Origin of the sequence: Bacillus suaedaesalsae (assembly GCF_016890225.1) — a bacterium.
Taxonomy (GTDB): domain Bacteria; phylum Bacillota; class Bacilli; order Bacillales; family SA4; genus Bacillus_BS; species Bacillus_BS suaedaesalsae.
On sequence record NZ_JAFELM010000029.1, the window covers coordinates 1 to 41,180 of the forward strand.

The following is a 41,180-nucleotide window of genomic DNA, read 5'->3' on the forward strand; positions in this document are numbered from 1 at the left end:
GCCCCCGCAACCAAATGGTCCCGTGGTGTAGCGGTTAACATGCCTGCCTGTCACGCAGGAGATCGCGGGTTCGATTCCCGTCGGGACCGCCATTATATTTTTATAAGACTTAGGTACAGCATAAAATAGATTGCCTAAAACCGAAGTATGGCTCGGTAGCTCAGTCGGTAGAGCAAAGGACTGAAAATCCTTGTGTCGGCGGTTCGATTCCGTCCCGAGCCACCATTTTTTTGTTTAAAATGCCGGCTTAGCTCAGTTGGTAGAGCACGGACGAATATGCTCCGAAGCATGGACATCAGCGTAACAATCGAAACACATCTTGAATAAACTTCCTGAGATTGGGACGACAGTTTTAAACAAAATAGAATTAGTATTATTTACTCTATACGCCGGCTTAGCTCAGTTGGTAGAGCAACTGACTTGTAATCAGTAGGTCGAGGGTTCAAATCCTTTAGCCGGCACCAGCACTTTTTTCGTAAGAAGAGTTATGTATTATATAATGGAGGGGTAGCGAAGTGGCTAAACGCGGCGGACTGTAAATCCGCTCCCTCAGGGTTCGGCGGTTCGAATCCGTCCCCCTCCACCATTTTTAATTCTACAATGGCGGTCGTGGCGAAGTGGTTAACGCATCGGATTGTGGTTCCGACATTCGAGGGTTCGATTCCCTTCGGTCGCCCCATATATATTCTACGATTTATATCATTCATTATTGGGCTATAGCCAAGCGGTAAGGCATCGCACTTTGACTGCGACATGCGTTGGTTCAAATCCAGCTAGCCCAGCCATTTATGCGGGTGTAGTTTAGTGGTAAAACCTCAGCCTTCCAAGCTGATGTTGTGAGTTCGATTCTCATCACCCGCTCCATTATTTCTTTCAAACTTTCATAAAGGGCCTATAGCTCAGTTGGTTAGAGCGCACGCCTGATAAGCGTGAGGTCGATGGTTCGAGTCCATTTAGGCCCACCATTTGCATATTAATCTATTATTCCACCATAGCAAAGCGGTAGAGCACGATCGAATAAGCATCATCGAATATGCTACAGCGTACCGATTGAATTGCTTCTTGAAATCACTATTTGAGATCGGGACGTTCGTTTCTGCAAATGCTAGATGCGTAGTAGAATCTTATATTATTCCACCATAGCTCAGCGGTAGAGCATTCGGCTGTTAACCGAAGGGTCGTAGGTTCGAATCCTACTGGTGGAGCCATTATGGAGAAGTACTCAAGTGGCTGAAGAGGCGCCCCTGCTAAGGGTGTAGGTCGGGTAACCGGCGCGAGGGTTCAAATCCCTCCTTCTCCGCCAGCGAATCCTTATATGGCCCATTGGTCAAGCGGTTAAGACACCGCCCTTTCACGGCGGTAACACGGGTTCGAATCCCGTATGGGTCATCCACCTAAACATTGCACTTTGTGCAGTGTTTTTTTTTATTTCAGATCAATGGAGTGGAATCCTTCCATATATTTTGACTATTCATTTTGCCCTTAAGCTTCTCCATTTGGGTTGGCATATTAATAAATAGCTCCTAATCCCCTACAATCATTACACCTTCCATATAATCATTTGTCTTCCTTAACTAGTAGTTACTAGTGTTCCTATAGCTTCATATTGTTCCTAGATTCGCTTTTATCCTAATCCCTCATATTCTTAGATTTAACACCGTATTCTTACCCAATTCATCACTCTTCAACATAATCTATCTTCTTTCTCCCTTATTCGTTTTTCATTTTAATTGACTTGAAAATCCTGTCATACGAAACTCTGTTCTACCTATTGATTTTTGAAAGGATTTTAAAGGAACACCTTGAATACTACTTTCATGAACAATTGATTCCTTTCTATCATATCCTTAAGCTTTTGGCTACGGTGGTGGCTAAAAAGCTTATTTCTTTTCTCATTAAAACGTTTCCAATCCGGACGATGTTACCGGTGACATTTAGTCGTCACAGTAGCGCTCTTTTGAATCTTAATATTTCGTCTATTTCCTTTCAGTCATGTAAGTATTTTTTCAAGCATATCTAATATAATTACTCAATTTAATGGTGTATTGTTATCAAATTTTATTCTGTCTACATTCTAGTTGAATCAACGGATAGCTTTGAAGGGAGCGTAATGGTTAATGTTTAGAAGAAACTGTGTTGCGATGTTACTTGCAGGGGGGAAGGGGAGTCGTTTACACTCTCTCACGAAGAATTTAGCGAAACCTGCAGTTCCATTTGGAGGAAAGTATCGAATTATTGATTTTTCATTAAGTAACTGTACGAATTCTGGAATTGATACTGTTGGTGTATTAACACAATACCAACCACTTGTTTTAAATTCTTATATTGGAATTGGAAGTACATGGGATCTTGATCGAAAAAATGGAGGAGTCACGGTCTTACCTCCTTACGTTGAATCTAATGATATGAAGTGGTATACAGGAACTGCAAGCGCGATCTATCAAAATATGAACTACATTGAACAATATAATCCGGAATATGTGCTAATCCTTTCAGGTGATCACATTTATAAGATGGATTATGCAAAGATGTTATCGTATCACGTCGAAATGAAATCAGATGTGACGATATCCGTCATTGAAGTTCCATGGGAAGAAGCTAGTCGCTTCGGAATTATGAATACAAATACTGATTTAGAAGTGATTGATTTTGACGAAAAACCTGAGAACCCCAAAAATAATCTTGCTTCAATGGGTATCTATATATTCTCTTATTCCGTATTAAAGAAGTATTTAGAAATGGATAATATGAATCCAGAATCAAGCCATGATTTTGGGAAAGATGTTATTCCAATGTTATTAAAGGAAAAGAAACGTTTAATGGCATATCCGTATTCAGGATATTGGAAAGATGTTGGAACGATAAATAGTTTGTGGGAAGCAAATATGGACTTACTAGAAGATAATCCTGCGTTTAATTTGTACGATCATTCGTGGAGAATTTATTCCGTCAATCCCAATCATCCACCACAATATATCTCAAAAGAGGCATCTGTGACACGTTCATTAATCAATGAGGGTTGTGTTATTCATGGGGAAGTTGAACATTCTGTTTTATTTCAGGGAGTACAAGTCGGTAAAGGTGCCAAGATTAAGGACTCGGTTATTATGCCAGATGCCATCATTGGGGAAGATGTTGTCATTGAAAAGGCAATTGTACCAACAGGAATGAAAATAGAGAATGGAACAGTCATTCAATCTGAACAAGATTCAGATGAAGTGCTGCTTGTAACGGAAGATAGAATTGTAACAAGATTAATAAACTAGAGAGAAAAAGTAGGGGGAAAATTATGAATGATACAATGCTGGGGCTTATTGATGCTTCTACAATTAATGAGTCGCTAACACCATTAACAGTAAAACGTTCATTATCGGCTATTCCTTTTGGGGGAAGATACCGCCTTATTGATTTTGTTTTGTCTAATATGGTGAACTCTGGTATTAAGAGTGTAGCTATTTTTCCGAAAAAGCAATATCGTTCCTTGATGGACCATTTAGGATCTGGGAAGCAATGGGATTTGAACCGTAAGCGTGATGGGTTATTTTTCTTTCCACCTTTAGATCACGAGAAAGTGGAAGGAGATGAGTTTGGCTCGTTCTCTCAAATGGAAGCAAACTTGGATTATTTTCATAGAAGCTCACAGGAATATGTGGTCATTGCAAATTGCCAGGTTGTCGCTAACATTGATTTTCGAGATGTACTAGAACACCATAAAGAATCTGGTGCCCACATCACGTGTGTGAGAAAAAATGGTCGATCATTAAATATGTATATACTTAAAAAGGAATTCCTGATGGAGCTCTTCAGTAAGCACAAAGAATCCGGGTTTACGTATTTCTCTGATGTGCTCATGGACCGAGGGTTAATGTACCAAATTAATGGGTATGAGTATGATGGATATGTAGCATTTATTGATTCAATAGAGTCATATTATTTTCATAGTCTGGAGCTACTGAATCATGAGGTGTGGAAGAAATTATTTCTAAAAGATAAGCCGATTTATACAAAGGTAAAAGATGAACCACCTACTCGATATATGGAAGGCTCTCTTGTGAAAAATTCAATCATTGCCAATGGTTGTATGATTGAAGGACATGTGGAAAATAGCATTTTGTTCCGTGGAGTGAAGGTAGGCAAAGGAACTATAATCAAAAATAGTATTGTCATGCAAAAAACTCAAATTGAAGATGGTTGTGAATTAGAATATGTCATTTTAGACAAAGACGTAAAAATTCAATCTAGTGTTCTATTAAAGGGAACGGAGGATTCTCCATTAGTATTTGAAAAAGGTACGGTGCAAGGAGCGTTGATTAATACGTGAATGTGTTGTTTGCTGTATCCGAATGTGTACCATTTGTTAAAACAGGAGGGCTTGCGGACGTGGCAGGCTCGCTGCCAAAGGAACTTAAAAAGCTAGGCTCCAATCTGGCTGTTATTATGCCTAAATATGGGAGTATTTCAAGCGTTTATAAAGATCGTATGCAGGGAATAGGTACCTATACGGTTTCAGTTGGATGGCGGGAGCAATATGTTGGACTTGAGTATGTTGTGGAAGACGGGATCACGTATTACTTTATTGATAACGAGTATTACTTTAACCGTGATCAATTGTACGGCTATTACGATGATGGAGAAAGATTTTCATATTTTTGTAAAGCGGTACTTGAAGTACTACCTATGTTAGATGTTAAGACTGATATCATTCATTGTCATGATTGGCATACAGGGATGATTCCGTTTTTATTAAAGGAGCAATACCAAAAAAGTGATTCTTATTATCACGAAATGAAATCAGTATTTACGATTCATAATCTGAAATTTCAAGGTCTGTTTCCCCGTGAAATCTTGGGTGACTTATTAAATCTTGATGATTCATATTTCACAATGGATAAGGTAGAGTTTTATGGAGCCGTCAGCTTTATGAAATCTGGCATCGTTTCGGCAGATTATATTACAACAGTTAGCCCAACGTATTGTGAAGAAATTCAAACGCCGTATTTTGGAGAACAACTTGATGGGTTGCTTTTCGCGCATCGAGAAAAGTTGATTGGAATTGTAAATGGAATTGACGATTCCTTTTATAACCCAGAAGTGGATTCGTTTATACCTTTTCCTTATTGCCCTGAAAGACTTGAGCAAAAACTTCTAAATAAAATAGAGCTTCAACTCTTTTTTCAATTAGAAGAAAAGCATGATAGACCGATTATCACGATGATCAGTCGTTTAACGGAACAAAAGGGATTAGATCTTGTTCAACATGTTTTTCATGAATTAATGAATGAAGACATACAAATTATCGTAATAGGTACTGGCGAGGATAGATTTGAACAGTTTTTCCAGGACATGAATAATCTTTACCCAAATAAGGTTAGAGCCTATGTCGGGTTTAATGAGGAGTTAGCCCATCTTGCTTATGCTGGATCCGATTTATTTTTAATGCCATCGAAATTTGAACCATGTGGATTAGGTCAATTAATTGCGATGAGATACGGCACGATTCCGATTGTTCGTGAAACAGGTGGATTAAATGATACGGTTCATTCTTTTGATGAATTAGATGGCACTGGAACTGGTTTTACATTTACGCATTATAACGCTCATGACATGCTATATACAATTAAACGTGCGCTTTCTTTTTATAAGGAACAGGAGATTTGGCCATATATTGTTCAAAATGCCATGAATAAGGATCATAGCTGGGAGCAATCAGCGTTTATATACAATCAATTATATTCCAAATTAAGCACACCTGTTAGGAGTGAAAGGAATGTTCTCAAGCAAGGAACAGTTCAAACGTAGATACTTACAGCGGCTTGAAATGATGTATGGTAAACGATTTGAAGATACAACTGTCATGGAACAATACCATGCCTTAGGACAATTAGTTCGAGAAGCGATTAGTTCAAGATGGATCGAGACGAATGAAGCGTACCGTACTACGAAACAAAAACAAGTGTATTACTTATCAATTGAGTTCTTACTTGGCAGATTGTTAGGAAATAACTTAGTGAATTTAGGTGTATATGGTTTATGTGAGGAAGCACTTGGGGAACTGGGCATTAATCTATCGGAAGTTGAGCAATGTGAAATCGATGCAGGACTCGGAAACGGTGGTCTAGGAAGACTAGCTGCCTGCTTTTTAGATTCACTCGCTTCTTTAGATCTTCCAGGTCATGGCTGTGGCATTCGTTATAAACATGGCTTATTTGATCAAAAAATTGTGAATGGCTATCAAGTGGAATTACCAGAACAATGGCTAAGACACGGGAATGTTTGGGAAGTAAAAAGAGCAGATAAGGCAGTGCAAGTCAGATTTTGGGGTGAGGTCGAAACGTATTATGTGAAAGGAAGACTATCATTTAAGCATGTGAATGCCGAGACAATTTTAGCTGTGCCATATGATATGCCCGTAATTGGCTATGAAACAAATACAGTGAATACGTTGAGGCTTTGGAATGCTGAACCTGCCCCGTTTCCAACAAATCGAGATGCACTGACGTATAAGAGAGAAACTGAAGCAGTTTCTGAATTTTTATATCCTGACGATACAAATGATGAAGGAAAAATACTGCGATTAAAGCAGCAATATTTTCTCGTAGCTTCAAGCTTGCATAGTATAATTCGTTCATATAAGAAACATCATGAAGATATTCAGCATTTACATGAATATGTTGCCATCCATATTAATGATACACATCCAGTGTTAGCCATACCTGAACTGATGAGGATCTTATTGGACGAAGAAAATCTATCGTGGGATGAAGCATGGAGTGTAACGACAAAGACGATTTCTTATACAAATCATACAACACTATCAGAAGCGCTTGAAAAGTGGCCAGAGCACATTTTTAAGCCACTATTACCGCGAATCTATATGATTGTGAAGGAAGTGAATGAACGGTTCTGTCGTGAGCTGTGGGAGCTATATCCGGGAGAGTGGGATCGAATTGAACGAATGGCCATTGTATCTCACGGATTAATCCGAATGGCACACTTAGCTATTGTAGGTTCACACTCGATTAATGGAGTCGCAAAGATTCATTCTGACATCTTAAAAATGAGAGAAATGAAGGACTTTTATGATGTTTATCCTACTCGTTTTAATAATAAAACGAATGGAATTACACATAGAAGATGGCTATTAAAAGCAAATCCAGAGCTTTCAACGTTAATTAGTGAAAGTATAGGAACAGACTGGATTAGATCACCAATGGAGCTAAGGATGCTTGAAGCCTATGCTGATGATTCAAGTTTTCACCATTCATTCCAAGCGGTGAAGAAAAAGAGAAAAGAAATTCTTGCCCATCGTATTAAACAGCAAACTGGTATTGTAGTCGACCTGGATTCCATTTTCGATGTTCAAGTGAAACGACTGCATGCATACAAAAGACAGCTGTTAAATGTATTTCATATTATGTATTTATATAATCGTTTAAAAGAAGATTCGGACTTTGAAATGGTTCCACGGACGTTTATTTTTGGGGCGAAGGCATCACCTGGATATCATTATGCTAAGAAGATTATTAAGCTCATCAATTCTGTAGCCGATAAAGTGAATTCTGATCCGAGAGTTGCTCCATACATGAAAGTAGTTTTTTTAGAAAATTACCGTGTATCGCTTGCCGAAGAAATTATTCCAGCCACCGATCTTAGTGAGCAAATCTCAACAGCAAGTAAAGAAGCATCAGGTACCGGGAATATGAAATTTATGATGAATGGTGCATTAACGATTGGTACGTTAGATGGAGCCAATATTGAAATACGAGAAGCAGTAGGAGAAGACAATATTATCACATTCGGGTTAACAGCAGAGCAAGTTCTCCATTATTACCAAAAAGGCGGATATACTTCCTTAGATTATTATCATCATCATAAGTCTATCCAGACGGTTGTGGAACAGCTAGTGAATGGGTTCTTTCCAAATGTGGGGTCAGAGTTTGAAATGATTTATGATTCGTTACTTGAACAAAATGATGAGTTCTTTGTCTTAAAAGACTTATCTTCTTATTCTCTCGCGCAGCAGGAAGTAGAGCGGGTATACAGAGATCAAAGAAGCTGGTATCAGAAGAGTATTATAAATATCGCGAAATCAGGTTACTTCTCGAGTGACAGGACAATTAAACAATATTCGGATGAAATTTGGGGCTTGTCAATTCGTTGACGACATTTTCTATCTATGATATAGTGAAATTACTATCCGAGTAAGTTATATACAAAGTAAGAATGTCATGCCTTCATGCAATATGTTTGGTGAGTTTTTACTTTCAAACATCTGTGCGTGAAGGTTTTTTACATACATATGAGGCTTTCTCGGCAAGTGAATTTTTAGGTGCAAACGTACCAGCTTTAGGAGGCAAAACAATGCAAAACGGTAAAGTAAAATGGTTCAACAGTGAAAAAGGTTTCGGATTCATCGAAGTTGATGGTGGAGAGGACGTATTCGTACATTTCTCAGCTATCCAAGGAGACGGATTCAAGTCTTTAGAAGAAGGTCAAGAAGTTAGCTTCGAAATCGTAGAAGGTAACCGCGGACCACAAGCTGCAAACGTAACTAAGCTATAATTAGCATATAAAGCAGTCCTTAATAGGACTGCTTTTTTCTATGTTATCTATAGTTGTCTTTTCCTTCTTCTGTGTACGGTTCTTTCTCACCAGGAGGAAGATCTCCGAAAATTGTCATCGTACCCTCTTCATCAAGAATATCTTCATATTGCCTGTGTTGGTGCGTCGGATATACGGTAATATTCTTACCTTCAATATCAGTACCAACAAAGTTTTCGTAATCCTCTACATAGCCTACCTTATCATCTGATTCAATGTAGGCGTCATTATAGTGCTCTACTTCCATGTCAATATCTGACGGTGTCTCAGACGTACCATAGCTTGCAACATCTTGCCACGCATCTTCAGCATCATATGCTGTACCTTCTGATTCATCAAACTCGAATCGTCCGAAAGCGGGTTTTAGCACGGTTTCTTCAACAGGTCGTTCATGCGACACTAAATGATCGGGTGAGTGCTCTTTGCAATATAGCGTTGTTGGAAGTGCTTCTAATCTTTCAAGTGGAATTTCCACGCCACATTCTTTACATGTACCGTACGTACCATCTTCAATTGCTTGCAAAGCTTCTTCAATATCTTTATATTCTTTTTCTGTATGCTCGTTTAGTGCGATGTCTTTTTCACGTTCATAAAGCTCTGTTGCGTCGTCACCAGGATGGTTATCATAACTAGATAATTCCCCTGTTGCTTCATGAAATGCACCAAGCTCTAAATCATAATGGCCAACCTTTTCAAAGCGGTCATTGATTGCTTTTTGATCCTTAATTAACTGATTACGAAACTTTTCTAACTGGAGAGCAGACAGCATAACGTTCCCCTCCTTTTTCCTTTAGTAAAATTGGATTTCTATCTTAGTATGTACTATAGATACATAAACATATGTAGAAATATGAGTTGTTTATAAATAGAAAAAACAGCCTACAACTGTAGACTGTCTAGATAAAATAAGAAAGTAATATACCAATTGCTAATAAGAACCCAAAAATGGTATTAGTTTGTGCCGTTGCTTTCATAGCTGGCATCATTGTAATCGGAATTGTTTTTCCGATAAAGCCTTTTGTTGCTTGAATTGGTTTAGGAATACTTAAGAAAACTAATAAAGTCCAAGGAGAAATCAGGCCAGATAAGATTAAGGCGATAATCCATATATAGGATACGGCAAACATAGTAGCTAATACGATAATAGCATTTTTTCTTCCAACTAAAATTGCTAATGTTTTTCTACCGTTTTCTTTATCTCCGTCTAAGTCACGAATGTTATTAGCAAGAAGAATTGCTCCAACTAATATGCCTATTGGCATCGATACTAACACACTTTCTCCTGTAACTGTGCCTGTTTGAATAAAGAAGGCGATTAAGATAATGAGAATCCCCATAAATAACCCTGCAACAATTTCTCCAAACGGAGTATAGGCAATTGGATATGGGCCACCTGTATAAAAATAAGCAGCTGCCATACTAATAATCCCAACCAGGGCAAGCCACCAACTTGACTCCATACAAATGTAAACTCCAAGTAATGTTGCAATTCCAAACAGGACAAAAGCTAATGCAATAACTGTTTTTGGCTTAACACCATCCCGAACAATGGCACCACCAATACCTACAGAACCTTCGTGATCTAATCCGCGTTTGAAATCGTAATATTCATTAATCATATTTGTTGCAATTTGTATAATTAAGCTTGCGAGCAACATCATAATAAATAATGGAATGTCTAATTTTGTGTACGGTAACGAAAGTGCAGTTCCAATTAATACAGGAACAAAAGCTGCAGTTAATGTATGTGGTCTCGTTAACGTCCACCATACGCGCCAATTGTGTCTTGTAGGTGAAGAACTAGTTTTCGCATTTAATTGCGGTTGCATGATCGCATTCACCTCTTTTTGTTAGTTATAACACAAGTTAGTATAGGAGAAGTAAGAAGGAGTGTCAACGATTTAATAAAGGAATAACCTACACAGTTTTACAGAATATGAAAGGTTTTCCTTTCGCGTTTGGTATAAAAACTATACAATATATAATGAATAATCTTGATTTCAATATATTTGACAGTGAAAACTTACAAGGTGTATTTTTATATAGTTAAAGGTTTATTAATTAGATGCATTTCTGCACTATTTAGATTATAGATGAACTAAGTTGTGATAGAGGTTTTTAGGGGGATTTGTTATGGCAACCATTCAGAAACGTTCAATTTATGACAACATTGTGGATGGAATTAATCGAGCAAAGGAAAAGGCTACGCCAATTCTAGTTAGCTTAACCACAGAAATTACAGACATAGATCCCCTATTATTTTATATGGCAGGAAAAGAACTGTTCACGGGTGAGGGTGTGTATTGGAAAGAACCAGTGAATGGGGAGACGATCGTTGGTCTTGGCGTATTACAAACAATTCAATCTAATAAGAACTCTAACAAGAGATTTCAGGATATAAAAGAGCAGTGGAATTGTTTCTTAGAAAACATGATTCATACGAATATAACGGAAAGTAAGCATGCTCGTGGGCCAATATTATTTGGTGGATTTTCGTTTGATCCGACAAAAGCTAAAACCGAGTTGTGGAGCGATTTTCCCTCCGCACAGTTTTATCTATCAAAATATACGTTAAATCAAATAGATAATCAGTTGTTTTTAACTTCTAATCGACTTGTAAAACCATTAGATCATGTTGAAACTGTGATAAACGAAATGGAATGTGATGAAAAGCAATTATACGTTGCACTTAAGAAAATGAAAAGGAATTCAATTCATGATCCTTCTTACAAAGAACGTGAAATTGATGTAGAAAATTGGTTGAACTCTGTAGAAACAGTTGTAACCCATATTAATGAAGGGAAGTTAGAAAAGGCTGTACTAGCCAGAGAACTTAAGCTTGAGGCAGACGAACCATTTTCTATTCAGGCAATTTTACAGAATTTAGTGATGAAGCAGCCAACGAGCTATATATTTGCTATAGATAGCGGCGTTTCTACTTTTATCGGGGCAACACCAGAGAGGCTTATAAAAAAAGACAATCAACAGCTACTATCTACGTGTTTAGCGGGTTCGATTAAGAGAGGGTCTACAATAGAAGAGGACTTGCAATTAGCTAACGAGTTATTAGAAGATCCAAAAAACTTAGCAGAGCATCAATTTGTTGTCGATATGATTACGAAAGAGTTAAAGAGTGTGTGTCGTGCAATTTCTAAGCCAGACAACCCTACAATTTTTAAGGCGAGAGATATTCAACATTTATATACTCCAATTGTTGGTGAAGTAAAAGATCACGTTCATTTATTTGAAATTGTGGAACGATTACATCCAACACCAGCACTAGGAGGTTTTCCACAGGATAAAGCGTTAGAAGAGATACGAACTTATGAGCAATTAGATCGTGGTTGGTATGCGGGTCCTATAGGGTGGATGGATGGTGATGGAAATGGTGAATTTGCGGTTGCCATTCGTTCGGCATTGTTCAAACAGCACGAAGCATCATTATTTGCTGGTTGTGGAATTGTTGCAAAGTCTGAAGCTAGTAAAGAATATGAAGAAACCATGATTAAGTTTAAGCCAATGCTTAATGCTATTGGAGGCAAATTAAATGGACGGTAATTATGCATTAACGGAATATTTAGGAGCTTTTATAGATGAGATGGTAGCATCAGGAGTGAAACATGCTGTCATCAGTCCAGGGTCAAGGTCAACACCTTTGGCCCTTTTAATGGCGGAACATCCAACATTAAAAACATGGATTAACATTGATGAGCGCTCAGCAGGTTTTTTTGCGCTTGGTATTGCAAAGTCAACCCAATCTCCTGTTGCCTTATTATGTACTTCAGGAACAGCAGCTGCTAATTACTTTCCAGCAATCGTAGAGGCGACCTATTCAAGAGTTCCACTGATTGTTCTAACAGCAGACCGACCTCATGAGTTACGAGAAGTTGGGGCACCACAAGCTATTAATCAAATTGATATGTATGGAAGCTACAGCAAATGGTTTGTAGAAATGGCAATACCAGAGAACACTCCTGCTCTCTTGAACTACGCGAAAACGGTTGCGGCACGTGCTGTGGCAACGTCCGATTCTGCTCCAGCTGGAGTTGTGCACTTGAATTTCCCATTACGAGAACCACTTGTTCCGAATTTTAACCATGTAACTTGGAGTAAAGGCGATTCAGTAAAAAAAGTGATCACGAATAAAGAAGAGAAAATATCTGCATCTGTTATTGAGCTTCTTCAAGAAGTAAACCAATACGAAAAGGGAATCATCGTCTGTGGTCCTCAGGATCAGGAAGGATTTCCAAAAGCGGTTACTGAGTTAGCGGAGGTGTTAGGATATCCAATACTTGCTGATCCACTGTCACAGCTTAGAAGCGGGAAACATGCAAAAGAAAATGTAGTTGAGTGTTATGACGCAATTTTGAAATGCTCAGCAGCATTTGAAGCATTAAAGCCTGATGTCGTGATTCGCCTTGGGGCGATGCCAGTATCAAAAGTTCTCACTCAGCTCATTTCAGCTTCAGAAGCTCGGTATCATCTTGTTGTAGATGAGAATTTAGGATTTAGAGACCCGACGCTGAAGGCTACACATTTTTTACATTATGATGAAGTTGTTTTTTGTAAGGAAGCTGCTACTCATGTAATAGCGAAGCGTAAAGCAAAACAGTATTTACAACAATGGATAAAAGCAAATGAAATTGCTAGACCTATTTTACAATCTCACGTTTCTGATTTTCATTTTGAAGGCGATGTAGTAAGACGATTAACTTCTACAATGAAGCCTCATATGTGTTTATTTATCGGCAACAGTATGCCGATTCGAGATGTAGATTCTTTCTATTTTTTAGATGAAAAAAATATTCGAATCCTCGCCAATCGTGGAGCAAATGGGATTGACGGAATTATCTCAACAGCACTTGGAGCAAGTATTGAAGGAAAGAGGCTTGTGCTACTTGTTGGAGATATTACGTTTTATCATGATTTAAATGGCCTTCTCGCCAGTAAGTTACATAACCTACCTATAACGATTGTTGTTGTGAACAATAACGGCGGGGGAATTTTCTCATTTCTGCCTCAAGCAAAGGAAGAAAAGCACTTTGAACTATTATTCGGGACACCGATGGATCTTGATTTTGAAAAGGTCGTGAATATGTATGGGGGTCGTTTCAAAAGAGTTCAATCTTGGTCTGAATATGAGGACCAATTGTTAGAAAGCTATGAAGCAAACCAATTAACAGTTATTGAAGTTCCAACAGCTAGCAGGGATGAAAATGTGAAATTACATAGAAATCTTTGGAATGAAGTGACAAAAGAGCTTCAAAATTTGTTTTAAGGATTAGAGATGACTATGAAGAAGCAAATAAATGGTGTGACGTATTCATTTAAGATGGACGGTACTGGACCTGCTGCATTGTTACTTCACGGATTCACAGGTTGTAAGGAAAATTGGAACAACCTCCAAACATTGTTATCAGCACAGTATCAAGTAATAACAGTTGATTTAATCGGGCATGGTAAAACAGACTCTCCGAAAGATATAGAAAGATATAAGATAGAGTCTGTGTGCGAAGACTTAAAGAGCTTACTTGTAGAGCTAAATCTTAAGAAAGTACATATTCTCGGGTATTCAATGGGAGGCAGAGTCGCACTTGCTTTTGCATGTATATATCCAGAGTTTGTGCAATCATTAACTCTCGAAAGTAGTTCACCAGGAATACAGAATGAAGAGGATAAGAAAAATCGCGTTTCAGCAGATGAAAAATTAGCTACCAAAATAGAAGAAGAGGGTGTCGAAGCCTTCATCGACTTTTGGGAAGGCATTCCACTTTTTGAAACGCAAAGAAAATTATCTTTAAAAAAGCAGCTGTCCATCCGTTCTCGGCGTTTGCAAAATAATCCGATAGGACTGGCAAACAGTTTACGAGGTATGGGTACTGGAAAGCAGCCTTCATACTGGGATGAACTTTCGAGTATAAATGTCCCCATATTATTACTTTGTGGTGAGTTGGACGAAAAGTTTTGTTTCATTGCAGAAAACATGAACAAAAAGCTACAAAATGCTACAATAAATAAGGTAATGGCGGTTGGACATGCAATTCATGTGGAACAACCGCGAATTTTTGGTAAAATAGTGTTGGAGCATATCCAACAAAATACATAAGGAGGTAGAACAATGACAGTTGAATGGGTTGCTGAAAGAAAATATGAAGATATCCTATATGAAACATACAAAGGTATTGCAAAGATTACCATTAACCGTCCTGAAGTAAGAAATGCTTTCCGTCCTAAAACAGTGATGGAGTTAATTGATGCGTTTGCTTATGCAAGAGATGATTCTAATGTTGGTGTAATCGTATTAGCGGGTGCTGGAGATGAGGCATTTTGCTCAGGTGGAGACCAAAAGGTACGAGGACATGGCGGTTATGTTGGAGAAGACGAAATTCCACGTTTAAATGTTCTAGATTTACAACGATTAATGCGTGTTATTCCAAAGCCGGTTATTGCGATGGTCTCAGGCTATGCAATTGGTGGAGGGCACGTATTACATGTCGTATGTGACTTAACGATTGCAGCAGACAATGCTATTTTTGGACAAACTGGACCTAAGGTTGGAAGCTTTGATGCTGGATACGGTTCAGGATACTTAGCTCGTATTATCGGTCATAAGAAGGCTAGAGAAATTTGGTTCTTATGTCGTCAATATAATGCACAAGAAGCATTAGATATGGGCTTAGTTAACACGGTTGTTCCACTTGATCAATTAGAAGCGGAAACAATCAAATGGTGTGAAGAGATGCTAGAAAAGAGCCCAACAGCTCTTCGCTTTATTAAAGCAGCAATGAATGCTGACACAGACGGCTTAGCTGGACTTCAACAATTTGCTGGTGATGCTACACTTCTTTACTACACTACAGAAGAAGCTAAAGAAGGTCGCGATGCATTCAAAGAGAAACGTCAACCTGACTTCGGCCAATTCCCACGTTTCCCTTGATCAACAGGACAAGCTAAAAGCTTGATGGACTTTCCATCAAGCTTTTTTTTATAGTACACTGGAAATATCAACAAATTAGTCTGTTTTCGCATAGATTGTTGTTCAAGGGCACCTATTACTGTTAAGATGGCCGGAGTTAGCAACAATGTTACGGAAAGAGACAAGATAATGAGGGATCACAATGAGTATTCAACAAACACCCAATTGGCTCATGCAACGAGCGTATTTGACGCCAGATCGAGTTGCATTACAAAAGGATAATCAACAACTAACATTTCAGCAATTACACGAAAATGTGTCAATCATCACGAAAAAACTTCATTGTTTAGGAATTAAAAAAGATGCAAGAGTTGCAATATTAGCTCCGAATAGCATTCAAATGGTGGAGCTTTTACACGCTTGTAAGTATATAGGTGTGATAACCGTATTACTAAATACTAGATTAACGACCCATGAGCTTGTTTGGCAGATTGAGGATGCTGATGTAGAAGCTGTTTTTGCTGACGGCAATTATTTTGATCTGTTAGGAGATTCATCTGCTAACGTCATTCCCCTCGAAGTGTTAAATGAAACACAACCGAAGGAAGATGGGCTGTGTATTCAAACTGAATTTGAATTAGGAAAACCTGATACCATTATGTACACATCTGGTACAACAGGTTCGCCAAAGGGAGTCATTCATACATATGGTAATCATTATTATAGTGCGGTTGGTTCTGCCTTAAATCTTGGATTACATCATCACGATGTTTGGTTAGCGTGTGTCCCTTTCTTTCATGTTAGTGGTTTGTCCATTTTAATGAAGAGTGTGATTTACGGAATGAAGGTAATTATACACGAAGGATTTGATCCAAAAGTAATCAATCATTCCATTCAAACAGAGAACGTAACCATGATTTCGTTAGTAAGTACAATGCTTCAACAAGTGTTAACTGACTTAAAAGAGTCAAATCAGACATATCCTGAAGCATTGCGTTGTGTGTTACTAGGAGGGGGACCTGCACCAAAGTCGCTTTTAGAACGAAGTAAAGAGCTAGGTATTCCTGTTTATCAAACGTACGGTATGACAGAGACGGCTTCACAAATTGTGACGTTATCACCTGAATACAGCTTAACCAAACTCGGTTCTGCGGGTAAGCCGTTATTTCATTCTCAAGTGAAAATCATGAACGAAGGAAAGATGCAGGAGTCTCTTCAACCGGGAGAGATCGTCGTAAAAGGACCTACTGTCACATCAGGGTATTATAAAAGAGAAGAAGCAACACTTGCTTCTATTCAAGATGGTTGGCTTTCAACAGGTGACATAGGCTATTTGGATGAGGATGGATTTTTGTTCGTCTTAGACAGAAGAAAAGATCTTATTATCTCTGGCGGAGAAAATATTTATCCTGCCGAAATCGAAAGTGTATTATTATCACATCTCTCTATCCAAGAAGCAGGAGTGATTGGTAAAGATGATGATAGATGGGGACAAGTCCCTGTGGCATTTGTTGTGGCAACGGGCATAACCGAGAGTGAAGTGAAGAAGTACTGCTTAGAACGATTAGCCAAATATAAAGTACCAGCAGAAGTTCGTTTCGTGACAGAGCTTCCGAGAAATGCAACGAATAAACTACAAAGACATAAGCTTCAAGAATATTTAAGGTGATGATAATGAATATAAAAAGTGTAACCATTTATCATATTGAGCTTAATCTTATCTCTCCGTTTGCTGCCAGTTATGGAGAAATGTCGACCCGGGAAGCACTTATCCTAGAAGTCATGGATGAAAGTGGCCAATCTGGCTTTGGAGAATGTGTGGCGTTTTCTTTGCCCTGGTATACAGAGGAAACTGTTAAAACAGCTTATCATATGTTGGAGGATTTCCTTATACCACTATTAAATAAAAAGACTTACTCTCATCCAGCTGAATTTGTTGCTGAAATGAAAATGTTCAAACGAAATAATATGGCAAAAGCATCACTTGAAGCAGCACTTTGGGATTTATATGGAAAGCAACAGGGAAAATCATTGTCAGAGCTTTGGGGTGGTACGAGGAAGGAAATTGAAGCGGGAGTTGTCGTGGGCTTAGGGACAATTGAAGAGATGACTAGCAACATTGAACAACATCTTGAAGAAGGCTATAAACGCTTCAAAGTAAAGATTAAACCAGGTTCAGACTTTGTTTTACTCAAACAGCTTAGAGAGAAGTTTCCCTCTTTACCTCTAATGGCTGATGCGAATTCTGCCTATACCTTGAAAGATATAGAGATGTTAAAAGCATTGGATGAGTTTAATTTGATGATGATTGAACAACCACTAGCCTCTGATGATTTGATTGATCATGCCGAGCTTCAAAGACAGATGACAACGCCGATATGTCTAGATGAAAGCATTATTTCAAGTGAGGATGCAAGAAAAGCTATTCAGTTAGGTAGTACGAAAGTGATTAATATTAAAATGGGACGTGTCGGTGGAGCGCTTGAAGCCATCAACATTCACGATATATGTAAGATAGCAGATGTACCCGTATGGTGTGGGGGAATGCTTGAAACAGGGATTTCACGAGCTCATAATATCGCATTAGCAAGTCTTCCACAATTTATCATTCCAGGGGATATTTCATCCTCATCTCGCTATTGGAAAAAAGATATTATACAACCAGAAGTAAAGGTCATCAATGGAAAGATAAAAGTACCTACCACACCAGGACTCGGTATCGAGGTTGATCAGGAACAATTACAACACTACTCGATCACTAAAAAAGCATACCAAATCACAACGTGATCGGTATGCTTTATCTTTATGTAATGCCTACGCTGAATACAGGTCATTTAACTTAATTAAATTTTCTTTATGTCTAGACAACCCACTACATATATTATTTGGGTTAAAGGCAACTGCCGAATCGTCTGTGAATACAATTTTAACGTTGCTAATATTGAATTGAAAAATAAACTGAGGTTATGCACAAGACCCATAACAATCACACACGAAAATGAAGAATTCCTTTTCACTTGTTATTTCGATGGAATATCTACCGTCCTTTATACAAAAGGTAGTGTCAGAGATGCCATAGCTGGAACTAAGTTTGAAGGTATAATCGTTGATGAAAGTACTCCTATAGTTTGGGAAGAACACAATTATTCCTATCTTAATTTATTGAAAGAAAAACGCTTTTCTATCCTATAATGTATTTCTGTTCATTACGTGATTTCTGATATGGCTACTTGTCATCTAATGACAGGCTGGGTTCAGATCATACTAATAGGGAAATCAGGAAAGGAACGTCACTCTTGAGCTAGAACTGAGTAAATTTCCTGAAAATAATGTTACTTTTCGATGCAAAATCGTATATAATTACATTTGGTATTATTTGTAATTTCTTGAGAGCAACACTAAAATTTATGCTTTGATATTAAAGGGAGGGTGAGTTGTGGGCGAGAGTTTTCTAAATGAAATACACTATATTAGAATTCCAGTTAACAACCTTGAACAATCTATAACATGGTATACAGAAGTTTTACAATTTAAACTTCGTTTTAACCAAAAGGATTTGGCTGTATTAGCACTTAAATCAGGACCTCTTTATGTATTAGTTAAGGCAGATCATGATTCAAGAGGACATTTTACAGTTAATGGGCTTCCTGAATTTTCAGTTGCCTTTACCACATCAAGAATTAGAGAATTCCACACATATTTAACCACAAAAAATGTTTCCTTAGAACCTATCCAAGAGGACCAAGGTCATAACTTTTTTTATTTTTTTGATCCAAGTGGAAATAAACTCCAAGTACACAATTAAAAGGATAGATGAGCACAGGTAGTCTTTCCTGTTCATCTATCCTTTTCTTTTACATATTAAATTTAATGGTATTTAATTATTTTCTAGGCTTAATAAGGACTGAAATATAGGTCGTACACTATTAAATACTTTTTTCTTCGTTGTTTTGTGAAGAAGAAGCATCCTCAGCTGCGGCCACTTCATTGTTCATAGAATTGGCTGGGTTCTCAGCAGGAACAACCACCTTTTCCTCACGTATGATCGTATGTGTATTCCCTCTGTTTACAGCGTCTGTAAGTAATTTAGTCACATCCAAGCCTGTCATTTCTTTTAGAGGCTCTTGTATTTGAGCCATTGTCTGTGTAATGGACTTTCCGAAAGAGCTTACTCCATTTCCATCACCAGTATCAATAATCTTAACAGATTCGATATTAGAAAGAGGGGCAGCAATTTCTCTTGCGTATAGAGGTAACATTTCAATAAGTTTTTCAATAATGATTACTTCACCATGTTCAGCAATTGCTTGAGCTAGTAATCGCTTTGCTTCAGCTTCAGCTTTACCTTTTCGCTCAATAACTTCAGCCTCAACTAAACCTTCTTTACGCTTAATTTCAGCCTTTGTATCTCCATCTATTTTAGCCTTATTCGCTTCAGCTTCTGCATTCTTAATTGTCTCGTAATAATCAGCATCAGCTCTTGCTTTTCTTACCTTTGCTTCTTCTTCTTCAAGCTTAACTTGTCGTTCACGCTCTAAATGTTTAATACGTAATTCTTCCTCTTTACGTTGAGCTTCTAATTTGAGTGTTTCTTCTTGTACTTTTTTATCTAGGATGGTTTTTTCTAATGCATAAGCCTGTTCCGATTTTGCTCTAGCTCTTTCTGTTTCTTCCTTATTTGCTGCTTCTTTAAGGTCTACTTCTTTTCTAGTTTCAGATATTTCAATTTGACGTTGATATTCCTGTTCTTTCGCTTCTTTATCAGACTCAGCACGCTTAATTCTTGTAATTTTATCTGATTCCGCCTCAGCAGTTTCGGCTAATTGACGTACATGTGCAATACGAGGACGGCCTAGATTCTCTAAATAGCCATTCGTTTCGTCTGCATCAAGTAAGTCAGTGAGTCCTAACGAAGTAATTTTGAATCCCATTTCATCAAGTTGTTTTTGAGCTATTTTCTGAACATCTGCATTAAATTTTTCTCGGTCTTCATTAATCTCCTCTACTGTTAACTTGGACAAGATTGCTCGAAGATTTGCATTTAAAACTTCCGAAATTTCACTTTCAATTTCATTTTGCTTCTTTCCTAAAAATTGCTCTGCATAGATTGCAATTCCTTTTAACGTATCAGCTACTTTTACCATCGCAACTGCATCAGCAACGATCGGAACCCCTCCAGATGTGTAAACACGAGGTGTAGTTAATTTTAATTGAAAGGAGGTCAAATCAACAGGGGTGTGAGTTTGATGCATGCGTAATAAATGGCCTCCACCTCTAATTATCTTCATTGAACGTCCTTCTTCATCTGTAAAGATATTTGTTTCCTTATCAGGATTTCCTAACTTTGGACCAGCAATAATTAGTGCTTGGTTTGATTTAGCGGTCTTATATCGGAGCTTCATGTAAAACCACCAAAAAATCCCTCCAATTGCAGCTAACACTAACACTGGTATTAGAAACATAACAAATTTCAACAACTCCATTATCATTCTCCTTTCAAGAAACTAAATTTAAAATGGTCATAGCACATGGAATAATTATTGCATATTAAGGAAGATTTGGATATTACTAGGTAAATATTTTGTTTGTTTGTGAGAGAAGAAGTCTTCTCTTGAATCTGTCTATAACGTTAAGATACGATTCCTATTCATGAGACTACTATCTACTGCCCACTTAACTTTCTAGTGCTTAGCTACTACAACAACTATTACGATACAGTCTCAATAAAAGTTTCAAATTTATTAAGTATATTTGTATGTGGTATGAGAAGTAGATGGATCAAATTCATGTTACGAAAGAGTTTAAACCATTGCCATTCCCCAAAAAAAAGAGGGAAAGGCTTATTTAACTTCCCTTAAGCCTTTCCCCTCGATGATATCCTGGACACCTTCTTCACAAACTCCATATGACCGCCATGAACAAGTTTCACACACCGTTTGAATGTCAGTTGGGACGACTGATCTTCGAATGTGTGACTCTATTTCTTCCCATTTAATAACTTGTCCAATTTCAAGTCCTATTCTCTGTAAAATAACCGCATCTCGCTCATAGATGTTTTCATCCAGGCAGTGATATTCCCCAGAGTTTGGGTATTTTTCACATAATTGGTCTGGCCCTTTTACAAGTTGGACTTTAATTTGGGGGTTTTCTCTCAGCTTCTGATGAATACGAGTCATATTTTCCACGTATTCCTCGGAATACCCCATTCCTCGATAGCCTAAAAGGCAAAAGAGATGATGTCCTCGAAGTTTATACATGATAGCCCTCCATTCAATTTCGTTTCAATGTAAACTAAATCTAATTTGTAGTTAACAATACACATATAAATTTTATCACATCCTTGATAAAAACTAGAATAGTAGAAGATGAACTTGGAATTATAATTTAGAGTTCAGCCATTTTTTCTATATTTACAGATTTATTCATTGACAAATATTAGTTAGGACTATAAATTTTGTATTAAGGAAACTTTTTGTTATTAGCGCATAAGTTAGTCGTATAGGAAAGTGTATTTTTTTAGTTTAAAAGTTGCACTAGGTAAAAACTTGTTTCCTAGGACAAAAGAGGAGGTAAAAGAGATGAAATTGTTTATTAGCTTATTTATCATGTTTGGATTATTTATTACAGGGTGTTCAACGCCTACTGACACAAAGGAAAAAAAGGATGTTATTACGGTTACTACTACAACAGGACAAATTAAAGATGCGGTAGTGAACGTTGGAGGCGAGCATGTTGAAGTTGAATCACTAATGGGACCAGGTGTGGATCCTCATCTTTACCAAGCATCTCAAGGAGATATTCGAAAGCTAACGGAAGCTGAGATTATTTTCTACAATGGACTTCATTTAGAAGGAAAAATGGGAGAAATCTTTGAAAAAATGTCTAAAAATAAGCCAACTGTTCCAATAGGTGAAAGAATTCCTGAAGATAAATTGATTAAGGTTGATTCAACGTATTCCGATCCACATATATGGTTTAATATTGATCATTGGATAGTAGTCGTGGTAGGGATCGAGGAAGAGTTATCAAAGCTATCACCAGAACATGAACAGCAATTTAAACAAAATGCTGAAAAGTATATCGCTGAATTAAAGGAATTAAAGAAATATGCAACCAATCAAATGAACTCCATTCCAAAGGAACAAAGAATTTTAGTCACAGCACATGATGCATTTGCTTATTTCGGAAATGCATACTCAATGGAAGTAAGAGGGCTTCAAGGCCTTAGTACAGATTCTGAATATGGATTAAAAGATGTACAGGATTTAGTTGATCTTCTTGTAGATAGACAAATCAAAGCAGTGTTTATTGAAACTAGTATTTCGGAACGTTCTATCCAAGCAATTGTAGAGGGAGCCATGAAGAAGGGGCATACAGTCAAGATTGGTGGAGAATTATTCAGTGATGCAATGGGCGATAACGGAACAGAAGAAGGTACGTATATCGGGATGTATAAACATAACGTTGATACAATTGTTCAAGCTTTAAAATAGGAGGAAAAGAATGGAACCAATAAAGGTTGAAAATGTAACAGTCGCTTATAGAAAAAAACCAGTGTTACAGGATATTAGCTTTACTGTTCCGGAAGGAAAGTTGATAGGAATTATTGGTCCCAACGGAGCGGGAAAATCAACATTGATTAAGGCTATGTTAGGGTTAATTCCGAAAGCATCTGGAACGGTATCTATTTATGATAAACCATATACGAAACAACGAAAGCTAGTCGGTTATGTACCTCAAAGAGGATCAGTAGATTGGGATTTTCCTACAAACTCTTTAGATGTTGTGTTAATGGGGAGATATGGTCACATTGGATGGTTCAAAAGACCAGGTAAAAAGGACATCGAGTATGCGTTAGAATGTCTAGATAAAGTCGGGATGAAGGAATTTGCTAACCGGCAAATTAGTCAGTTGTCGGGTGGACAACAGCAGCGAGTGTTTTTAGCTCGGGCTCTTGCACAAGATGCAACAGTATATTTAATGGATGAACCGTTTGTAGGGGTAGATGCAGCTACAGAAAAGGCAATCATTTCACTGTTAAATGAACTAAAAGCACAAGGGAAAACAGTGTTAGTTGTTCACCACGATTTGCAAACGGTAAAAGAATATTTTGACTGGGTACTGCTTTTAAATCTACGTAAGATTGCGATAGGTCCTACAGAAGAAGTATTCACAGTCGATCATTTGCAAAAGACGTACGGTGGTAGACTTGCATTTTTAGATCAAACGAAATTATAGAAAGGAGGGAGTGGAATATGTTAGATACGTTAATTTCTTTACTACAAGATTCAAACACACAATGGGTACTCCTCGGCACAATGTTACTAGGATTGGCAAGTGGTGTATTAGGTAGTTTTGCATTATTGAAGAAACAAAGTTTAATAGGTGATGCGATGGCACATGCAGCTCTTCCAGGTATTTGTTTGGCATTTCTTATTACAGGAGAAAAATCAATACTGGCCTTTATGATAGGTGCTGTTGTGTTAGGCTATCTTGCTAGTTTTTTGATTACGAGCATTACGAAGCATTCTAGAATAAAAGAAGATACAGCAATTGGACTTGTGTTGTCTGTCTTTTTTGGAATCGGTATTGTCCTGTTAACATACATTGCGGGTTTAAATAATGGAAATCAAACAGGATTGGATGATTTCATATTTGGGCAGGCTGCTTCATTAATTGGAACAGATGTTACGATGATGATGATCATATCGGGAGTACTACTTGTTACGACATTTCTATTATTTAAAGAGTTAAAGCTTATAACGTTTGATGCACAATTTGCTCAAGGAATTGGTTTGCCTGTCAGTCTACTAAATGGACTATTAATGCTATTAATTGTTAGTGCAGTCGTTATTGGTTTACAAGCAGTAGGGGTTGTGTTGATGTCTGCGATGCTCATTACTCCAGCAATTAGCGCTAGATACTGGACTGATCGTCTAGACTTCATGGTCATCATTTCTGGTAGCATTGGAGCAATATCTGGAATGGTAGGAACTTTATTAAGTACAGTTGCAAATGGAATGCCAACCGGACCACTTATAATCGTGGCTGCGACTTTTATTTTTCTAGTTTCTTTAGTCTTTTCACCGAAACGAGGTTTAGTGACAAAAGCAATGCGTTATTATAAACTTCGGAAAATAACCGAGAGACAACAAGTACTACAAGAGATATACCAGAAAATTGAGGGGATCGACCATGATAGCATGGTTCAGCTATCAACAATTGGTGGCAAGGGTAGGGCAATAAATGCACTAATCAAACAAGGTTTGCTTCAAAATGTAGGAGATGACTCTATTAAACTTACAAGTAAAGGACTTCATGCAGCTTATGAAATTGTATTGAATAATCGATTGATGGAAGTTTATTTGATGAATGAAATGAGATTTGCACACCTGCAAATTCCAGAAGACCGAACTTTATCATTCCTGGATATTCCTAAAAGAGAACAGAGTGAGCTATTAAACTTACTCTACAGCTATGGTAGAAGTCCCAAACTAGTGCCAGTTCAAAACGGGTACCACAATGGAGGCGTAACTCATGAGTTATGATGTTTGGATTATCATTACAGGTGCTCTCGTCGGAATTTCTTGTGGAATGGTTGGGTGCTTTTTAATACTAAGAAAAATGGCAATGCTTGCAGATGCTATAAGCCACACCGTTTTACTTGGAATCGTGGGTGCTTTTCTTGTAAGTCATTCGTTATCAGGAGTATCCATGCTAGTAGGAGCGTTAATTGTTGGCTTATTAACGGCTTATTTTGTACAACTGTTAGATCAAAGTGGTGTTCAAACAGATGCAGCAATAGGGATTGTTTTTACTTCACTATTTGCATTAGGCGTCATTCTTATTTCACTTTTCGCTGATCAGGTTCATATTGATGTAGATCATGCGTTAATGGGGGAAATTGCGTTTGTTCCTTGGGATACGATTATGTTGTTCGGGTTCATGATACCAAAAGCAGTTCTTTTATTAAGTGTTGTGTTCATTTTGAATCTGTTCTTAATACTGTTGTTTTATAAAGAACTTAAACTATGTTCATTTGATGCACAAATGGCGTTAGCTTTAGGTATTCCAGTAATGGTCATACACTATTTATTAATGGGAATGGTCTCCTTATCAACTGTTGCGTCCTTCGATGCAGTAGGAGCCATTTTAGTTGTAGCCATGCTCATTGCTCCAGGTGCGACAGCGTATCTCTTAACCGATAAATTAAATCGAATGCTCATCATCAGCGGAGGAGTTGGGTTAATGTCAGCAATTGGCGGTTATTATATTGCTTATCTACTAAACGTTTCGATAGCAGGCTCAATGGCGATGACAGCAGGTATTTTATTTACAGTAACATTCATTTTTTCACCAACACATGGAATAGTGGCAAAATATCTCAATCAACACAAATTGAAAAATCATCTCGAAGGATAAAATCTTATTGGTTTTATCCTCTTTTTTACATTTATGTAACAGTTATTACACGGCTTTTTATAAAGTTTTCAGAAGCTTGATTTATATAAGCAAGTGTAGGCTTTATTTCAACCAAACAAATGACTTAGATATATAAGCCCAGATGTAAAAAATGCAACGTTATTCAGCACAACATTGCTTTTAAAACGGCTATATAACCGTTGTCTCTTCCCTCTCTTTTTCCAAAAGTCATCGAGATGTAAAAGAGCTGTAACCTTGAAAATCTCCACTTTTAGTAAAATATTCATAGAGGAAAAAGGGGGGTTTTTATGGAAAATTCAATCTTAAATTATGAAGACCTAATGGATATGTTAGATGACCTACTGCGAGAGCCAAAGCCATTTTGGGAAAGCTTTTATGAAGATAGGACGAAGGACATTCCGTTTTTTCAAGTAAAGGGTCCTGATGAAAATTTAGTAGACTATTTTGAAAGAGAACTCGAACCAAGAAAAGTTTTAGACTTAGGGTGTGGACCAGGAAGAAATGCCATTTATATGGCTAAAAAAGGCTGTATAGTAGATGCAATAGACATCTCTGAAAAAGCAATTGAGTGGGCAAACGAACGAGCTATTGAAGAGGGCGTAAATATCAACTTATTTTGTAATTCCTTATTTGATTTTGAATTCGAAGAACATTCCTACGACTTTATTTATGATTCTGGTTTATTTCATCACCTAGCACCTCATCGTCGTTTAACGTACATTGAAATAATAAAGAAATTATTGAAGGTTAATGGTAAATACGGACTTGTTTGTTTCAATACAGATGGAGCAGTAGATACACCTGATTGGAACGTATATAAGGAGCGTAGTTTAAAAGGTGGAATCGGTTATACAGAGAAGCGGTTAAAGGAGGTTTTTGAAGAAGATTTTAACATTATTGAATTTAGAAAAATGAAAGATATCGCACAACCATCTGATCGATTTGGATATGGATTTTTGTGGATAGCATTAATGGAAAGGCTCTGTTAAAGTACAATTTAGATTTTTAAAATTTTGTTGATTGCAGTGGAAGGCGGCGACTCCTGCGGGATATCCGGCGTGTCCAGGTGAGACCCCACAGGAGCGAATCAACAATCAAGTTTAACAGAGCCAATGAAAAATGGAATTTGATCAGTTTTATCTTGCATACTTAGTGGATCCAACAGGTCTTGGATTTGGCCTGATTGAAAACAAATAATTCCCATCACTTTGGGTATAATACGCGTAAAAAGATTTAAGGATGATGGGAATGAAATATTGTGCAATTTTACTTTCAATCATGGGTATGCTGTCCTCTAGTATCATTGTACATGCTGAATCAGAAGATACGCCGGAGCCTTTTGAAGTCATATACCCAGAAATAGGCTATACAACCATTGATGAGGCTGTCAGTGAATTTGAAAAGTACTTTAAGGAAGATGTCCAATTACCAACACGAATTCCACCGATTCCTTTTACTCATGCGTTTGGTAGATATTCAAACCTGAAGGATGGGATGAATGTATCGTTAGAGGTTAAGTACATACATGATATGAAGCCGGAAAACCACTTTAAGATTGACGTTCGATCAATTAAAAACAAAATACAGTTTCGAGATACACTTATTTTGAATACATACGTACTTAGAAATGGAAATAAAGCTGAATATATTTCGCATACACATTTTAATTTGCTCGTATTTGAACAGAATAATTGGCAATATATCTTGAGTGTAGATAAACGAATAGCAGAAGAAATAAATGGAGATGTATTAACATCTATCGCAAATTCAATTGGTGTATTAGCGGAAAATAAAAAAATTCATTAATTTAGGACTCCTTTTTTGAAGGGTCCTTTTTTTATTTAAATGTCCATCAATTCTAGAATTTTATGAATCTATGAAAATTTTACTATTTTCTACAAATTATTTAAGGTATTATTAATAATGGATTTATGAAAGCCTTTACATTTTTAAGGGGGAAAGAACTATGACACATGTTCGTACACTGAATTTAAAAGATTATACTTATGGCAACAGCAATGAGCGTAAAATATTTGCAGAAGAATTCGTTGCTGGCTTAAAAGAAACAGGATTTATTATTTTAGAAGGACACGGTGTTGATCCAAATCTGATTGAAAGAAATTATGAGATTTGGCAAAAATTCTTTGCTTTAGATACTGAAACAAAGAAGAAATATGAAAGTGTTCTTGGGGGAGCACGTGGGTACACAGGCTTTGGTAAAGAGCATGCTAAAAACCGTACTGTTGGTGATTTGAAAGAATTCTTCCATGTTGGACAAGAGCTACCAGTTGGACACCCACTTTCAGGTGAATACCCTGAAAATTTATGGCCGGAAGAAGTAGAAGATATGCGTAAGCTTGCATTAAACTTCTATCGCGGACTTGAGCGTGTAGCAAATAACATGCTTGAAGCACTTGCTCTCGAGATGGATTTACGTTTGAATTTCTTCTCAGACATGATTAAAGACGGAAACAGCATTTTACGTGCTATTCATTATCCTGCTTTAGATGATTCAATGGACCCTAATGCTATTCGTGCAGGTGAGCATGAAGACATCAACTTAATTACTCTACTAGTTGAATCAACAGCATCTGGACTTCAACTACTGACTCGTGATGGTGAGTGGATCGATGTTAAGGCGGAAAAAGGACAAATTATAGTGGATGCTGGAGATATGCTATCAAGAATTACAAACGAAGTAATTCCTGCTACAACTCACCGTGTAGTGAATCCAAAAGGTGAGAATACTTCACGTTACTCTATGCCATTTTTTGTACATCCATATAGCAGTTATTTACTGGAAACTATTCCTTCATGCATTTCTGAAGAAAATCCAGAAAAATATCCTGCCATTACAGCAGGCGATTTCTTATATGAACGCCTAGTTGAAATCGGATTAATTAAAAAATAATTTACAAAACCATCATTTTTCATTATGAAATCTGATGGTTTTTTCATAGCCGAAAGAAAGTTCAGTTAAAGAGCCGAAAAATATGTAATAACGAGGAAAATGATTTATAATAGTATGGTATATTGTAGTTAATTACTTTACTTTCGTTATGTTTATAATCTTTAAAATATAGAGGTGTGGAATATGCAAAAAGCAACAGATGAAAACAAAGTGGGAACAACTTATAGCCGTACAAATCCATATCAGGCAAAAGTTCTAAAAAAGGAAAATCTAAATAAAAGTGGATCTAATAAAGAAACACTTCATATTGAATTATCTTTACATGAATCAGGACTTACGTATGATTCAGGTGATTGTTTAGGAATTCTCCCAGAAAATGATCCTGAATTAGTAGCAGTTCTTATTGAGGAAATGAAATGGGATGAGAATGAACTAGTGGCAATCAACAAAAGTGGTGATACTCTTCCATTAAAAGAAGCACTTACAACACATTTTGAAATTACGTTATTAACAAAAAAAATCGTACAACAAGCTGCGACATTCACTGATAATGAAGAGTTACAAAAACTTATTGCTGTTGAAAATGCAGCTGAGCTAAAAGAGTACATGAATGGTCGTGATTTGCTTGATTTATTACGTGACTTTGGTCCATGGAATGCATCTAGCAAAGATATCGTATCTTTATTAAGAAAAATGCCACCACGTTTATATTCAATTGCAAGTAGTATTAAAGCGAATCCTGGTGAAGTGCATTTAACAATTGGGGCTGTTCGTTACAATTCTCATGGACGTGAACGTAAAGGAGTTTGTTCTGTAGAATGTTCAGAGCGTGTGTTTGAAGGAGATGTACTTCCTGTATTTATCCAACAAAACAAACATTTCAACCTACCAGAATCACGTGAAGTAGATATCATTATGGTTGGACCTGGTACAGGTATCGCTCCATTCCGTTCATTCTTACAAGATCGTTCGATTGAAGAGGGAACAGGCAGATCATGGTTATTTTTCGGAGACCAACGTTCGGCAACAGACTTCTTATATGAAGAAGAGTTAGAACAATATGTAAAAGATGGCGTATTAGCAAATCTTGATGTTGCGTTCTCTCGTGATTCAGAGCAAAAAGTTTACGTACAACACAAAATGCTTGAAAAGAGCACAGAATTATTTAATTGGATTGATAATGGCGCGTTCTTCTATGTATGTGGAGACAAAGAATATATGGCAAAGGATGTACACGAAACATTACTTGCTATTATTGCAAAAGAAGGTAACATGAGTGCTGAAGAGGCTGAAAGCTACCTAAGCGCGATGCAAAAAGAAAAACGCTACCAACGTGACGTATATTAATGTTTTTTCGGAGATTGGGACACCCCAGTCTCCTTTTTCAATGTAAAAATGAGGGTAATATAGTTCGTGGACACAGCTTAGTTAAGTTCTTTAGTAGAGTTTGTATGAACATTAAATTTTATATATTTTAAAAACTTGTCATCAAAATAGACCAAGATATTGAGATTATGAGATTGTTTATTTCACGAAACCAGAATAATAATGTGTTGAAAAAGTAGTCGAAAAGCAACATTATTTTCAAAAAAATTTTGTTACCAAAAAAGACATTAATAAAAGGCCGGTAAGACCGGCCTCCTTGAATTCTATTTAGCTATTAGTTTTAGTATCTTACAGCATCATTTGAATTGATTATTCCATATCTAGAATTCGATCCAGTTCCAGATACTGGGTCAGCCGTTAGCTCGATTGCTTGGCGAACCTGTACATTGCTGCGTCCTTGGCCTTTTAATAGTGCTGCTAGACCAGCTACATAAGGAGAAGCCATTGAAGTTCCTGACAGATATACGTAACGGTTCCCTGGATAAGTAGAGGCAATGTCTACACCTGGAGCTACTACATCTACCCATGTACCATAGTTAGAGAAAGATGCTTTTCTGTTTGAGCTGTCAACTGCACCAACGGCAATAACATTTGTGTAAGAAGCAGGCTCAAAAGTAGTGCTTACATTATCATTTCCAGCAGCAGCAACTAGAACAACTCCCTTGTTATACGCATAGTTAACAGCATCTTGAAGAGTGGTCGTTGAACAATCACATCCAAGTGACATGTTGATTACTTCAGCTCCAGCGTCAGCAGCATAACGAATACCATTTGCAATATTTGCTAAGGAACCGCTTCCATTTGCATCCAGAACACGAACCGCTAAAATTTTTGTATTAGGGGCTGTACCAGCAATCCCAGTTCCATTGTTTGTTTCAGCAGCCGCAATCCCTGCAACGTGAGTACCATGACCATTTAAATCCATCGGATAATAATCACCATCAACGAAGTCGTAACCTCTAATCGTTTTACCATCTAGATCCGGATGTGTATAGTCAACACCTGAATCAAGAATAGCAATCTCCTGGCCACTGCTGCCTCTTGTTACGTCCCAAGCTAAGTTTGTATAAGTAGTCTTAATACCATATTGATAACCATTATAATAAGTATCATTTGGTGTCCATGTTGCATTAAAGATATAATTCGGTTCAGCATATTCTACGTTCGGGTCTTTCTCTAACTTCTTCAAAGCTTTTTCAACATCCTTAACTTTTAAAACTTTGAAATCAGACTTGTCGTTACCTTCTGGTAAAACTTCAGCTTCAACACTTTGTAGAGCGGTTGCCTCTACAGATGTAGCTGTACTGTCCTTAAATTTAACGATTAATTCACCACTTTTGTACTTATTCTTTTCGAATTTCACTTTCTCAATCGTAATCTTTTCAGGGTCCTTTTCCTTTGCACCAACAGGTGAGCTTAATAATGGAAAGAGGGCAAGAGATACAGCAAGTGACATGGTAACCAGTTTCTTAATTTTCATAACTTCCTCCTTAAATTTTAGTCACTGTTAATGTATTAGAGTGCTAGAATTTAAATGTTTGGGAAAATCATAGAAAAAAGAGTGGATTAAAGGGGATTTTAGGATAGAAATTTCCCAAGTGAAGATTCTTCTATTTTGTGGTATTGTAGATATGTTTGTTTTTCAGTAGGAGGAGTTTATTTATTTCTTTGGTATTTGGAAGTGCTATTGGAGTGTATAGCAGAAACTTGCAAAGTGAATTATGTGATAACAATAAAACTATGCTTTGATCAAAGCATAGTTACATAACTTCTTTTGAAATAATGGTCTCAGTTGAGGACCAGGGAATTAATGAGTTATACTTTAATTAAATAAAGTGATAAAGCATTTGAGTGAAAAAGGGAGACGGTATTTATGGTGGAGCTAAAATACTTTGAACGTTCTGATTTCAAACAACTTATAAATTGGATTCATTCACCCGCATTCTTACTTCAATGGGGCGGTCCAGGGTTTACTTACCCCTTAAATGATACTCAATTAGAAAAGTATATTGAAAATGCCAATAATGAAAACTCAGAGAATAGGGTTTATAAAGTAATTGATAATGAAACTGGTGAGACTATTGGTCATATCTCTTTGAATAAAATTGATAGAAAAAACAAATCAGCTCGAGTTGGAAAAGTATTAGTCGGTGATAAAAACACAAGAGGTAAAGGAATTGGGCAGCAAATGATTAATGAAATCCTAAAGATTGCATTTAATGAACTTCAACTACATAGAGTTAGTCTCGGGGTATTTGACTTTAATACTTCCGCCATCACCTGTTACGAAAATGCAGGATTTATAAAAGAAGGTTTACTCCGAGATTCAAGAAAATATGGTGATGAGTATTGGAGTTTATGGGAAATGAGTATTTTAGAAAACGAATGGTTTGAAACCAAAAACATTTAGTCTGTTTCAGTGAACCAGGGATCTAGCTACAACACCTCATTTCATATTAGACATAAAGGATATTTACCTATTTCTTGTACTTTAGTTCAGATAGTGAAGAAGGATAATTTTTCCTTACGTAGAATAACTATTAAGAACCATCCTTGTTTGTAAAAATAAGTAAGGTTCTTTTTTCTTATTCCTTTTTATAGTATGTAAGTTAGGTGGTGTTACGATGAATACGTTCATATATTTGGTAAGACATGGTGACTCACCAAAAGTTGGGGATGAAAGAACCAGAGGGTTAACTTAATTAGGAGAAATAGAAGCATATCGAGTAGCAGAACTTTTAAAAACGGAGGAGATTAACGTTGTTATATCCAGTCCATACATACGTTCAATACTAACTGTTGAAAAGTTAGCTAATGAAATTGGACAAGATGTATTGGTGTATGAGGACCTTAAAGAGAGAATTTTTTCTACTGAAGCTAACAGGATAAGTGATAAGGAATTAATTCCTTTACTAGAAGAGTCTTTTTCTAATCCAAACTTCTCTCTAAAAGGAGCAGAGTCTAATGCTGCTTGTCAGGAACGAGCTATAAAAGTTTTATATGAGTTACTTGTTACCTATCGTGGAAGTAGAGTGGTGATAGGGACCCATGGTGCTGTCATGACGTTAATAATGAATTATTTTGACAAAAGATACGATCTGAATTTTCTATTAAGTACATCTAAACCAGACATATATAAAATGGAGTTTATAAATCATGATTTACTAAAAGTTGAAAGACTATGGAACCGTTTATGAGAAAATTGTTTCTTAAGGACAAGAATGTATGAACGGAAGGAAGATACAAAGCGGGGGAAAGAAATGATTGATTTTGGCTGGCTTAATGTGGGTAGTCTCGTGTTAGGACTAATTGCTTGGATACTTCCTATTCTTAAACTAACGCGTAACAATAAACAGGAAAATAATAATTGGATTGTTTTCTCTATTATGAGCATAAGTGCATGTGCTGTTTCGCTATGTTTCCAGATTCTTTATACGTATCATCTGGTTAAGATTAAAGATTGGGGTGCTCTTTCGGACACAACGTCTGCTGTGGCATTCGCCGCAACAGTTCTCCTACTCGTTACCATTACATTAAATGCTTTCACTTTAGTTGTATATCGTAACAGAATAGCTAAGTAGGGTACCAATACTGAGGAGAATAAAATGATCATATCAAGATTAATGTTAAAATTCTTTTTCTTTGAAGCAGTGTTTTTAATAATATCAGGATTAATCTTTATTTTAAATCTTATCTTTTGGATTGATAATGGGTTTGCCCAGAGTGTACTCAATATCTACATCGGTCCTTCATCAATTCCGATAATTATCTTTCTTGGCATCATGATTATTTCAGTATTATTATTTGCGATAATATTGCATAAAAAAATAAAAGGTCTGAAAGAACTTTATAAAACACGAGATATCAAAATAGCATATGTGTTTACTCTCATAGTGCATTTGGCTATTATTGGTATATCAGTAATCGTTATTCCCAAGCTTCCAGATGGAATGGACTCTGTTTTACCTATATTATTTTGTACTTGCTTAATTTTAATTTTTACAATACTACTTTTTTCCTTTTTCATAAGCTTTAAAAAAGATTTTAAAGAAAACAGTAACTTTTAAGAGAAAACGAAAATTGTGATGAATAAGTAACCTCAAAAGATAACCACTTTCCAATGAAGGAGAGTGGTTTTACTTATAGAAATATACTTATATCTACTTATTTTTAATAGATTTCATTGAAGAAGGGATAATGATTTATGCTCTACGATAATCAAAAAAAAACGATAACTACAAATCGACTTCTACTAAGACTTTTTCAAAAAACTGATGCAAATACTGTTACAAAACTTTGTAATAACTATAATATTTATAAAAATACATTGTATCTCCCTTATCCATACTCTATAGACGATGCATTATCGTGGATTGAACATCACGTTGAAAATTCTAATCGTAATAAATTATATGAATTTGCTATTACAGATAAGAGAAGCGGAACATTATATGGAGCAATTGCGCTATCTCACAACCAAAAGTTTAACAATGGTGAAATAGCCTATTGGATTGGTGAAGAATTTTGGGGAAAGGGATATGCAACAGAGGCAGCGGAAGCTATTTTACAATTTGCATTTTACGAAAAACAATATCATAAAGTATTTGCTCGTTACTTTAATTCAAACCCTGCTTCGGGAAGAGTTATGCAAAAATTAGGCATGATTAAAGAAGGTGTTTTAATTGACCATGTGAGGAAAGAAGATCGATATGAAGATCTGATTCATTATGGGATTATTAATTCAAGTGCAAAGTGAATCTAGCTTTCTTCTTTAGCAAAAGGTCAAAAGAGTTGAATTATAGATATAAATAGGAGGTAATCATGTCAATTGAAGCTATTAAGGTAATTGAAGAGTATCGTTCAGTCCTTAACAAAAGTGATGTGAATGAAGTGAATACGTGGATTTCAGATGATTTTATTGGATATTTTGGGTATTACAATGATAGAGATTACGAGATTTATAACGGGGACTCATATAAAAAATCAAACGTGGAAACATTTAATTCGTACAAAGGTAAAAACCCACAATGGGAATATAATGATTTAACTCATAATTTCCGGTCAGAAAAAGAAATTATCCTTTCATCCATTATCACTTTTTATTTATCAGGTGAAAAAGTAGCAAGTGCTTTGGCTATGGAAATATTTAAAAAGGAACAAGACGGCTGGAAATTATATAGGCAACATATGGAGAGATATTCCTCTTACTAGGTGGGTTGTATTAACAGGATAAATGCTTTTTTCTAATAGTATAACTATGAGCGAATCTAGTAAAAGGAGAAAAGATAATGGATAATTGGTTGTTTGTTTTCATCATAACTTTTATCGGGAGCTTTGTTCTGGTATATGGATTAGGGTCTATTATTGGTGGAGATAATATTGAATTCATTTATTTACTTTTGTTTATTATTCAATTTTCATTTATTACGACAATACTATTTCATATACTACATAAAGTGAAAATGTTAGAAAAAAAGGAGAATCATAAAGAGTAAACATTTTATCTTTTTCGAATAAAATCAACAATAATTCAACTTCTTGCTATGGGGAACAAAAATTTCGGACAAACGGGCAATTAACCCAATTATTGTTGTAAAAGTAACAGAGTCACCAATTCCAAAACTCACCCCCATAATGAATTCAGAGAATGGATTTTGAAAATCGATTGGTTCGTACAAATTTAGAAGTGAAATAATTGATAATATCAAGAATGGTTGGCCAATAACAAAAAGCTTAATCAATCAATTTTCCAAAATACTTTTTTCAATAACAAGACCAATAGGCTTTATCTATGGTTTTATGCTTGTAGGAATGTTTATCATATTTTGTAGTGCTTAAATATATGGATTTCTTTTTTTTGAAAGATTATATCTTTTAACAGACCATTATATTGGTCATAATCAACAAACGGGGAGTCAGGTATTTTTGGGGAGGTGAGTATTATTAATAGTAAGAAAATATTTCTGTATTTAATTTTATGTTTATCATTTATAGCCATTATATTTTTTGTGTTTTTTGGATCAACCTCTCTAGAATCTGCTATTCAGAAAAAATGGCATGAAAAAATTGAGGTTATATCAGATGAGCATGTTAATAATCTTGTGTTATTCAAAGAAAAGAAAACAAATTTAATTGTAGTAAATACATATACTGAAAAGTATGGTCTATATTCATATAATAATGATACGGAAGAACCATTGATAAGTTTAGATGAAGAGGGTAATCCTAAAACCTTTGTAAAAGTGACAGATATAAGAGGCGTAGGGAATGTTTTATGGGGATATATTGTAGGTGATGAAGAAATAGCAAGAGTTGATGCTACCTTTAATAGCACTGATGGAAGAGGTTTTTCATATGAAAGTACCGTTCTAAATAACGGTATATTAATTGCGTTACCAAAGGAATATAAACATGTTGATTTTTCGAATGATGAATGGGAAATAAAAACTAGCTTTTTAGATAAAAAGGGTAAGATTATAGGAACATATAAACTGTTGTACTAAGCTATGCAGATTTTACTAAATTGAATAAGAGTATTATATCTGAGCATTGATCCAAGAAGGATTAATGCTTTTTTAATTGAATACTAATAGTTACCAAACGATATAGTTTAGTTGAAAATAGATGGGAGAATAAGGTGAGTAAAAAATTATTATTATATAGTTGTATTGTAATTTTTATTATTGCTATTTGGTTAATGTATCTACAAATAACTGATGATACTTACGAAGGAATGTCTATTATTCCAGAGCAACACAATGATATTCCTCTATTTAAAGGGTTAAAGCCTACTAGTCATCAATATGTTATGAAGGGCAATCATTGGGAGGATATATATGAATTTTACATGGGAAAACTCCCTTCTCTTGGTTGGAAGGTTGAATATGAACAGTCAGCGTTAGATGATACGGATATTTGTCTTTTGGAAATACCTTTATAACTCTTATCGTTTTATTTGTTATATACGCATTTATTTATATTATTTCTGAGGCTTTGTTTGCTTTATTTGTAGGAAAGAAGAATATGGAAATTAATAGTTTTTGGCCATTTGCATTAGCTGCTGCAATCGTCGCTACAGTAAATACATTTGTATTATAAAAGCAGTTATATGTTTTTTTCACTAAAGGAGAAGCTTAGTTGAATAACAAACTTTCATTGGGAACACTAAAATGAGGTGATTACAATGAAAAGATTCATTGTTTATATAATGGCATTTCTTATTGTTATGTCTCCTTATAAAGCAAGGGCAATAAATGATGGCTTTGATATAGTTGCAGAGTCAAACAAAGAGGATATTACCTTATACGCTAAAAGAATGAATGGATTATATTATAGTTTCAAACTTGATTTTAAGGGTACGGTTTACTCAAGACCATTTTGGATAAGCGTTGCTAATAATCCTGCTTTTGCTCCACAAGTTATCTATGAAGACATTAATCAAGATAAAAAGAAAGAGTTAATCGTTATTTTAAACAAAGGATACGGTACTGGTGTTTCGTTAGAAGATGCATATGTGTTTGAAACTGATTCCAATCGCTTTAGCGAGGTGCTGGTTGATAATCCTCAAGCAATAATATTAAAGAATGCTAAAACTAGCTTAACTCCAATTGAAGCACAAATAACTATTGGAGAGAGCCAAAATGTTATAGACATTAGTCCAGTTGGATTCAAGCCCGAGAATATATTTAACGATATTTCGTTTGGCAGCATTACTACATATGAAGTAGTAAATAATCAACTCATTGTTAAGTTGGCTGCACAAGTTTCACCAGCTCATTTTATTGGTGAAGTTATTATTACCTATGAGTATCGTGACAAAATGTATCAAGCAAAATCAATTGAATTCAAAGAGTACCATTTTTAAGTAACGGGTTACTAAGTTTTATTGTTTTTACTGATATATGCAGCAAATTTAGCAGTACACTAATAAAATAATAAGGGTTTACTTTAGTAATTTAAGGTATATTATATTCGTTGAATATATTCTCTTTGAAGACAAGAAAAGTAGGTGAACAAGTGGGAAAATATCAATTGGATACCAAAGGTCAGGTAGCTGTGACAAAGTTTCATGAAAAACAGAAACCTGCCAAATTTGATAAGAAGCAGCAACTTGAAAAAATACGTGCGGAGTATCTGAAAAAGAAGCAAAAACAAACAGATTAATAATATGAATGAAAACATAGGAAGATTAAAATATCCCTATGTTTTTCTTATTCGAAGTTCTTTTTTATTGATGAATAGAGTTTATTATTCCCATAAATTTCAGATTCGGTGACAAAAAACTCGTCAAGATATCCATACCTCACTAAAAATTTCAGAAGCAGAATCAATAGACCAGCCTTTATTTTGATACACCAGTAATCTACAGTAGATATTTTTAAATGTTATCAGGAAATAAAATGTTGCAAGTTGCAAGGTCAATGAAATAATTTATAGAACTAACGGGTTGTTATTCTTCGTAACGGAAAGTTTAGTTAAAAAAGAGATGTTATATATACAACATCTCTTTTTATTATTTTAGTGATTTTGAATCTAATTCAGTTTTGATATTCCACAAAGAAGCTTTAATTAAAGAGAGTAGGGATTGTTGCAATACTATCAGTAAGCGATACCTACACGTGATTTTATATAATCGCTTGCTTTTATCTGTTTAAATGTAAATTCTGCTGTATCCGGTACGGATATTTTAGCTCCACCCTCTGGCAAAAAGTTTCTTTCTATTCGATACTTGCCTACCCTTTCTCCATCCGGCAAGTAAGTAGGACAGACAATCGTCCAATCAAGGGTTGATTGTTTGAGCATATCGTAAACCTTATGATGTTCTTTTGCTGCACGGGTTGACTTCTGCTTTGATTCACTTGTTTGATAACGTAGAGAATTTGGCGTGGTTCTACTTTGTAGAATACCCGCAGTTCCTATAGTTATTATTCGATTTATACCTTCGTTTTCCATTGCTTCGATAATAAGTGGCATACTTTCAGATAGTGTGGTTGTGCCATCAGTATTGAGTGCACTAATAACTACATCAATCCTTTGCATTGCACGTACTATATCATCTTTATTTAAAACATTCCCTTGTATAATGGTTAGATTTTCATTAATTAATTTAATTTTTTCTGGAGTGCGAACTAGTACAGTAACATGATTTCTGTCATTCAGGGCATAAGTAACCATTTGACTTCCAACACGCCCAGTTGCACCAAAAACTAAAATATTCATAAAAATAAGGCTCCTTTTTTAATACTAGTATTTTACTATAAAAGTTATTTTATTGTCTTGATCAATTACCGGATGAGTTTATCCAAAGCAGGAGTAACCAGACTTTTTGTAGAATTACCTTATTGAGCTACCATGAAAATTAATCGCTGTAATATCAAAAAAAGGCATTACTAAATTAGACGCAGCTCAGTCAATTTTTTTAAAACGAGAGCGCCGACATAGTGTTTTATCTGATGATAGTTGACTAGTTTAAGATACTTTAGGTTCTTGTATAGAGACGATGTATCCCAATCCTTCGAGTCTCCGAAGTGAATGATTTACAATTGATTGCTGTCTCTGTTTGTCAAAATAGTCTTCGCCTAGATCTACATACATTTCTTTACGAGTTAAAAGGTAATAGGCTATTCTCATCATGGCATGTGCAACTACAATACCAGCGCGTTTCCTGCCTTTTCTCGAGGCTGTTCGCCTATACAATGCTCCTAGATAGTTCTTCGAACCTTTTACTGAATGAGCTGCTTCTGTTAATGCTGATCTTAAATATTTGTTGCCCTTTTTTGTTTTTGCTGATTTTCTTTTCCCAGCACTCTCGTTATGACCTGGTACTAAACCAGCCCATGAACACATATGTGGTGCAGTTGGAAATTGATTTTTAACGTCAGTTCCTACTTCAGACATGATTTGCTCAGCCATTCTTCTTGCTATACCAGGAATAGAATCTAATCGTTCAATATCTTCTTGATAAGTGTTCATTCTTTCTGCAATCTCAGAATCAAGCATATCTATTTGATCTGTTAAAAAATCAATATGTTTTAAAATAGTTTTCAGCATTAGTCGCTGATGTGAGCTAACGTATCCTTTTAGCGCTAATTCTAACTCTTCCTTTTTCTTTTTCATTGATCGACGAGCGAAGTTTGCAAGTATTTCGGGATTATCTTCACCATCTGCGATTGCGTTAAGCATATCTCTAGCTGATACTCCCATAATATCTGACACAACTGATCCTAACTTAATATTCGCTCCTTCCAACACTTTTTGAATGCGATTGTGTTGCCTGGCACGTTCTTCAATAATGCTTCGACGATAACGAACGAGCTCACGTAATTCACGTTGATTTCGATCAGGAATATAACTAGCTTTAATCAGTCCGTGCCGCAGAAGCTTAGCTATCCATTCAGCATCCTTAACATCAGTTTTACGTCCTGGAACTGCCTTCATATGCTGTGCATTGACAACTAAAAACTCAATATCCTCAGCTTCTAGTAAATTCACAATAGGCTTCCAGTAAACACTTGTGCTTTCCATGGCAACATGTGTGCATTTGTACTGTTTAATCCAGTCAACTAGTTGGATCAAAAACACAGTCTTAGTTGAAAAAGTTTGAATCTCCTTCCCTTGTGGTGTGATAATACATGCAGTAATGTTGTCCTTATGGACATCCATACCACAGGCTCTTTCAATAATTACATCCATTGAAATTTTTCCTTTCTACGGCGATTGTTAGAATTAGAGGCTGGTGCATCAACCAGAATAGGATTAATCTACCATGTGTGCTTCCCGTAAGGGAGCGACAATCAGTGGTGCACCGTGGTCGGTGGAGTCAGACTAAAGGATGGGCTCTAACGCACCAAACACAAACGACCTTCCTCTCCCAGCCGTAGAATCAGTATTGACAGTAAAAAACCATTTTCATTCTCTGTGGTG

The 41,180-nt window shown here is 36.2% G+C and carries 39 protein-coding genes, 11 tRNA genes and 2 pseudogenes; 45 read left to right on the forward strand and 7 right to left on the reverse strand.

What is annotated here, in order from left to right; all coding sequences use genetic code 11:
* Window positions 1-16 precede the first annotated feature (16 nt).
* The 16 genes from JR050_RS10215 to cspD all read left to right on the forward strand — a co-directional run bounded on the left by JR050_RS10215 (window position 17) and on the right by cspD (window position 8,562).
* Window positions 17-92 (forward strand) — tRNA-Asp (locus JR050_RS10215).
* 57 nt (window positions 93-149) lie between these two features.
* A tRNA-Phe gene (locus JR050_RS10220) sits at window positions 150-225 on the forward strand.
* A gap of 163 nt (window positions 226-388) precedes the next feature.
* Window positions 389-464: transfer RNA gene (locus JR050_RS10225), tRNA-Thr, on the forward strand.
* 37 nt (window positions 465-501) lie between these two features.
* Window positions 502-586 (forward strand) — tRNA-Tyr (locus tag JR050_RS10230).
* Between the two features lie 17 nt (window positions 587-603).
* A tRNA-His gene (locus JR050_RS10235) sits at window positions 604-679 on the forward strand.
* A 31-nt stretch (window positions 680-710) separates the two neighbouring features.
* Window positions 711-785 (forward strand) — tRNA-Gln (locus JR050_RS10240).
* 5 nt (window positions 786-790) lie between these two features.
* Window positions 791-864 (forward strand) — tRNA-Gly (locus JR050_RS10245).
* Between the two features lie 24 nt (window positions 865-888).
* A tRNA-Ile gene (locus tag JR050_RS10250) sits at window positions 889-965 on the forward strand.
* Window positions 966-1,133: 168 nt separating this feature from the next.
* Window positions 1,134-1,208 (forward strand) — tRNA-Asn (locus JR050_RS10255).
* A 4-nt stretch (window positions 1,209-1,212) separates the two neighbouring features.
* Window positions 1,213-1,303 (forward strand) — tRNA-Ser (locus JR050_RS10260).
* Window positions 1,304-1,317: 14 nt separating this feature from the next.
* Window positions 1,318-1,389, forward strand: a tRNA-Glu gene (locus JR050_RS10265).
* Between the two features lie 728 nt (window positions 1,390-2,117).
* On the forward strand, window positions 2,118-3,266 hold the full coding sequence (locus JR050_RS10270) for a glucose-1-phosphate adenylyltransferase (RefSeq protein ID WP_204203412.1): 1,149 nt from the start codon (window positions 2,118-2,120) through the stop codon (window positions 3,264-3,266).
* A gap of 23 nt (window positions 3,267-3,289) precedes the next feature.
* A complete protein-coding gene (locus JR050_RS10275) occupies window positions 3,290-4,321 on the forward strand; it encodes a GlgC family sugar phosphate nucleotidyltransferase (protein ID WP_204203413.1) in 1,032 nt (343 codons plus the stop codon).
* Window positions 4,318-5,799: a glycogen synthase GlgA gene (gene glgA / locus JR050_RS10280; protein WP_204203414.1), complete on the forward strand. Its 1,482-nt coding sequence runs from the start codon at window positions 4,318-4,320 to the stop codon at window positions 5,797-5,799. Before JR050_RS10275 ends, glgA begins: the two co-directional genes overlap by 4 nt.
* Complete coding sequence (locus JR050_RS10285) at window positions 5,768-8,161, forward strand: glycogen/starch/alpha-glucan phosphorylase (protein ID WP_204203415.1); 2,394 nt, start codon at window positions 5,768-5,770, stop codon at window positions 8,159-8,161. Before glgA ends, JR050_RS10285 begins: the two co-directional genes overlap by 32 nt.
* A gap of 200 nt (window positions 8,162-8,361) precedes the next feature.
* A complete protein-coding gene (gene cspD, locus JR050_RS10290) occupies window positions 8,362-8,562 on the forward strand; it encodes a cold-shock protein CspD (protein ID WP_204203416.1) in 201 nt (66 codons plus the stop codon).
* Window positions 8,563-8,605: 43 nt separating this feature from the next.
* On the opposite strand, the gene JR050_RS10295 is transcribed toward cspD, so the two are convergent.
* Both JR050_RS10295 and JR050_RS10300 read right to left on the reverse strand, forming a co-directional pair.
* Window positions 8,606-9,370 carry a TraR/DksA C4-type zinc finger protein gene (locus JR050_RS10295; protein WP_204203417.1) on the reverse strand — a complete coding sequence of 255 codons (765 nt, stop codon included), beginning with the start codon at window positions 9,368-9,370 and terminating at the stop codon, window positions 8,606-8,608.
* A 127-nt stretch (window positions 9,371-9,497) separates the two neighbouring features.
* Window positions 9,498-10,430, reverse strand: a complete 933-nt coding sequence (locus tag JR050_RS10300) for a 1,4-dihydroxy-2-naphthoate polyprenyltransferase (RefSeq protein ID WP_204203418.1) — start codon at window positions 10,428-10,430, stop codon at window positions 9,498-9,500.
* A 304-nt stretch (window positions 10,431-10,734) separates the two neighbouring features.
* Here JR050_RS10300 and JR050_RS10305 point away from each other — a divergent pair, with 304 nt between their 5' ends.
* The 8 genes from JR050_RS10305 (at window position 10,735) to JR050_RS10340 (ending at window position 19,322) form a co-directional block, all read left to right on the forward strand.
* The gene (locus tag JR050_RS10305) at window positions 10,735-12,159 is read left to right on the forward strand and encodes an isochorismate synthase (protein WP_204203419.1); all 1,425 of its coding nucleotides are present in this window, start codon (window positions 10,735-10,737) and stop codon (window positions 12,157-12,159) included.
* Window positions 12,149-13,879, forward strand: a complete 1,731-nt coding sequence (gene menD, locus JR050_RS10310) for a 2-succinyl-5-enolpyruvyl-6-hydroxy-3-cyclohexene-1-carboxylic-acid synthase (protein WP_204203420.1) — start codon at window positions 12,149-12,151, stop codon at window positions 13,877-13,879. Before JR050_RS10305 ends, menD begins: the two co-directional genes overlap by 11 nt.
* Window positions 13,880-13,894: 15 nt before the next feature.
* Window positions 13,895-14,707, forward strand: a complete 813-nt coding sequence (menH, locus tag JR050_RS10315) for a 2-succinyl-6-hydroxy-2,4-cyclohexadiene-1-carboxylate synthase (protein ID WP_204203421.1) — start codon at window positions 13,895-13,897, stop codon at window positions 14,705-14,707.
* A 12-nt stretch (window positions 14,708-14,719) separates the two neighbouring features.
* On the forward strand, window positions 14,720-15,538 hold the full coding sequence (menB, locus tag JR050_RS10320; protein ID WP_204203422.1) for a 1,4-dihydroxy-2-naphthoyl-CoA synthase: 819 nt from the start codon (window positions 14,720-14,722) through the stop codon (window positions 15,536-15,538).
* A gap of 181 nt (window positions 15,539-15,719) precedes the next feature.
* On the forward strand, window positions 15,720-17,186 hold the full coding sequence (locus JR050_RS10325; protein WP_204203423.1) for an o-succinylbenzoate--CoA ligase: 1,467 nt from the start codon (window positions 15,720-15,722) through the stop codon (window positions 17,184-17,186).
* Window positions 17,187-17,191: 5 nt separating this feature from the next.
* On the forward strand, window positions 17,192-18,304 hold the full coding sequence (gene menC / locus JR050_RS10330; protein ID WP_204203424.1) for an o-succinylbenzoate synthase: 1,113 nt from the start codon (window positions 17,192-17,194) through the stop codon (window positions 18,302-18,304).
* Window positions 18,305-18,373: 69 nt separating this feature from the next.
* Window positions 18,374-18,709: a DUF2711 family protein gene (locus tag JR050_RS20915; RefSeq protein WP_488153829.1), complete on the forward strand. Its 336-nt coding sequence runs from the start codon at window positions 18,374-18,376 to the stop codon at window positions 18,707-18,709.
* Window positions 18,710-18,953: 244 nt separating this feature from the next.
* Complete coding sequence (locus JR050_RS10340; protein ID WP_204203426.1) at window positions 18,954-19,322, forward strand: VOC family protein; 369 nt, start codon at window positions 18,954-18,956, stop codon at window positions 19,320-19,322.
* Between the two features lie 121 nt (window positions 19,323-19,443).
* Here the strand turns inward: JR050_RS10340 and JR050_RS10345 are convergent, their stop codons facing one another.
* Together JR050_RS10345 and JR050_RS10350 are read right to left on the reverse strand one after the other, a co-directional pair.
* Entirely contained in the window at window positions 19,444-21,000 is a 1,557-nt protein-coding gene (locus tag JR050_RS10345) for a flotillin family protein (RefSeq protein WP_204203427.1), read from the reverse strand.
* A gap of 357 nt (window positions 21,001-21,357) precedes the next feature.
* Window positions 21,358-21,774, reverse strand: a complete 417-nt coding sequence (locus JR050_RS10350; protein ID WP_204203428.1) for a DUF1284 domain-containing protein — start codon at window positions 21,772-21,774, stop codon at window positions 21,358-21,360.
* 321 nt (window positions 21,775-22,095) lie between these two features.
* On the opposite strand from JR050_RS10350, the gene JR050_RS10355 reads away from it, so the two are divergent.
* The 9 genes and pseudogenes from JR050_RS10355 (at window position 22,096) to JR050_RS10390 (ending at window position 30,218) form a co-directional block, all read left to right on the forward strand.
* A complete protein-coding gene (locus JR050_RS10355) occupies window positions 22,096-23,010 on the forward strand; it encodes a metal ABC transporter solute-binding protein, Zn/Mn family (protein ID WP_204203429.1) in 915 nt (304 codons plus the stop codon).
* Between the two features lie 10 nt (window positions 23,011-23,020).
* Window positions 23,021-23,755, forward strand: coding sequence for a metal ABC transporter ATP-binding protein (locus JR050_RS10360; RefSeq protein ID WP_204203430.1), 735 nt, complete (start codon window positions 23,021-23,023; stop codon window positions 23,753-23,755).
* A gap of 17 nt (window positions 23,756-23,772) precedes the next feature.
* The gene (locus JR050_RS10365) at window positions 23,773-25,065 is read left to right on the forward strand and encodes a metal ABC transporter permease (RefSeq protein WP_204203431.1); all 1,293 of its coding nucleotides are present in this window, start codon (window positions 23,773-23,775) and stop codon (window positions 25,063-25,065) included.
* Window positions 25,055-25,939 carry a metal ABC transporter permease gene (locus tag JR050_RS10370; protein ID WP_204203432.1) on the forward strand — a complete coding sequence of 295 codons (885 nt, stop codon included), beginning with the start codon at window positions 25,055-25,057 and terminating at the stop codon, window positions 25,937-25,939. The genes JR050_RS10365 and JR050_RS10370 overlap by 11 nt, the downstream gene beginning before the upstream one ends.
* A 308-nt stretch (window positions 25,940-26,247) precedes the next feature.
* Complete coding sequence (locus JR050_RS10375; RefSeq protein WP_204203433.1) at window positions 26,248-26,949, forward strand: class I SAM-dependent methyltransferase; 702 nt, start codon at window positions 26,248-26,250, stop codon at window positions 26,947-26,949.
* A 127-nt stretch (window positions 26,950-27,076) separates the two neighbouring features.
* Window positions 27,077-27,157 (forward strand): annotated as a pseudogene (locus tag JR050_RS20815) (VOC family protein); the annotation flags it as partial.
* A gap of 51 nt (window positions 27,158-27,208) precedes the next feature.
* Window positions 27,209-27,766 (forward strand): hypothetical protein, encoded by a 558-nt coding sequence (locus tag JR050_RS10380; protein WP_239454271.1) that lies wholly within the window; start codon window positions 27,209-27,211, stop codon window positions 27,764-27,766.
* A 160-nt stretch (window positions 27,767-27,926) separates the two neighbouring features.
* Entirely contained in the window at window positions 27,927-28,871 is a 945-nt protein-coding gene (locus JR050_RS10385; protein WP_204203435.1) for an isopenicillin N synthase family dioxygenase, read from the forward strand.
* Window positions 28,872-29,054: 183 nt separating this feature from the next.
* The gene (locus tag JR050_RS10390) at window positions 29,055-30,218 is read left to right on the forward strand and encodes a sulfite reductase subunit alpha (protein ID WP_204203436.1); all 1,164 of its coding nucleotides are present in this window, start codon (window positions 29,055-29,057) and stop codon (window positions 30,216-30,218) included.
* Window positions 30,219-30,537: 319 nt separating this feature from the next.
* Here the strand turns inward: JR050_RS10390 and JR050_RS10395 are convergent, their stop codons facing one another.
* A complete protein-coding gene (locus JR050_RS10395) occupies window positions 30,538-31,737 on the reverse strand; it encodes a S8 family peptidase (RefSeq protein WP_204203437.1) in 1,200 nt (399 codons plus the stop codon).
* 393 nt (window positions 31,738-32,130) lie between these two features.
* Here JR050_RS10395 and JR050_RS10400 point away from each other — a divergent pair, with 393 nt between their 5' ends.
* The 12 genes and pseudogenes from JR050_RS10400 to JR050_RS10455 all read left to right on the forward strand — a co-directional run bounded on the left by JR050_RS10400 (window position 32,131) and on the right by JR050_RS10455 (window position 38,420).
* Window positions 32,131-32,667: a GNAT family N-acetyltransferase gene (locus JR050_RS10400; protein WP_204203438.1), complete on the forward strand. Its 537-nt coding sequence runs from the start codon at window positions 32,131-32,133 to the stop codon at window positions 32,665-32,667.
* A 214-nt stretch (window positions 32,668-32,881) separates the two neighbouring features.
* A pseudogene (locus JR050_RS10405) lies at window positions 32,882-33,454 on the forward strand (histidine phosphatase family protein).
* A gap of 24 nt (window positions 33,455-33,478) precedes the next feature.
* Window positions 33,479-33,838 carry a hypothetical protein gene (locus JR050_RS10410; RefSeq protein ID WP_239454273.1) on the forward strand — a complete coding sequence of 120 codons (360 nt, stop codon included), beginning with the start codon at window positions 33,479-33,481 and terminating at the stop codon, window positions 33,836-33,838.
* A gap of 24 nt (window positions 33,839-33,862) precedes the next feature.
* Window positions 33,863-34,324 carry a hypothetical protein gene (locus JR050_RS10415; RefSeq protein ID WP_204203439.1) on the forward strand — a complete coding sequence of 154 codons (462 nt, stop codon included), beginning with the start codon at window positions 33,863-33,865 and terminating at the stop codon, window positions 34,322-34,324.
* Between the two features lie 137 nt (window positions 34,325-34,461).
* The gene (locus tag JR050_RS10420) at window positions 34,462-35,013 is read left to right on the forward strand and encodes a GNAT family N-acetyltransferase (RefSeq protein ID WP_204203440.1); all 552 of its coding nucleotides are present in this window, start codon (window positions 34,462-34,464) and stop codon (window positions 35,011-35,013) included.
* Window positions 35,014-35,078: 65 nt separating this feature from the next.
* Window positions 35,079-35,468: a DUF4440 domain-containing protein gene (locus JR050_RS10425; RefSeq protein ID WP_204203441.1), complete on the forward strand. Its 390-nt coding sequence runs from the start codon at window positions 35,079-35,081 to the stop codon at window positions 35,466-35,468.
* 77 nt (window positions 35,469-35,545) lie between these two features.
* On the forward strand, window positions 35,546-35,752 hold the full coding sequence (locus tag JR050_RS10430; protein ID WP_204203442.1) for a hypothetical protein: 207 nt from the start codon (window positions 35,546-35,548) through the stop codon (window positions 35,750-35,752).
* Window positions 35,753-36,190: 438 nt separating this feature from the next.
* Window positions 36,191-36,760, forward strand: coding sequence for a hypothetical protein (locus JR050_RS10435; RefSeq protein WP_204203443.1), 570 nt, complete (start codon window positions 36,191-36,193; stop codon window positions 36,758-36,760).
* Window positions 36,761-36,894: 134 nt separating this feature from the next.
* Complete coding sequence (locus JR050_RS10440; RefSeq protein WP_204203444.1) at window positions 36,895-37,197, forward strand: hypothetical protein; 303 nt, start codon at window positions 36,895-36,897, stop codon at window positions 37,195-37,197.
* Window positions 37,173-37,355, forward strand: a complete 183-nt coding sequence (locus tag JR050_RS10445) for a hypothetical protein (protein WP_204203445.1) — start codon at window positions 37,173-37,175, stop codon at window positions 37,353-37,355. The genes JR050_RS10440 and JR050_RS10445 overlap by 25 nt, the downstream gene beginning before the upstream one ends.
* 85 nt (window positions 37,356-37,440) lie before the next feature.
* Entirely contained in the window at window positions 37,441-38,121 is a 681-nt protein-coding gene (locus JR050_RS10450; RefSeq protein WP_204203446.1) for a hypothetical protein, read from the forward strand.
* Window positions 38,122-38,273: 152 nt separating this feature from the next.
* Entirely contained in the window at window positions 38,274-38,420 is a 147-nt protein-coding gene (locus JR050_RS10455; RefSeq protein ID WP_204203447.1) for a hypothetical protein, read from the forward strand.
* A gap of 435 nt (window positions 38,421-38,855) precedes the next feature.
* On the opposite strand, the gene JR050_RS10460 is transcribed toward JR050_RS10455, so the two are convergent.
* On the reverse strand, window positions 38,856-39,476 hold the full coding sequence (locus JR050_RS10460) for an NAD(P)-dependent oxidoreductase (RefSeq protein WP_204203448.1): 621 nt from the start codon (window positions 39,474-39,476) through the stop codon (window positions 38,856-38,858).
* A 249-nt stretch (window positions 39,477-39,725) separates the two neighbouring features.
* Window positions 39,726-40,949 carry an IS110 family RNA-guided transposase gene (locus JR050_RS10465; RefSeq protein ID WP_204201714.1) on the reverse strand — a complete coding sequence of 408 codons (1,224 nt, stop codon included), beginning with the start codon at window positions 40,947-40,949 and terminating at the stop codon, window positions 39,726-39,728.
* Between the last annotated feature and the right edge of the window lie 231 nt (window positions 40,950-41,180).

What these genes read in the sequence shown, in the direction of transcription:
- JR050_RS10270 (WP_204203412.1), top strand. Translation starts at nt 2,118, where the DNA reads ATGTTTAGAAGAAACTGTGTTGCGATGTTACTTGCAGGGGGGAAGGGG.
- JR050_RS10275 (WP_204203413.1), top strand. Translation starts at nt 3,290, where the DNA reads ATGAATGATACAATGCTGGGGCTTATTGATGCTTCTACAATTAATGAG.
- JR050_RS10285 (WP_204203415.1), top strand. Translation starts at nt 5,768, where the DNA reads ATGTTCTCAAGCAAGGAACAGTTCAAACGTAGATACTTACAGCGGCTT.
- cspD (WP_204203416.1), top strand. Translation starts at nt 8,362, where the DNA reads ATGCAAAACGGTAAAGTAAAATGGTTCAACAGTGAAAAAGGTTTCGGA.
- JR050_RS10295 (WP_204203417.1), bottom strand. Translation starts at nt 9,370, where the DNA reads ATGCTGTCTGCTCTCCAGTTAGAAAAGTTTCGTAATCAGTTAATTAAG.
- JR050_RS10300 (WP_204203418.1), bottom strand. Translation starts at nt 10,430, where the DNA reads ATGCAACCGCAATTAAATGCGAAAACTAGTTCTTCACCTACAAGACAC.
- JR050_RS10305 (WP_204203419.1), top strand. Translation starts at nt 10,735, where the DNA reads ATGGCAACCATTCAGAAACGTTCAATTTATGACAACATTGTGGATGGA.
- menD (WP_204203420.1), top strand. Translation starts at nt 12,149, where the DNA reads ATGGACGGTAATTATGCATTAACGGAATATTTAGGAGCTTTTATAGAT.
- menH (WP_204203421.1), top strand. Translation starts at nt 13,895, where the DNA reads ATGAAGAAGCAAATAAATGGTGTGACGTATTCATTTAAGATGGACGGT.
- menB (WP_204203422.1), top strand. Translation starts at nt 14,720, where the DNA reads ATGACAGTTGAATGGGTTGCTGAAAGAAAATATGAAGATATCCTATAT.
- JR050_RS10325 (WP_204203423.1), top strand. Translation starts at nt 15,720, where the DNA reads ATGAGTATTCAACAAACACCCAATTGGCTCATGCAACGAGCGTATTTG.
- menC (WP_204203424.1), top strand. Translation starts at nt 17,192, where the DNA reads ATGAATATAAAAAGTGTAACCATTTATCATATTGAGCTTAATCTTATC.
- JR050_RS20915 (WP_488153829.1), top strand. Translation starts at nt 18,374, where the DNA reads ATGTCTAGACAACCCACTACATATATTATTTGGGTTAAAGGCAACTGC.
- JR050_RS10345 (WP_204203427.1), bottom strand. Translation starts at nt 21,000, where the DNA reads ATGGAGTTGTTGAAATTTGTTATGTTTCTAATACCAGTGTTAGTGTTA.
- JR050_RS10350 (WP_204203428.1), bottom strand. Translation starts at nt 21,774, where the DNA reads ATGTATAAACTTCGAGGACATCATCTCTTTTGCCTTTTAGGCTATCGA.
- JR050_RS10355 (WP_204203429.1), top strand. Translation starts at nt 22,096, where the DNA reads ATGAAATTGTTTATTAGCTTATTTATCATGTTTGGATTATTTATTACA.
- JR050_RS10360 (WP_204203430.1), top strand. Translation starts at nt 23,021, where the DNA reads ATGGAACCAATAAAGGTTGAAAATGTAACAGTCGCTTATAGAAAAAAA.
- JR050_RS10365 (WP_204203431.1), top strand. Translation starts at nt 23,773, where the DNA reads ATGTTAGATACGTTAATTTCTTTACTACAAGATTCAAACACACAATGG.
- JR050_RS10370 (WP_204203432.1), top strand. Translation starts at nt 25,055, where the DNA reads ATGAGTTATGATGTTTGGATTATCATTACAGGTGCTCTCGTCGGAATT.
- JR050_RS10375 (WP_204203433.1), top strand. Translation starts at nt 26,248, where the DNA reads ATGGAAAATTCAATCTTAAATTATGAAGACCTAATGGATATGTTAGAT.
- JR050_RS10380 (WP_239454271.1), top strand. Translation starts at nt 27,209, where the DNA reads ATGAAATATTGTGCAATTTTACTTTCAATCATGGGTATGCTGTCCTCT.
- JR050_RS10385 (WP_204203435.1), top strand. Translation starts at nt 27,927, where the DNA reads ATGACACATGTTCGTACACTGAATTTAAAAGATTATACTTATGGCAAC.
- JR050_RS10390 (WP_204203436.1), top strand. Translation starts at nt 29,055, where the DNA reads ATGCAAAAAGCAACAGATGAAAACAAAGTGGGAACAACTTATAGCCGT.
- JR050_RS10395 (WP_204203437.1), bottom strand. Translation starts at nt 31,737, where the DNA reads ATGAAAATTAAGAAACTGGTTACCATGTCACTTGCTGTATCTCTTGCC.
- JR050_RS10400 (WP_204203438.1), top strand. Translation starts at nt 32,131, where the DNA reads ATGGTGGAGCTAAAATACTTTGAACGTTCTGATTTCAAACAACTTATA.
- JR050_RS10410 (WP_239454273.1), top strand. Translation starts at nt 33,479, where the DNA reads ATGTATGAACGGAAGGAAGATACAAAGCGGGGGAAAGAAATGATTGAT.
- JR050_RS10415 (WP_204203439.1), top strand. Translation starts at nt 33,863, where the DNA reads ATGATCATATCAAGATTAATGTTAAAATTCTTTTTCTTTGAAGCAGTG.
- JR050_RS10420 (WP_204203440.1), top strand. Translation starts at nt 34,462, where the DNA reads ATGCTCTACGATAATCAAAAAAAAACGATAACTACAAATCGACTTCTA.
- JR050_RS10425 (WP_204203441.1), top strand. Translation starts at nt 35,079, where the DNA reads ATGTCAATTGAAGCTATTAAGGTAATTGAAGAGTATCGTTCAGTCCTT.
- JR050_RS10430 (WP_204203442.1), top strand. Translation starts at nt 35,546, where the DNA reads ATGGATAATTGGTTGTTTGTTTTCATCATAACTTTTATCGGGAGCTTT.
- JR050_RS10450 (WP_204203446.1), top strand. Translation starts at nt 37,441, where the DNA reads ATGAAAAGATTCATTGTTTATATAATGGCATTTCTTATTGTTATGTCT.
- JR050_RS10460 (WP_204203448.1), bottom strand. Translation starts at nt 39,476, where the DNA reads ATGAATATTTTAGTTTTTGGTGCAACTGGGCGTGTTGGAAGTCAAATG.
- JR050_RS10465 (WP_204201714.1), bottom strand. Translation starts at nt 40,949, where the DNA reads ATGGATGTAATTATTGAAAGAGCCTGTGGTATGGATGTCCATAAGGAC.